Genomic DNA, 57,671 nt, shown 5'->3' on the forward strand with positions numbered 1-57,671 from the left:
AACATCAACAATTTTTACAAGACCGGAGTAAACCACAACGAAAACATTTCATTTCAGCAACAGCTGGATAAAACGTCTGTGTACACCTCCCTCAATTATATGAACGATAACAGTATGATTCCAGGTACCAAACTCTCCAGGGTAAATCTCATGGCCAGAGCTACTACCAAATATGGAACATCTGAACGTTTGTCTACCGACTTTAAAGTTCAGTACTCTAATACCAACGCCAGGAACAGGCCTACAAGCGGTGTAAACAGCAGGAACTATTCTTCCCTGCTATATACCCTCCCTGGTACAATGGATATTACCCAGTTTAAAGATCCTTTGAATGAGCTGGGCACTATGCGCTGGTACGGTACCGGCAACCAGGTGAATCCATACTGGGCAAGCCGTTACAGTCAGAATGAAGATATCCGTAACCGCTTTATCATGAACGGAAGCATTAAATACCAGTTCACCGACTGGTTAAATGCGGAAGTAAAAGCAGGTGCCGATATTTATACCACCAATACAGAAGCTAAAACCTACGCAGGTAGCCCGCTTTCTACCAATGGTAGTTACAGCGTGGGCAAGTTTACCTTCTCTGAACTGAACTACAGTACCCTGATCACTGCAAAGAAAGATAATCTGTTCAGCAGGTTTGGTGCGTCTGCAAGCGTAGGCGGTAACCTGATGCAGCAACACTCCTCCAGGCTAAGTAACAACGCCGCTTCACTGCTGGTACCGGATCTGTTCAGCATCAAAAACTCACAGGGTAATCCGGGTATCACGGATGAAGTAACGGAACAACGTATTAATTCCCTGTATGGTACTGTAGGCGTAAACTGGGATGGTTACCTGTTCCTGGATGGAACTATGCGTAACGACTGGTCCTCTACCCTCAGTCCTGCTAACCGCTCTTTCTTTTATCCTTCTGTGAGTTTCTCTTATGTATTTACAGAACAGTTTAAGAGCTTACCTAAATGGATCAGCTACGGTAAACTCCGCGCTTCCTATGCAGAAGTTGGTAACAGTCTTTCGCCCTATCAGTTGCTGAATACATATACGATCGACAGGGATCCGAATGGCAACCCGACTGCCTCCAGGAAAACTACCCTCTTTGATCCAAATGTTCGCAGTGAGCTGATCAAATCCTATGAAGTAGGTACTGAGCTGCGCTTTGCGGATAACAGGTTTGGTGTGGATTTCAGCTACTATAAATCAAATGCTACCCGCCAGCTGATCGATCTGCCAATGGATCCTGCCAGCGGTTATGAAAAAAGAAAGATCAATGCCGGTAATATCCAGAACAGCGGATTTGAAATTATGGCAGATGCAAAGATCCTTGATAAAGGCTTTATCTGGAACATCTCTGGTAACCTGTCGATGAACAGGAATAAAGTTATCGAAATATCTGCTGCTGATAAAGTAAACAGATACCAGCTGGGTGGCTTCGATGATGTATCCATCGTAGCAGTTGCAGGTCAATTGTACGGTGAAATTTACGGTAGCAAATTCCTGCGTGTAACAGACGAAAAGAGTGAACACTATGGCCAGCTGCTGCTCACTGCAGAAGGCAGACCACAACGTGGCGAACAGAATGTTCGTTTAGGTAACCAGCAATCCAAAGCATTACTCGGTATTACCAACAGCTTCGGTTACAAAAACTTCACCTTTGCTTTCCTGATTGATGCCCGTTTTGGCGGAGACATGTTCTCTGTAACCCAGGCAATGATGCAGAGAGCCGGAACAGCGGATATCACTGCACCCGGTGGAAAAAGAGATGACATGACGCTTGCAGGGGTTGTATCAAATGGCGCCGGCGGTTATACTGCCAATACCAAATCAATCACTACACAGCAATATTGGGAATCAGTGAACACCAACGTAGGTAATCTCGGGGTGTCTGAACTGAACATCTACGACGCTTCCAATATCCGTCTCAGAAATGTTCAGCTGAGCTACAACCTGTCAAAAAAATTACTGGGCAGAACACCTATCCAGTCTGCTAAAGTGGGTGTATCCTGCAACAACGTATGGATGATTTCCAGCCATATGCGCGGCCTGGATCCGGAATCCGTATTTGCGGTAGGTACAAATGCCACTGGTTTTGAAAACGGTGCTCCTCCAACCACCCGCACTTTCCTGGTGAACCTGAGCCTTAGTTTTTAACTTTTAATTGTAACTGAAATGAAGAAGATACTCATAAAATCAGGCTGGGCATTGGCTGCTTTCGCGATGGTGATGTCTGCCTGTAATAAATTTGAAGAGATCAATCAGAATCCGAAAGACGCCAGCCTAAACCAGGTACAGGTGGAATATTTTATCAATAATTCCATTATCGGCGCACAGATGGATCCCAATATTGCGGAACGTTCTTTTGTATTATACTGGAAAACTGCCAGCCGGCAGCACCTCAGCGGTGGCTTGTCTTCCGGCGCAGTAGATGACGGATGGTCTTCCGAATACTACCGCTATAGCTCCGGCTGGTTAAACAGCATTAATACAGCCATCCAGATTGCAGATGAAAAAACACAAGCCGGCGATACCAAACCTTATACAGATAACCTGAAACAGGTGGCCCGTATCTGGCGCGCTTATTTGCTGAGTGAATTGTCCGATAACTTCGGTCCTATTCCCATCAACGCATTCCAGGGTACTAACCCCGAATTCGTAAGTGTGAAAGATGTATACTACTTTGCGCTGGATGAACTGAAGGATGCCAGCTCCAAGCTGAACACCACTATTGTCGCATCTGATGAACTGAAGAAAACCGATCCCGCTTTTGGATATGATTTCATGAAGTGGAAACGTTATGCCAACTCCATGCGTTTACGCCTGGCCATGCGTTTGTCTGAAGTAGATCCCGGTAAAGCTAAAGCAGAATTTGAGGCAGCAGCAGCGGGCGACTTAATGACTAACATGACAGATATTTTCCAGGTACAGGAAAAACCAGGATGGGATGCGCTTAGCGGCGTAATGAGTCGCGAATGGAATTCCCAGATCCTGTCTACCACCCTGGAAAACATCTATACCGGTTTAGGAAGTGTAAAAACTGCTGACCAGGTAGATGCTTCCCTGCAATCATACATCAGACCAGCCAACTGGGCCGGTTTGCAGCTGACAGACCATTTCTCTACCATGACGAATGATCCGTTTGCAGGTTTCTGGTTTGATGGATTACCGCAAACGGTTGACCCCCGTGCTTATAAAGCATTTATCCCGGCAGGGGATTTTACAAATCCCAACTTTAGTAAATATCCTTCTTACGACCGGCCTACCTGGGAAACAACCGCCCGGAACCTGCTGGATGGTACCGGCGCCGTGGTGAAAACACTGGACGGTAAATTTGCCTGGAATGGTTCCAATGCAGGCGCATGGGGCGTAAAGGGAACCAGGAACCAGTGGAGGGCTTTCCCTGGCGCTGCTCCCCGTCTTGGTCAGCAGTTCAGGAACAGCGCTAACAAACGCATCTTCTTTGCTCCATGGGAAACACATTTCCTGCTGGCAGAAGCTGCGGTAAGAGGATGGACGGTGCCGTTGGGTGGTAAAGCCGCCTACGAAAAAGGCATCGCCCAGAGTTTCGAATACTGGCAGGTGGATGGTTTCCTGGGCACCTACCTGGCCTCTACCAGCTATAACATGACCGGTACTTCCGTAAGCTGGGATCATACCATAGAGCCACCGGCTACCCATACCATGGATTTCAAAAATGGTTATACCAATACGGCAGGCACCGTGGCAATCAAGTACCCGGTGAATAACCTGTATAAGAATGGTACCGTTAAAAACGATCTCTTAACAAAGATCATTACCCAGAAATATATAGCACAGGTTCCATGGTTACCACTGGAAGGATGGAATGATAAACGCAGACTTGGTTTGCCTTTCTTCGAAAATCCCAACGTGGAAGAGCCACTGGGTACATTGCCTACACTCAATGCTTCCAATTATATGACCAGCAATGTGAAGTTCTTCCCGCAGCGCCTGAAGTATCCTTCTTCCCTGAAGAATACCAATGCTGCCGGATACGACCAGGCTGTCAGCTTTCTTGGAGCTGGCGGAGACGAAGTATTAACACCATTATGGTGGGCAATTAAGCAATAATTTGCTGTTCACTTATATTTATTAAAAAAAGCTGACCGCGTAAAACCCGGTCAGCTCTTGTTTTAGAGCAAGCCGGACCATTATCAGGAAAAAACTCTTAGGTGATACGGATATATTAGACTACCTTGTGAGCAAATACAATATAATGCAACAAGGTACAGTTAAATTTTTCAATGAATCCAAAGGATTTGGTTTCATCACTCCATCTAATGGTGGACAGGATATTTTCGTTCATATTTCCGGTACTACTGGCGAACTTCGTGAGAATGACACCGTAACATATGAAGTTGAAAATGGTAAAAAAGGTCTGAATGCAGTTAACGTAAAAGTTATCTAAGTTTACATATCTTATTTTCTGGGGGGCTGATCAGCAAGATCAGCCCTTTTTTTATGCCTTTAACTATCCTTCGCTTTTCTTGTCACGGAATGCTTTGGGCGTTTGCTGTGTACGCGCCTTAAACACTGTGGAAAAGTAAGCAGGAGAGGAAAACCCGCACTCATAGGCTATTTCCGCTACCGATAACTTTGAATTCGCCAGCAGGTACCTGCCTTTTTTAACCCGCGCATCCAGGATATAGTCGTTTACATTACAATTTAATAACAACTTTACCTTCCGGTACAGCTGCATTTTTGAAATAGCCAGCTGCTGACAGATATCTTCCACCCCAAACTGGTCGTTCCCCAGGTTTGCCTCCACGATGGCGGTAAAGTCATTCACAAATTTGCGGTCCGGTTTGCTGGACTGGGTACTGTGTACCCGGGTGTCAGGCTCAGCGATATAGTGATCTTTCAGCAAAGCCCGGTTATTGAGCATGCTGCTGATACTTTCCGCCAGGTATTTCAGGTGGAAAGGTTTACTGATATAGGCGTCTGCATTGTGCTGCATACCTTTTATACGTTGCTCTTCGCTGCTGTTGGCACTGAGCAGGATCACCGGGATGTGCGAGGTGCGGATGTCTTTTTTTAAAGTTTCCAGCACCTGGATCCCATCCATGCCCGGCATCATAATATCACAAAGGATCAGGTCCGGCACATGCTCAAAGGCCAGCTTTAACCCCTCGGCGCCGTTGACGGCGTGGAACACTTCATATTGACCGCTGAGAAAATCGGCCAGGAAATGATTCAGGTCCGGGTGGTCTTCAATCAGCAGTACGGAACGCGGGTGTGCCTGCACGGTGAGCGGTATTTCTTCTGCCGGTGTGTCGTCCAGGTCGTCCGTATAGCTATGCAGCGAGTGATTGATCACATTCATGTGTTCATCTTCCTGCTGAATTTCCTCCGGTGCAAAAGGGGCGGAAGTACCCGGCAGGGTAATACTGAAGGTGGTGCCGGCGCCTTTGCTGCTTTTTACGGTGATGCTGCCATGATGCAGGGAAATGATTTCGCGGGTGAGCGCCAGCCCGATACCCGTTCCTTTATGTTCATTGTTCCTGCTCTGGTAAAACAGTTCAAAGGCATGTGCCAGGGTATTTTCATCCATGCCGCTGCCATCATCTTCAATATGTATCACCGCTTCCTGCCCGGCTGCAGGCTGTTCCAGGTAAATATGCACTTTGCCGTAGTCGCTGGTAAATTTGAAAGCGTTGGACAACAGGTTATATAATACCCGGTCAAACAGGTGCTGATCGAACCAGGCTTTGATGCCGGGCTGCCGGCTGATAAGCCGGAAATCGATATGCTTTTTAACCGCGATACCTTTATATGCTTCCATAATATCCAGCATAAAGGCGGGCAGCTCATTTTCTGATACTTTCAGTTGCAGTTTGCCGCTTTCAATCCGGCGGAATTCCAGTAGTTGGTTTACCAGCCGCATCAGGTGGGTCACATTCCTGCGCATCAGTTCCAGCTGCTGTTTCTGCGGGGAAGAGAGCTGCCTGCTGCCCATCAGATTTTCCAGTGGCGCCTGTATAAGTGTTAAAGGGGTACGGAATTCATGCGAGAGGTTTGTGAAGAAGGTGAACTTAGCCTCTGTGGCCTCCTGTGCACGGGCGGTCATTTCCACCAGTTGGTCCCGTTGCTGGAGGATCTCATCGCGCTGTTGTTTCAGTTGCTGGTTGATCCGGCGGTTGGTGCGTAAAATGAAGATCAGCACAATACCGAGCAGGAAAGCGATGCCCAGCGTGGTGACTACTATCCGTAGCAGGTGCTGCTGGTCCTGGTACAGCGAAAGCTGCTCCTGCAGCAACGATTGCTGCTTTTCTATTTCCTGGTGCTGGGCCTGTATCTTATCTATCTGCAGGCGCATCAACTTTACATTGCTGCTGTCGATCAGTACGGTTTGAAGCAGCGTATTGCGGGGTACCTTTTTCCCGGCGAGTATATCCGCAGCCATGCTGATGGCTTCTTTGCCGCCACTGGGGTACAGCAGCGACGCGCTGAGGATGTCGCGCGATACCAGGTCTATCCCGGCGTCGGGGTAAGGTGAAGCATCTACACCAATAAACCGGGTTTGTTTGAGGCCCTTTTCCCGGCAATAACGGTACATACTATACGCCATCACGTCGTTTTGCGCGAAGATCACATCCGCCTGCTGCACGGCGGAATCGTTGCGTGCAGCGGCTTCCCGCGTTTTATCTGCCACCCAGCTGCCTTCCAGGGTGGCTATCACTTTCAGGCCGGGGTAGTGCGAGAGGGCATCACGGAACCCCTGGTGCCTTTCCACGGTGGGGGAAGATCCACGAAGCCCGGTTACCTCTATAATACGCCCGTGGCCATTCAGCCGGGCGGCAATATATTCTGCTGCCAGCTTGCCGATGTTGTAGTTGTCGCCCCCGATGTAAGCGGTGAAGGAGTCCGTGGCGGCCTTACGATCCAGGATGATCACCGGGATACCTTTCCCATAGGCGGCGGCTATTACCGGCGCCAGGGGCGCGGCTTCATTGGGGGATACCACCAGGATATCTATTTTCCCTGCCAGCAGTTCCCCGATCTGCTGTACCTGCCGCTTGCTGTCACTTTCCGCATCCCGGTACAATAACTGCATCTCAGGGTGATAGAAAAGCTCCCGCTTCATTTCCGTGAGCATGTTCCGGCGCCAGTCGTCGTTGCCGGTACACTGGGAAAAACCGATCCGGTATTCCGGTCCGGTTTCCGGGCGGCATCCTGCGACATACATCAACAGGAAAAGACTTATTAAACAGAGATATTGTTTTAATACTGCTGGCAAGTAGAATAATTTTGGTTTTATTTTGAAAAACAATGATACAAAATTGAAAGACGTCCGCCTGAAATATATCTATCTTAATGTATAAAATAATATTTATCAATATATTAACTGATTTTTACCCACTGTTATAATTTCGAAAGAAAGGGGTGCTATACAATAACGGCAGTCTTTATCAAAGAAGTAGGTTTGACTTATCGATCAAAACTTATTTCTACGTTATGAACAACAAGATTGTTTTCTTCTGGGCTTTTGTGGTAGCACTTGGCGGTTTTCTTTTTGGTTTTGATACCGCTGTCATCTCCGGTGCGGAGCAGCACATTCAGCAATACTGGCATTTAACGGAAGTGCAACATGGATTCACGGTATCCATTGCATTAATAGGAACGGTGTTTGGCGCATTAGGAGGCAGCACGCCTTCGGATAAACTCGGGCGCCGCGCCACCCTGCTACTGGTAGCATTGGTATACCTGGTGTCGGCAGTAGGTACGGCGATGGCTACCAACTGGTACTTTTTCCTGGTATGCCGTTTTATCGGCGGTCTTGGTGTAGGCGCTTCTTCCGTAACGGCCCCGGTATATATTTCGGAGGTATCACCTGCTTCCTACCGCGGACGAATGGTCGCTTTATTCCAGTTTAACGTGGTTTTCGGTATCCTCGTGTCTTATTTATCAAACTATTTCATTGGCGGATATGGTGGGGAAAACTCCTGGCGCCTGATGCTGGGCATCCAGGCATTCCCTGCGGCTATGTTCCTGCTACTGCTCCGCTGGGTACCGGAAAGCCCCCGCTGGCTGTTGCTGCACGGCAAAAAAGAAGCTGCCGCCATCAAAACCCTGCAAATCATCAACCCCGCCGGTTACGAGGACGATATCACCACCATCCGGCAGTCGAGGCACCAAAGCATTGGCGCACCAAAGGAACGGTTGTTCTCCAGGAAGTACCGCACGCCGGTAATGCTGGCGGTATTGTTTGCCATCTTCAACCAGGTGTCGGGTATTAATGCCATCATTTACTATGCCCCCCGCATTTTTGAAATGTCCGGTTTAGGCACGGCGTCTTCTTTACTTTCTACGGTCGGACTAGGCATTGTGAACTTCATTTTTACGTTAACGGCTATACGGTTTATCGACCGCATCGGCCGCCGGCAACTGATGCTGATAGGCACGGTTGGGCTTATTGCCACCCTGGGCCTCACCGCTATTTCCTTTTATATGCATACCGGCGGTATTGCCGTGATTTCCTACCTGCTGGTGTATATGGCATTCTTTGCCTTCTCGCAGGGCGCCGTGATCTGGGTATTTATCTCTGAAATATTTCCAAACGCGGTACGCGCCAAAGGTCAAACGCTGGGCAGCTTTACCCACTGGATCATGGCGGCCGTCATTGCTTTTACTTTCCCCTGGCTCGCCAGCCACATTGGCGGTGGTCACATTTTCGCCTTCTTCTGCGTGATGATGGTATTGCAACTACTCTTTGTATGGCGCTGGATGCCGGAAACAAAAGGACAAACCCTGGAAGAAATTGAAATGACAATGGTCGTGCATTAAACAAACATTTTATGACAACAAAGTATAACATCGCCTGCCTCGGGGAAATATTGTGGGACATATTACCAGAACAGGAACTGCCGGGCGGCGCTCCCATGAACGTAGCGTATCATTTGCAGAAGCTGTCGCAGTCCGTTGCCATGGTATCGGCTACAGGTGCAGATGATCATGGCAAAAGACTGCTGCAACTGATGAACAACATGCAGCTCTCTACCGCTTACGTACAAACGAATACCACTTACGCCACGGGTAAAGTAAATGCCTGGATGGATGCGCATAACGATATGCAATATGATATCCTGTACCCCGTGGCCTGGGATCATATCAGCTGGAATGCTTCCCTGGAGGCGTTATTAACAGGAGATGACCTGCAGTATATTGTTTTTGGCAGCTTGATGGCCCGGCATGAGGTTTCCCGGGATACACTCCGTAAAGCGTTGGCGTCAACCGCCACAAAAGTACTGGACATTAACCTGCGTACTCCCTGGTACTCCCGCGAAACGCTGGAATGGCTTATGGACAGCTGTCAGCTGTTAAAGCTGAATATTGCTGAACTGGAGCTGATCAGCGCCTGGTATGGCGCATGGTCTACGCACGAAGAACAGGTAAAGGCATTGTCTTCCCGGTTTAACATCCCTGTAATAGTTGTCACCCTGGGCAGCAAAGGCTGCATGGGATACATAGATGAAGCTTTTTACTACCAGGAAGGGCAAACTGTGAAAGTAGCAGATACTATTGGCAGCGGCGATGCTTTCCTTGCGGGCTTTCTCGCATGCCGGCTGCAACAACGTTCCCCCGCCTGGAGCCTGGCGTATGCCAATGCATTGGGCGCACTGGTAGCATCCCGCCCCGGTGGCTGTCCGCCATACGATCCATCCGAGATATACAGCCTGATGAAAATACCACAGCACACTTAGCCAGTTATTACATTTCCACACCACCATTTCACAAATTCCATTATGAAAAAGTTGTTTTACTTATTACCGATGTTGCTGTTCGGCCTCTTCGCCATTGCACAGCAACGAAACATCACCGGTACCGTTATCAGTAAACAAAACAGAACGCCTTTGCCCGGCGTAACCGTACAGTCGGGCAACAGGAACACCATTACCAACGGCAGCGGGCAATTTACATTACCGGCTGCCGTAGGGGAAGTGCTCAACTTCTCCTATATCGGCATGAAGCCAATGTCGCTGAAAGCTGCGGAAGGCAGTATGTCCGTAGAAATGGAAGATAATGCCACCGATTTAAACCAGGTGATCGTAACCGGTTACCAGACACAGAAAAAAGCCGATCTTACCGGCGCCGTATCAGTAGTGAATGTGAGCGAAATAAAAGATATTCCGCTCGGCAACCCGGTGAAAGCCTTGCAGGGCCGCGTTCCCGGCGTATTCATTACTTCCAATGGCGACCCTAACAGCAATGCCACGGTGCGTATCCGCGGTATCGGCACGCTGGGCAACAACGATCCGCTGTATGTAGTGGATGGCATTCCCACTAAAAGAGGATTGCAGGAGCTGAACCAGAATGATATTGAATCCATCCAGGTATTGAAAGATGCTTCTGCTGCCACCATTTACGGCTCCCGCGCTGCAAACGGCGTCATCATTGTTACCACCAAAAGAGCGAAGAAAGGCTACAGCCGTATCACGGCAGATGTATCTGCTTCTTTGCAGGATTACAGTACCAAGTTAAAAACGCTGAACACGGAAGGCCGTGGCCGCGCTTACTGGCAGGCTGCTGTAAATGACCGCACCGATCCCAACAACAACCAGATCTACCAGTACGACTGGAACGGCGATTTCAACAACCCGGTGCTCAACAAAATTAATCTGCCTGAATTTATTGATGCCGCCAAAACCATGAAGCCGGCGGATACTTACTGGTATGACGAGATTGCACAAACCTCCCTGTTGCAAACCTACAACGTGTCTATTGCCAACGGTAACGAAAGAGGGAACTCTTATTTTTCGGTAGGCATGTATAACAACAAAGGCATTGTAAAAGAAACACAGCAACGGAAAATAACTGCCCGCTTTAATACGGATTATTCCTTTTTTAAAGGCAGGCTGAAGATCGGTGAAAACCTGTCGGCTACCTATATCAGGGATGCGCTGGTGCCTGCCACCGATATTCTTTTCGCCGCGCTGGTGCAACAACCGGTAGTGCCGGTACACACGGTCGACGGCGGCTGGGGTGGCCCCGCACCCGGCATGACCGACCGGCAGAACCCCGTGCGCCTCATTGAGGATAACCGGCAGAACAAAAGTAATTTCCTCCGCTTGTTCGGTAATGTATATGCCGACCTGGAAATTATTCCAAACCTTCACTTCAAAAGCAGTTATGGTATAGATTATAATGGTACCTATCAGCGTACCCTGCGTAAATCGTATACTTCCGGGTTCCTTTCTGATCCGTCCAACTTCTCCCAAACCTCACAGGATTATAATGGTAACTGGGTATGGCAAAACACGCTCACTTACAACGTGGCCCTGCAGAAGCACCGGTTCGATTTCCTGCTGGGAGGCGAACAGATTAAATATATAGCGCAGAATTTCTACGCCAGCAGGCAGGGATACGCACTTGAAAATATTGATTATGCCTACCTGAATGCAGGATCTTCCAATAAAGATAACGGCGGTACCGGCAGCGGCTATACGTTGTTATCTTATTTCGGTAAAGCAAACTATTCTTACGATAATAAATACCTCGCTTCGGTTACCCTGCGCCGCGATGGATCTTCCCGCTTTGGTAAAGAAAACCGTTTCGGGATGTTTCCCGCAGTATCTCTCGGATGGCGCGTGAGTGAAGAAAATTTCATCAAACAAAACCTGCCTTTCCTGTCGGACCTGAAACTCCGCTATGGCTGGGGCAGGTCGGGCAACCAGGAAATTGCCAACAACGCCACCTACACATTATACTCCGCTATTTATGGGATAGATCCCACCTGGGATTTCGACAGCGGCAGCGCATACGATCTGGGTGGTGCTGGCTCCGGCCAGTTGCCATCGGGATATACACTGATCCAGCAGGGCAATCCCGCATTGAAATGGGAAAGCACCATGGAGTCCAATGCCGGGATAGATTTTGGTTTGTTTGATAATCACCTTAGCGGTTCCGTAGATTATTTTATTAAGAAGACATCCGATATCCTTATCAGCCCGGCTTACCTCGCGGTGATCGGCGAAGGCGGTACCAGGTTCGTTAACGGGGCCTCCATGCAAAATAAGGGACTGGAAGTATTGCTGTCGTATAACGGTAACATTGCACCCGGACTGGCACTCACTGTTACCGGTAACGTAGCCACCTATCGCAATAAGATCACCAGGCTGCCGCCGGAAGTGCTGACTTCCTATCCTGGCAACGGACAGGATAAAACCATTCTCGGCCACTCTATTAATTCCACCTTCGGGTACGTGGCAGATGGATTGTTCCGCTCACAAAAAGAAGTAGATGACTATGCCACGCAAATCGGGAAGGGCGTGGGCCGCATCCGTTATAAAGACCTGAACAGCGACGGGGTGATCGATGACAAGGATCGCGACTATATCGGCAAAGGAGATCCTGATTTTACGTACGGACTGAATGTAACACTGGAGTATAAACACTTTGATCTGACTTTTTTCCTGCAGGGAATACAGGGCATCCAGGTATATAACACCTACAAAACATACACCGACTTCTCTTCCATCTGGCCGGGAACTAACTGGGGCGCACGTACGCTGGACGCATGGACGCCGCAACATCCAAATGCTTCCATACCTGCGCTCACACTGGTAGACCGTAACAATGAAAACCGGACATCTACCTATTTCCTGGAATCAGGTTCTTATCTCAAACTCAGGAACCTGCAGTTGGGGTATAGTTTCCAGCATATGTTCAGCAAGCGTTTACAAACAGCACGGGTATATCTGCAAGGTAGCAATCTGCTCACGTTAAAAAACAAAGGTTTTACTGCTACCGATCCTGAGAATCCTAATAACGCCTATCCCATTCCGGTGATTGGCACGATCGGTTTAAACCTGTCTTTTTAAACACACAACACAGCCACCATGAAGTACACATATATTCTTTTACTCAGCTGCCTGTTGCTCGGCGCATGCAGCAAATTCCTGGATCAAACGCCGCAGGGCGTTATTTCAGGCGACGACCTGAACTCGCCGGCCAACCTGGAAAAAATGGTGACCGCCGCCTATGCTTCACTGGGCAACGATCACTATACCGCTCCTTATTCCAGCATGTGGCCCTATGGTAATATCCGCAGTGGCGATGCATATAAGGGCGGCGATGGCGCCGGCGATATCAGCGATTATCATTTCTATGAAACCTTTTCCCTGAACAGGGTGGATAACGGTTCCTCCGACCTGGTATGGTTTCGCCTGTATGTATGCATTGGCCGCGCTAACGATGCACTGGCACGGTTAAATAAAGTGAATGAAAGCGAGTTTCCGGAAAAAACAGTGCGGCAGGCAGAGATGAAGTTCCTGAGAGGACATTATTATTTCCTGCTGAAAACATTATTCAAGTATGTGCCGTACATCGATGAAAATGCGCCAAAGGAAACCTATGATACCATTTCCAACCGCACTTATTCCAATGTGGAACTATGGACGAAGATCGCAGATGATTTTACTTTTGCCGCTTCCCATCTCCCCGATATACAACCACAAACAGGAAGGGCCAATAAATTCGCCGCAAAAGCTTACCTGGCAAAAACGTTGTTGTATGAAGCTTATAAGCAGGATGAGAATAACCATGTAACCGGTATTGATGCGGCCTTGCTGCAACAGGTAAATGCCCTGTGCGATGAAGTAATTGCCTCCGGTAAATACCAGCTGGCCGTTGATTATGCGAACAACTTTTTGTCGAAAAGTGAAAACGGTCCGGAATCCCTTTTCGCTATCCAATATTCAAAGGATGACGGCACGCCCAAAGGCCGCCTTGATTACGGACATGCACTGGATTACCCGATGAACCAGGCCTATGGTTGTTGCGGTTTTCATTCGCCCAGCAGTAACCTGGTGAATGCTTTTCAAACAAGCGCCAGCGGGCTCCCGATGTTTGAAACGTTCAATAATGTGAACATCGTTACGGAAGCAGATTTTCATACCCACACCTTTGATCCGCGTTTAGATCATACCGTGGCTATCCCAGGACATCCTTACAAGTACGATCCTGCTTTCCTGTACCAGCGCGCCTGGGCCCGTGCGCCGGAGGTGTATGGCAGTTACCTGAGCCTCAAAGAAGCGGTATTGCCCGGCGACGCTACTTTTCAGAAGGTCCCGCCTTTTATGTCGAGCTCCAAAAACTGGGAGATTATCCGTTATGCCGATGTGCTGTTATTTAAAGCAGAAGCATTGATAGAACTTGGACGCGCTGCCGAAGCGCTGCCACTTATCAACCAGGTGCGGCAAAGAGCGGCTGCCAGTACCGGCTTATTAAAACAGGCAAATGGTACCTTTACTTCCAGTTATAAAATGAATACTTATCAGCCGGGCGTTAACTGTACCTGGTCCACCGACTTTGCGCGGCAGGCTTTACGCTGGGAACGGCGGCTGGAATTTGCCATGGAAGGTTCCCGTTTCTTCGACCTGGTACGCTGGGGTATTGCGGCAGATTATCTCAATGCTTATTTTGCTGTGGAAAAAACACGCCGGTCACACCTGAATGATGCTTCCTTCAAAAGAGGCAGGGATGAATACCTGCCCATACCATTAAACCAGATTAACTACAGCAAAGGGTTATACAAACAAAACACCGGCTGGTAAAAATTAAATATCATTGTTATGAAGAAAAAACTCTTTTCCATATTACTGGCAGGATTATTACCCGGATGGCTGCACGCACAGGATAATGCCACGCCTACTCCGCAATGGAGACCGGTATATCACTTTACAGCGCCTAAAAACTGGCTGAACGATCCCAATGGACTGATCTACTTAGACGGCGTATATCATTTGTACTACCAGCATAATCCCTTTGAAAACAAGTGGGGGCATATGAGCTGGGGGCATGCTACCAGCAAGGATTTGATTAACTGGAAGCACCTGCCTGTTGCCATCCCGGAAATAGAAAAGAAGGATACCACCACCTGGGCTTTCTCCGGTTCCGCAGTGCTGGATGAACATAACAGCAGTGGTTTTGGTAAAAACGGGAAGGCGCCTATTGTAGCTATTTACACGGCAGATCAGCCAAAGCAGCAAAAGGAATCACAGTTTATTGCCTATAGTAATGATGGTGGTTTAACCTACACCAACTATAGCGGCAACCCCGTTATAGACATACAGAAAAAGGATTTCCGCGATCCCAGTGTGATCTGGCTGGAAGACCAGCATAAATGGCTCATGACGGTGGCGGTACCTGCCGAGCATAAAGTACAGTTCTACGCATCTGAAAACCTGAAGAACTGGGAGCTGCTGAGTGAGTTCGGCAACCAGGGCGATACCCGTAAAATATGGGAGTGCCCGTCCTTAACGCCGTTGTATGTAGACGGTAACCCGGCGAAAAAGAAATGGTTGCTGATGGTGTCTTCCGGCAACCCTGATGCCGCTACCGGCATGCAGTATTTTACCGGCGACTTCGACGGCAAAACATTCACCAATGACAACAAGCCGGAAAGCCAGTTGTTTGTAGATTACGGCAAAACTTTTTATGCCGCCATTCCTTACAATCATCTGCCAGACAACCGGCAAATGATGATCGGCTGGTTGATGCCATTTGAAACGCCCACTTCACCGTGGCGCGGGCAGATGTCGATTCCACGCGATCTGCAATTGAAAACTACGGCAGCGGGTATACGTTTATTCCAGCAGCCATCTGCTGAGATCAGTACCTATCTCCGGAAATTACCTGCTGGTAAAAAACTGCAACTAAAGGCGCAAACTGTTAACAATAAGGAACTGCTGTTAAGCGGCAAAAGTTTTAATACTAATACTAATTGGGTGGATGCCGAATTTACGATTGGTACAGCCGCGGATTTTGGTTTTAAGATAGCCCGGGATGTAGTGGTTGGCTATAATGTACAGCGGAATGAGCTGTACATCCGCGATGGAAAAGACGTGCAACAAATGAGCATTTCTCCTGCCAACAATAAAATCAGGTTACAGGTGCTGCTGGATAAATCGTCTGTAGAAGTATTTGTAAACGACGGGGAGAAAGTGCTTACCACTTTAATATTCCCGGATAAAGCGGCTACGGGGCTGGCTGTGTTTGCAGAAAACGGAGCCGTGCAGTTGAACGGATTGAAAGCGTGGGACCTGGGTAAGTAAGGGGGAATTATTTATAGACAGGCGCCGGCTCTTTTTTGAGACCGGCGCTTTTTGTATTAACTTGTATTGATAAAGTTGGTCCCATGCCCTTTAGTAAGCAAAAAAATGTGGTTAACATCGGAATAGCCCTTGTGTGGATGATAAATGGCGTGTACTGTAAAGTGCTGAACTATGTTCCCCGGCACCAGTTAATTGTAGCAAGAATACTTGGCGAAACCTATGCGCCTGTACTGACCCGTATCATTGGTGTCCTGGAAGCCGGAATGGCGATATGGATACTTTCCCGGATAAAATCCCGCTGGTGTGCTATTTTACAGATGCTGCTGGTAGCCACTATGAACATCATAGAGTTTATAGCAGCACCCGACCTGTTATTGTTTGGGAGAATAAATATTATCATCGCTGCCGTTTTTATATTTGTCATTTACCGGAATGAATATAGCACCCATGTTAGCCTTTCTTAAAAATCATCCCTTTGCCGTGGAAGCGTTCTTTGAAAGCTCCCTGGTGCTCACCTATGCGTTGCCGGTAGCGGTGTTGGAACCAATGCTGCCTCCGCAACTGGAGCTGGATGTATTCCAGGATCAGTGGGCCTTTATAGCCATTGCCATTGTGAAAACAAGGAACCTGCGGCCCAAAGGCTTTCCTGCATTTATGGGAAATGATTTTGTGTTAACCGGCTACCGGGTGTTTGTGCGTTATACCAATAGTGAAGGAAAGCGGTTACGCGGTTTATATATTTTAAAATCAGAAACAGACAGTAAGAAGATGGAATTTTTCGGCAACCTGTTTACCCATTACAGTTATACCGCTACCGATATCAGTATTACGGGAGAAGATGGTATTGTTACCGTTAGATCGGCGGCATCGGGGTTGAATATCACTGTGAATACGGGTGATGAAGCGGCATTACCAGCAGGATCTCCTTTTGCTGACTGGAAAGAGGCGCGGCGGTTTGCAGGTCCGTTGCCTTTTACATTTACCTGTAACGAACATTCCGGCGAAGTGCTGATTATTGAAGGTGTGCGGGAAAACTGGACGCCTGTACCGGTATCGGTGTTGCATAGCGAAGCCGGTTTTTTGAGCACGCCTGCCTTACAGGGCGCCCGGCTGGCGAACGCATTTATCATCCGGCAAATTCCTTATTACTGGAAAAAAGGAAAAGTGGATCTATGGAAAAGATAAACAGAACGCCGTTTCAGGGCATCGTCAATATTATCCGGTTCAACTGGCACTTTTATGTGTTGTTTTTGCTGATACTGGTAGGAGGTTTGCTATTCACGCAATACCCGTTAACCAGGCTGATGTTGTGTGGAGCTGCCATCGCCACCTTATCGTCGTTAGTCGTCTCCTGGTATATTTATGACCGTTCGGATTTGTATACCTTACGGTGGCTGGACGATATAAAGTTTCGGCCACACGGGCGTATAGTAAACATTCACGCAGGGTTTGATGAAACCAGCCAGCTGCTGGCGCATAAATACCCGGGAGCTGATTTACAGGTATTTGATTTTTATAATCCGGAGATGCATACCGAGGTATCTATTGAACGTGCCCGGAAAAGATATGCGCCTTATGCTGGTACGAGAACCATCAGCACGGCCGCTGTTCCGCTGGAAGCTGCATCAGTGGATGTGGTGTTTCTTTTGCTGGCGGCGCATGAAATCAGGGATCCGGGGGAAAGGATTATTTTTTTCAAAGAGTTGTATCGCTGCCTGGCTGCTGATGGAAGAATAGTGGTACTGGAGCATTTACGGGATGCGCCTAACTTCATCGCATATACGATCGGGTTCCTGCATTTCTTTTCGCGTGCTGCCTGGAAGCGGGCATTCAACAACGCAGGCCTGATCGTCGTAAAAGAAAAGAAGATCACCCCTTTTTTGTCGGCCTTAATATTGCAAAAGAATGGAATTGCATCTTAAAATTACCGGTTATATACTGGTGCTATTATCGCTGACACACATTTTCTTTCCGCGGTATTTTAACTGGAAGAAAGAGTTCACGGCGATCAGTCTTTTGAGCAGGCAGATGATGTATGTGCATACTTTTTTTATTGCGCTGATGGTGTTGTTGATGGGACTAGGGTGTATTTATGCAACCCACGACATCCTGCATACGCGCCTGGGGCATCTGCTGGCGTTTGGGTTATTTGTATTCTGGTTATGCCGGCTGCTTTTCCAGTTCTTTGTTTACTCGCCGTTGTTATGGAGAGGTAAACGGTTTGAAACCACGGTGCATATCCTGTTTTCACTGGCGTGGGGATATTTCAGCGTTGTTTTCCTGCTTGTATTCCGTACAGGGGTATAAACCCGTGCCAGTATTCGTTTCCCATCCGAGCCTGCAATGTTATATTCCGGAATACGATACAAAGCTATGGACGTGTGAAACCAGAGAAAAACAAATCCGCCGCTTTTGCCGCTTTTTGCCGGATTATGCCGCCGCACTGTAAACCTTTTCCAGGATTTAAAACTTATATTGTAAACTTTAAACAGGATTATTTCTTCACCTGTATAGCTATTTCAGGACGAGACATAGTGTATTGGGAGTGTATTGGAAGTGTATCATGAGTGTATCATGAGTGTATTATGAGTATATGGGAAGTGTATGGGGACTATATGGGGACTATATGGGGAATACGACACATACACGACTCCTAAGTATCCGAGAAGTATCCAAGAAGTATCCGAGAAGTATGGGAGAAGTATAGCTGCATTATCATCTCCTGAAAGTGAACATCCTCAGTTCATAAACGGACAGTTTAAATAAATACCATATCTATAAAAAATCAAGTAGCAATAAATTACTATTTGGCATTTCTTTGGGCATTCCTGCCAGTGAGTCTGGAAACCTAATAAAACAGCCATGTTAAAGAACTATTTCAAGATTGCTTTCAGAAACATCGTCCGACATAAGGCCTTCGCTACAATTAATATTGCAGGGTTGGCCATTGGCATGGCTTGCAGTATTTTCATTTTGCTTTGGGTACAGCATGAGTTGAGTTACGACAAATTCCATCAAAACGCGGGTACTATCTACCGCCTTACTGCGGGTGGTGCAACAAATTCCGGGCCCATGGTTCCCGAACTTAAAGCCAGAATTCCTGCTATAAAAAACTTTGTACGTTTTAGTCAGCCCACTACTACTGTTTTTGAAACGGGTACAAAAAAGTTTGAAGAAAAAGCCGTCTTCTATGCCGATTCTTCCCTGTTGCAGGTATTTTCATTTCCCTTAATAAGCGGGAATGCCGAAACTGCATTAATACGGCCTGATGCTGTTTTAATTACGGAAAATATGGCGAAGAAATATTTTGGCAATGAAGATCCAATTGGGAAAATTTTAAAAAGGGATAATAAAGATAATGTAGAAGTTACAGGTGTGCTCAAAAATATTCCGGCAAACTCACATCTGCAATTTGATTTTATCATGCCGCTGTCTGCCATTGCACAGACGGATTGGCGTTTGCGCCGAAACATCTGGGCTAGTTATGATTTCTATGACTATGTACAACTCGACGAAAATTTCAAGGCTACGCCGGTCGCCCTGGCCGGCCTTAACAGGCAGGTAAATAAAATTTTTGGAGAGCACGTAAAAGAAGATCAACCTGATATGAAACTGCAGGCTTTAACGGATATTCACCTGCGTTCCAATTACCACTCTAATTTGCCTGGTCAGGGTAATATCCAATATGTAAACATATTTTTTATTGTTGCGTTGTTTATTTTGGCGGTTGCCTGTATCAACTTTATGAACCTGGCCACTGCAAGATCTGCGCGCCGGGCAAAAGAAGTGGGCTTGCGAAAGGCCGTAGGTGCGGGCCGCGGGCAACTGATTGGTCAGTTCCTCGGTGAGTCATTATTCATTTCTTTTATGGCCATGTTAATGGCTGTTGGCATTGTATGCCTGTTGCTGCCTGCTTTTAATAACCTGGCAGGCAAGGAACTTTCTATACAATTATTGGATGGAAAATTAATTGCATTGCTGCTCGGCATCGCATTGTTTACCGGGCTTGTTTCCGGCAGTTATCCTGCTTTGTTCCTATCCGGATTTAAGCCCGTGGAGGTGCTAAAGGGAAGCATAAAAATGAGTGGAGGTAATCTATATTTCCGTAATGGGTTAGTGATAATGCAATTTGTTGTTTCGATAGCATTACTCGCCGGCACTGCTGTAGTATACAAGCAATTGAATTATATCAAAAACAGGGATATCGGTTTTAATAAATCGAACCTGCTTTATATGACGATGACCGGCGAAATGGGAGACAAGCAACTGGCATTAAATACGGAGCTCAAAGCGAACCCACTTACTGCAAATTTTACTGCTATCACCGACCCGATATCTAATCTGACGAGCAGTACCACAGGGGTAGAGTGGGAGGGAATGGCCTTGCAGGATAAGAACATCTGGTTTTCAAAAACATGGGTAACTGACGGCTTCTTCGACGTTCTTCAAATGAAAATGGTAAGCGGAAGGGCTTTGTCTGCTACCGAATTTGCTGACTCAGGCAATTATGTGATTAATGAAAAAGCAGCAAAAATTATGGGGATGACCCCGGCGGCTGCCATTGGTAGATCGCTTACGTTTTCAGGCGATAAAGGTACTATTGTAGGTGTAGTAAAAGATTTTAATTATAAACCGGCGCAAACAGCCATTGAGCCAATGATACTTGCGTTCAATAAATGGAATGGAGGAATAGTGCTGGTGCGCACCCAACCCGGAAAAGCGGCAGCCACCATCCAGGCATTGGAGAAAATAAGCAAACAGCTTAATCCTGCTTTTCCCTTCTCCTACGGTTTTGTTGACCAGGACATTAATAATTTATACAAAGGTGAGCAACAAATGGGCAGCCTGTTTAATGTATTTGCAATGATAGCCATTTTTATTTCCTGTATGGGTTTGTATGGCTTATCGGCATTTATGGCGGAACAGCGCACCAAGGAAATAGGCGTTAGAAAAGTGCTGGGAGCATCCGTATTCAATGTAGTATATCTGTTATCAACAGGTTTTACAAAGCTTATCCTGATTGCTATTGTAATTGCAATACCCATTGCCTGGTTTGCCACCAATAAGTGGCTCGGCGGTTTCGCTTACCGTGTAAACGTTGGTTGGGCTATTTTCCTGGTAGCTTCATTAGCGGCATTAACGATAGCATGGATAACGGTGGGTTATGAGTCTGTAAAAGCAGCGATTGTGAATCCTGTAAAGAGTTTGAGAAGTGAGTAGAGATGTTTACTGGAAAGGCCACTATTTATTATCAGCATGCTTATAAAAAGTCTTAACCAGATATCATCTGTCTCTCTCTATGTTGAAGAATTCCTTAAATCGTATACATCGTATACTAATATCTCCATTTTGTTTTACTAAACAGATTCCTGTAATGTATTTCTGAGGAAGCTCTATTGCATTTTTTTCTTCTGCTTTTATCATCGTCGTATCCCATTTTTCAATCAAACCAATTGTATAAGGCGTATAGTTTTTTTGATCAGGGAACTCTAAATAACCTTTACGATAGGTATAATTTAATGTTCCGTGACTGTTCCATATCAGCCCGGCGTAAAGACCGCTTTCAATTTCATATGATTCGAGTAAATATACAGTATCGAATCCGTTTTTTAAAAATGGCAGCTTTCCCTCATTAAAAAGCTTCAGCCGTATGTCATGAAAGGTTGTTGATTTACGCCCGCCTTTGTTTCCTTCACAATTTTCCCCTATTTTTTTTGATATAGCTGTAAAATTCTGTGAAGCACAACTAGAGGACATGAAAATAATAATGAGAATAGTAAATGCTATTGCTTTCATGATGATTTAATAAGTGAAAGGAATTATTTTCTTATTTAACTTTCTATAGTTAGTTTCTCCGTTTGAGTTATAATACAAGCTTTGTCTTGTTCCTGCTTTTATTAGCCTTGTATTATGGTTGCCGTTTCCATTTTCATCAACAGAATAGTAAGCTCGTAACGAAATTTTATTTTCGGCCCTGATTTGGTTTTCAATGTGAGTTGAATATTTTTCACTATTGCTGATCTCTACACTCTTTCCATCAGGAGAGGACACAATTTGCCAAATTTTTCTATTAATGGTACCATCCCAAACATCTTTAACGTGTGCCATTTCATGTGCAAGTCCTATAAAAGGAGGTCTTTGGGTAGATCCATTTTCGTCAGGGGCACTTGTTGTACCAGTGGGATTCCATGTTATATATGATCCATTTTTTTCGTCCGCAGCATTGGAACCACGTTTTGCAATTTCCGTATTGTGTTCTGAAACAGCCAAATCATTAACCAGTGCCTTTGTACAAACTTACTGGCGTATTACCATATTTCCCAAGTGATGCCGATGTCGGCGATGGAGGAATTACCTTTGCACCCCGGTACAGGGAATCCTGGGCATTCACAATAGTTTTAACACAAAGGAATAAAACAAAAAAGGTTAGGAAAGAACGTAACTTATAGGGACACATATAAAAAATCAGTTAACAAATAAAAGAGTAGGGTATAATTCCTTCACCAATATAATATTATATTTTTTCCTCCGTCTATTTTTTTAACAAAGGACCTTTTAAGAACGATTAAATCCCTGTAACGATTAAACCGCCCTCATCCCACGCCGCATTGTTTTTTTCCTTTACTTTGTCCACAGAAGCAGCTAATCAATGTTCCACGCAAACGAAATAAAGGAATGGCAGCGTCGTATCAGCTCATACGACGACGAAGTGGCGTACAGGGAACTGTTCCTGCGCTTCTACAAGCCGCTGCTGAAGTTTGCCACCTCTTTTGTAAAGTCTGCCGAAACAGCCGAAGAAGTAGTGTCCGATGTGTTTATCAGCCTGTGGGAGCGCCGCCAGCAGCTGGAAAATGTGAATAACCTGCAGGTATACCTCTATGTAAGCGTAAAAAACACCTCGCTGAAATACCTGCTCAAACAAAAGAAGCAATCTGCTATTACCATTGATGAATTATCTGTAGAGCTGGCAAGCCCGCACCAGAACCCCGAGCAAATGCTGCTGACGGCAGAGATGCTCTCGCGCATTGAGGCCGCCATCGAAGGGCTGCCGCCCCGTTGCAAGATCATTTTTAAGCTGATCCGTGAAGATGGCCTGAAATATAAAGAGATAGCGGAAATCCTGAATGTATCCGTTAAAACCATTGATAACCAGCTGGCTGTTGCCCTCGCTAAAATAGCCAGGGTATTGAATGTGCAGTTGAAGAAATCCTCCCGCTGATACCCCGCCCGGAAAATATTTTTGTTTCCTTTAGTAGATATTGATTTCAAATGGTACCTATATACAGAGTAGCTATCGAAACGTTATGAATAATAAGCGCGTATGGGAATTGATTGGCAGGAAACTGGCCGGAGAAGCATCTGCAGAAGAACTGCAGGAGCTGGAAGGTTTATTGCGTGCCTACCCTGATCTTCACTTTCCCGTAGAAGCCATTACAGATATCTGGAAAACCACACCTGATCCGGCCGACAGGGCAGAAGGAGAGGACGCGCATACCCGTCTTATTGGCCGTATGCAGGAGAAGGGGATAGCTATTGGTTTATCTGCAGAAGAACAGCAGTCTGCTATTTTCCAGCTGGAAACCCGGACAAGAAGTCCGTGGCTGCGTTACCTGGCTGCCGCTGCAGTTGCCGGCATCCTCATCGCAGCAGCCACCTGGTGGTGGCCCGCAGGAAAAGCGGTGCATGCACCCGCTATCAGCGAAGTATCTACCCGCAACGGTTCCCGCACCTCTATACAATTGCCCGATGGCTCACATGTATGGCTCAACGCCGGCAGTAAACTTACCTACAGCAAAGATTTTGGCAACAGCAACCGCGAGGTAAACCTTAGCGGCGAAGCTTTTTTTGATATCGCTAAAAACGCAGATTATCCTTTTATTATCCATACTGCCCGCATGGATGTGAGAGTATTGGGTACCCGGTTTAACCTGAAGGCTTATCCGGGAGATAAAATGACAGAAGCCACACTGCTGCAGGGCAGCATTGAAGCTTCCCTCGCCGGCCGCCCCGGTGAACGGATCATCCTGAAACCCACAGAGAAAATCCTGGTATCAGATGACTCTTTACACACAGTAAAAACCAACGATCCGGTGATGGCAGTAAAACATCTTACTTACTATGCTGAAAAAGAAGATGCCATTGTAGAAACTTCCTGGATGGAAAATAAACTCGTATTCCGCGATGAGTCATTTGCATCGCTGGCTGCCCGCATGGAACGCTGGTATGGGGTAACTATTCAGTTTGCAGATAAAAAGAAAGAAGAGCTGCGGTTCACCGGCGTGTTTGCACAGGAAAATATTCAACAGGCGTTGCAGGCATTACAAATGACTGCCGCATTTAATTATACCATCCACGGTACTGAAATTATTATTAACCAGTAATATTTCCGTTATGAAAAAAGGAAACAGATTTAATTCGTCTTGAGCTGCTGGTAACTAAAAAGGGAAATGCGCCAACATTTCCCCCTGAAGCATAACAGGAAGCTTCGCCAATCCTGAAAGACAGCTGGCTTCCATTTTATTACCTCTAGATCTAAAAGTATGAAAAAATCGCTAACAACTGCGAAGCGACCTTCCCATGCCTTCAAAAAAGTCTTATTAATTATGAATTGGACCGCCGTACTGCTGCTGGCAGGTGTGCTCCAGGTATCTGCCAATGCGAAGGGGCAGGGAACGATAACCCTCCGGCTCAAAGAAACGGAGATCGCCAAGGTACTCAGTAGTATTGAGAAACAAGGCGAATACCGGTTCCTCTATAACAACGCATTGAAGGATATCAGGAAGAAAGTGGATGTGGATGTGACCAACACACGTCTGGCTGACCTCATGAGCGAAATACTCAACGATACCGGCCTGAAATATAAAGTGATAGAGAACAACCTGGTGGTCATCATGGCTAACACAGGTGAGCTGCAGGATATCAAAATTACCGGTAAAGTAACCAGTAAAGACGGCAGTACACCGGTGCCCGGTGCTACTATCAGCATCAAGGGAACCTCCCGCGGAACCGTTACGGGGCCGGATGGCACTTATACGCTTACAGTACCGGAAAACGCTACGCTCCTGGTGTCTTTTATCGGCTTCACCAGCCAGGAAATACCGGTTAACAGCCGCTCTGTGATCAATGTAACCCTGGTAGAATCGGTGAGTATGGTGGAACAGGTGGTAGTAGTGGGTTATGGCGTGCAACGCAAGGTAGATGTTACCGGCGCTATCAGCCAGATCAAAGGAGAAGAAATCAATAAACAGCCTATCAATAACGCGGTAAGCGCCCTCCAGGGAAAGGTGCCCGGCGTAACCATTACCAATATGGGTAAACCCGGTGCAGCACCGGAAATCAAGATCCGTGGTACAGGTACCATCTATGGCAGCGCCAACCCATTGTATGTGGTAGACGGTGTGTGGTATGATGATATCAACTTTCTCAACCCTGCCGATATCGAAAATATGAGTATCCTGAAAGATGCTTCCAGCGAAGCTATTTACGGGATACGCGCGGCAAACGGCGTGGTGCTCGTCACCACTAAAAAAGGAAAATCCGGGAAACCAGTCGTGAATTATAACGGCTATGTGGGCTATCAGAAAGTAACCAACGAGGTGAAAATGGCGGATGCCAGTCAGTATGCCACCCTGGTAAATGAACTGCAGGAACGTAATGATAAAGCCCCGCTGTTCGATGATCCTTCCCAGTTTGGAAGAGGCACCGATTGGTACCATCAAACCCTCCGGAATGCAATGGTAACCAATCACCAGTTGTCCGTAAGCGGCGGATCAGAAAAATCTACCTATAATTTCTCCATAGGTTACCTGCACCAGCAAGGCCTGGTAAATACCAACGATTTTACCCGCTACACTGCCCGGTTACAAAACGACTTCCAGGTTTTTGAACCCCTGAAGATTGGTTATACTGTTACTGCGTCTGCCAATAAATCAAATGACGTTCCCGACTTTATCTGGCGCCAGTTGTACAGTGCAGGCCCGGTGGTGCCGGTACATTACGCCGATGGTGCTTACGGAGATCCGAACGATTATAACCTCGGTGAAGGCGCGAACTTCAACCCGCAGGCAACCCTCGACTTTTTCAACCAGTTCACTAGAAAACAAACCGTTACCGGTAGTTTATACGCCGACCTGCGGTTTGCCAAACATTTTACTTTTCATACCAGCATCGGCGGCGAATATGGCGAAAACCTGATGCGCAATTATGTGCCCGTGTTTGCGGCTACCATTGCACAACGCGCCAACAACAGTAAACTCACCCGCGAAAATACTGATACCCGCAACTGGATCGTGGAAAATACACTCACCTATCAGAATAAATTCAAAGACCACGACCTGAGAGTACTGCTGGGCCAGGGCGCACAACGCTATCAAACTTATAAGCTCACTGCCAGCGCACCAAATGTGCCGAATAACAGTGAGGGAGATATGTACCTGAAACTGGGTAGTACTGATGGCAGGCAAATAACAGATGAAGGAGATATCTACACCGTATCTTCTTACTTCGGAAGGATCAATTATTCCTTTAAAAACAGGTACCTCCTCAATGCTTCACTGCGTGCCGACGGCGCCTCCCGGTTCTATGGCGATCAACGCTGGGGTTATTTCCCATCTGTAGGGGTGGGCTGGATCATCAGCGAGGAAAGCTTTATGAAGCAACAGCACTTCTTCGATAACCTGAAACTGCGTGGTAGCTGGGGCCAGATAGGCAATGCCTCTGTTACTTCCAATATCTCCGTATTGAGAGTAGCCCAGGATCCCTACCTCACTGCTGTTTTTGGTGGTAATGTATACACCGGCGCAAGCATCAACTCCGTAGTACCGCCTACTACCTATTGGGAAAAAGGCGTAGGTACGGATGTTGGATTGGAAGCCAGTATGCTTAATAACCGCTTGTACCTGGAAGCAGGTTACTACAACCGGAAAACAGTACGCGCCATTTTTGATGTAAACATTCCAGGTTCCGTGGGTACCAATTCAGGTACTATCATCGCTAACCAGGCCGATCTTCAGAACCGCGGTTTTGAATTTGCAGTAAGCTGGAAAAGCCAGATAAAGAAAGACTTTACCTACTCCATAGGTGGTAACCTCGGCTATAATGAAAACAAAGTATTAAGCGTGGTATCCGGTAAAAATCCTATTTATGGCGGCGGTGGTGGCCTCACCAGCGGCGCACTGAGCACCCGTACTATGCTCGACAGGCCCATAGGTGAGTTTATAGGTTATATGGTAGATGGAATTTTCCAGACAGATGCGGAAGCATTGAACTCCGCACAACCGAAAGCAAGAGCAGGGGACTTTAAATACAGGGATGTAAGCGGACCTAAAGGCGTACCCGATGGCGTTATTGATGCGAACGACCGCGTGCCGCTGGGTAACCCTAATCCCCGCTTCAGCTATGGTATTAACACCTCTTTCACCTGGAAACAATTTGATCTTGCCCTCGATTTCCAGGGCGTTGCCGGTGTAGATGTTTACAATGTAAATCTCGGTGCGCGCTTTGGTAATGAAAATTTCACAAAAGATTTTTATGATAAACGCTGGCATGGACAAGGTACTTCCAACACCTATCCTTCTGCTTTCATCGGCGGCCGCGATAACTACCTGCCCAATTCTTTCTTCGTGGAAAACGGCAGCTACTTCAGGATCAGGAACATCCAGCTGGGATATAACTTCCCAGCTACTATGACGGAAAAATGGGGAATGAAAAACCTGCGCGTATTTGCAAACGCACAGAATGCGTTCAACTTCTTCCAATACCGGGGATTCACACCGGAAATTGGCGGTAAGCCCAGGGAAGCCGGTATCGACAACAACGTATACCCACTCTACGCAACCTACAATTTTGGTGTAAATGTTACTTTCTGATAATAAAGCAGACTTGTTATGAAACGAAATATTCAACTTAATATACAACGTTTAGCCGGTGGTGTTATATTGCCGGTAGTACTGGCCATCGCAGGTTGCGGAAAATCATTTCTGGATGTACCGCCACAGGGACAACAACCCAGTGAGCAGTTCTGGAAAAATGAAGCAGATGCCACCAAAGCGGTAAATGCTATTTATGCTAACCTCCGGGAATGGAAACAGTTAGGATTTGCCGCAGTAGCGATAGAAAGCCTGGGTTCTGATGACGCGGAAAAGGGAAGTAACGCATCCGATGCCAGCTTCCTCACTAAGTACGACGATTTTTCAGTAACCGCCACAGAAGGCCAGATCCTTGATTTCTGGAAAGGACAATACCAGGAAATTAATTTCTGTAACCAGGTACTGGATAATATTCCTGCCATCAGTATGGACGATGCCCTGAAAAATCGCTACCTCGCGGAAGCAAAATTCGTACGCGCGTACGCGTATTTCCGGCTGGTACGCGCCTTTGGCGATGTGCCCCTGCGTCTGAAAATACCCGTTGACGCCAGCGAATATAATTTGCCAAGAACGCCAAAGGCAGAAGTATGGGCAGCTATTGAAAAAGACCTCACGGAAGCTGCAGCAGTATTGCCACCGGCATATCCCGCCTCCGATGCAGGACGTGCCACCAAAGGCGCTGCACTGGCCCTGCATGCAAAAGTGGCCCTGTATCTTAAAAAATGGCCGGATGTGCTCAATTATACCAACCAGGTAATGGGACTGGGTTATACCCTGTATCCCAACTATGAGCAACTGTTCCGCATCGCCAATGAAAATTCAAAAGAATCCGTTTTTGAAATCCAGTGCCAGCTGATCCTGAACAGTAAAGATGCCTCTAACTCCCAGTACTCACAAATACAGGGCGTAAAAGGTGTTGTAGGCGGCGGATGGGGCTTTAACGTACCCACGCAAAGCCTCGTAAGCGAGTATGAACCGGGTGATCCGCGGAGAGACGCCACCATCATTTTCAGAGGGGAAACCACACCGCAGGGGGATCTCATTCCACCCACCGGCGATAACCCGATGTTCAACCAGAAAGCGTATGTACCTTTCCGTTTGTTTGTAACCGGCTACAATGAAGGCGCCGATCAGAACTTTCGTGCAATCCGCTACGCGGAAGTGCTGCTGATGAATGCAGAAGCAGCGAATGAGCAAGGCAATACCGCCCTGGCACTCAGTTCGCTGAACGCAGTAAGGGCCCGTGCCCGCGGCGGCAATGCCGCCATTCTCCCGGATGTAACCACTACCGATAAAGTAGCATTACGCAATGCAATCTGGCATGAGAGAAGAGTAGAACTGGCCATGGAAAACGATCGCTACTTCGATGTGATCCGCCAGGGAAGAGGCGCTGCCCTGTTTAGCGCCAAAGGCTTCGTGGCCGGGAAAAATGAAGTATGGCCTGTTCCGCAGAATGAAATTGATATCAGCGCAGGAACACTGACACAAAATCCGGGTTACTAATCTCTAATAAAACTACTATGAACTTCAGATATCAATCATACATACTGCTGGCAGCCATCACGCTGTTCGCGTCGTCCTGCTATAAAAAGTTTGATGCCGACAGCTATAAACCGGCACTGTCTATCGGTGGTTACACCAGCGCCTCCGAAATTGCGCCGGGCAACCTGGTGGCCTACTGGGGATTCAACGATAACCTCACCGACAGCGTCTCTAAAACAAACTGCGACAACAACGGTACCTCTTTCACAACAGGCATCAAAGGCCGCAGCCTTAAAGGCGCTGAAAAAGCATACGCGCTGTTCACACCAGGAACTGCTATCACCGGCCTCAAAGCATTTACGATCACGCTGTGGGTAAACAACCCGCAGAATACCAAAGGTATTGTTGGACTGTTGAGCCTCAGCAATACCAAAAGCTTCTGGGGCAACATCGATATCTTTTTTGAAAATGGCAGTACCGATACGAAGGCAGTACTGAAAATGCACGTAGCCAGCGCGCAGGGCGAAGCATGGCTGGGTAACTATGACTTGCAGAATGTATGGGACAGGTGGACCAATCTCGCCCTGTCATATAACGGTGTGGATTCTTTTAAGGTATATGTAAATGGAATAAGGATCGCCACACACGTGAAGAGCGGGGCAGGCCCGATCCAGTTCCTCAATCCCGGCAAAATGGTATTTGGTACTTCTCAGTTCCAGACCGTTCCCAGTCTCACTTCTGAAGCCACTGCACAGGACTGGGCCAGCTACCTCACCGGCGGTCTCGATGAAGTAAGGATCTATAATAAAGCATTGGAAGAAGCGGATGTCAGCGCCCTCGTTAAACTGGAAGGGCGGGGTAAATAGTTTTTTATGAAATGGATAGCTTGTTTATTATTGATAATAACAACAGGTTGCAGTAAGGGCGGGGGCGACAATACGTCGCCTCCGCCCGTTACGCCGCCCTCCTTCAGCTTTCAGGCCCTGAGCGTGGATAGCGTGTCTGCCGGTTTTTCCTATTATGGTACCGGCACACAACCCGCCATCAGGATTTCTTTTTCAGACGCCGTATTGCGCAGTGCTGTTGCCGCCGCCTGTTCCTTTACCGCTAAAAGCGGTGGTAACGTGCCTTACAGTGTAGCGTGGGAGCATGGCGACAGCACCCTTGTACTGAAACCGGTGGCGCCATTGTCTAACCTCACCGCCTATACGGTTAGTGTAGGCGCAGGTTTATTGTCGGTGAAAAATGCGAAGCTCCAATCGGCCGTTTCATTGTCGCTGGTAACCGCTATCGATACCACCGATAAGTTTCCGCGCATCTCCGACGAAGCCCTGCTTACACTGGTGCAGCAACAAACATTCAAATACTTCTGGGACTTCGGTCACCCGGTTAGTGGCCTCGTACGCGAACGAAACACCAGCGGTGAAACCGTTACCTCCGGCGGCTCCGGCTTCGGTATCATGGCCATCATCACCGGGATAGAACGCGGCTTTATTACCCGCAGCGAAGGACTGGCACGCATACAGCAAATAACCACTTTCCTGGGCACAAAGGCGACGCGCTTTCATGGCGCATTCCCGCATTGGCTTAACGGCAGCACCGGCGCAGCTATTCCTTTCAGCACAAAGGATAATGGCGCCGACCTGGTGGAAACATCCTATCTCATCCAGGGACTATTAACCGCGCGCCAATACTTTAAAAATGCAGATGTAACGGAAACGCAGCTACGAAATGATATCAATGCTGTTTGTAATGCAGTAGAATGGAACTGGTTCCGGAAAGATAATGCAAACGTGCTGTACTGGCACTGGAGCAACGAGTATAAATGGGACATGAACCTGCCGGTAAAAGGATGGAACGAATGTCTTATTACCTATATTCTCGCCGCCTCCGCAAAAACGCCCATACCAAAAGCTACCTACGACAGCGGCTGGGCAAATAACGGCGCCATGCGCAACAATAATCTTTATTATAATATCAAACTGCCGCTAGGCCCCGCTATGGGCGGCCCGCTGTTTTTCTCGCATTACTCGTTCCTGGGCATCAATCCCAAAGGATTAAAAGATACTTATGCGGATTATGAAGAGCAGGTGGTGAATCATACCCGCATCAACTACGCCTATTGCGTTGCCAACCCGGAAAAGAATTATGGCTATGGCGCCGGTTGCTGGGGCCTCACCGCCAGTGATATCCCCAACGGATATACGGCGAGTTCACCCACCAATGATGTGGGCGTAATTGCACCCACTGCCGCGTTGTCGTCTTTCCCGTATACGCCGCAGGAATCCATGCAGGCGCTGAAATTCTTTTATTACAAACTGGGCGATAAAATCTGGAAGGAGTACGGCTTTACAGATGCTTTCTCCCTTCACTATATCTGGTTTGCCAACTCATTCCTGGCCATCGATCAGGGGCCGGTAATAGTGATGATAGAAAATTACCGCAGCGGATTATTGTGGAACCTGTTCATGAGCTGCCCGGAAATAAAAACCGGTATGCATAACCTCGGCTTTACCAGCCCACATCTCTAAAAAAAGAAAAAGAATGAAGTATATACTGTTTATCGGCTGTTTGTTTTTCCTGCTGCAGCCGGCAAGGGCACAAAAGAAGATCAAAGTTAACCGGCAAAAAATGTCGGACGAACAATTATTGGAACTGGTACAAAAACAAACGTTCCGCTACTTCTGGGATTTTGGTCACCCGGTATCTGGTATGGCGCGCGAACGCAGCAACAAATCCTTTGATTACGGTGATGAAGTGGTTACCACCGGTGGCACCGGCTTCGGCGTAATGGCGATCATTGTAGCTGCTGAACGTAAATGGATCACCCGTGAGGCCGCCGCACAACGGCTCCTGAAAATAGTGAACTTCCTCCGGAAGGCAGACAGCTACCATGGTGTTTTTCCGCACTGGCTGAATGGTAACACAGGCAAAACGATTCCCTTCAGCCGTAAAGATGATGGCGGCGACCTGGTGGAAACATCCTTCCTGTTCCAGGGACTCCTTTGCGCCCGCCAGTACTTCAGCAATGACAATCCAACGGAAACGGAGCTACGAAATAAGATCAACTGGACCTGGAATGAAACAGAATGGAACTGGTACACACAGGGCGGACGAAATGTATTGTACTGGCACTGGAGCCCCAACAACGGCTGGAGCATGAACCACGAAATCAAAGGATGGAACGAATGCCTTATCACGTATGTGCTGGCCGCTTCATCTCCCGGCTATGCCATCAACCCGGAAGTATATCACCAGGGCTGGGTGAATAATATTTATTTCAGGAACGACCGTACCTTTTATGGCATTAAACTCCCGCTGGGATTTGATTACGGCGGACCATTGTTTTTCTCTCACTACTCTTTCCTGGGCTTAAATCCACACGGCTTAAAGGACCGTTACGCCGATTACTGGGAACAAAACCTGCATCATACGCTTATCAACCGCGAACACTGTGTTCGTAATCCAAAAGGATTTAAAGGCTACGGCGCCAATTGCTGGGGACTCACCGCCAGCGACACCTACGACGGATATAATGCACACTCGCCGGAGAATGACCTGGGTACGATCACACCCACGGCGGCATTATCGGCGTTCCCATACACGCCTGAGTATTCTATGCAGGCGCTGAAACATTTTTACTACGACCTGGGCGATAGAATCTGGACGGAGTATGGCTTTACTGACGCCTTCAACGAAACAAAGCAATGGTATGCATCCTCGCACCTGGCCATTGACCAGGGACCCATTGTTGTAATGATAGAAAACTACCGCACCGGGTTGTTGTGGAAGTTGTTCATGAGCTGCCCGGAGATTAAGCAGGGACTAAAGAAACTTGACTTTGAAATAACGGAAAAATAGTGATGATGAAAAGATGGATATATGCACTGGTGATCCTGTTCATAAGCATGGATACAACTGCGCAAACAACCTATTGTAATCCGGTGAATATCGACTACGGCTATTGTCCTATTCCCAACTTCACCACCTGGGGGAAACACCGTGCTACCGCCGATCCGGTAATTGTAAATTACAAAGGCGACTACTACCTGTTTTCCACCAATCAATGGGGATACTGGTGGAGCCCGGACCTGCTCAACTGGCATTTTGTGGAAAGGAAATTCCTGAAGCCGTATCATCATGTGTACGACGAACTATGCGCGCCTGCGGCCTGGGTAATGGGTGATACCTTGCTCGTATTCGGATCTACCTATACCAGCGACTTCCCCATCTGGATGAGCACTAATCCTAAAGGAAATGAATGGAAAGAAGCAATCGACTCGCTGCAGATAGGCGGTTGGGATCCTGCTTTTTTTGCAGATGATGATGGCCGTTTGTACATGTACAACGGCAGCAGCAATCGCTATCCGCTGTATGGCGTGGAAATGAATCGCAGTACCCTGCAACCGAAAGGCACGAGAAAGGAAATGTACCTGCTGGAGCCGGACCGCTATGGCTGGCAACGGTTCGGCGAAAACCTGGATAATACTTTCCTGGACCCGTTCATTGAAGGCGCGTGGATGACAAAGCACCACGGGAAATATTACCTGCAATACGGCGCTCCGGGAACAGAGTTCAGCGGCTATGCCGATGGAGTAGTGGTAGGCGATCATCCGCTGGGGCCTTTTACGCCGCAGTCAGACCCAGTTTCGTATAAGCCCGGAGGTTATGCCCGTGGTGCGGGTCATGGCGCTACATTCCAGGATAATAAAGGATTTTGGTGGCATGTATCTACCATGGTAATCGCCGTAAAAAACAGCTTTGAACGCCGTATCGGCTACTGGCCTGCCGGCTTCGATAAGGAAGATGTGATGTTTTGTAATACTTCTTTCGGCGACTACCCGCATTATATTTCAAGGAACGCTGATACCACCGCTTTTGATAACGCCGGGTTTACCGGTTGGATGCTGCTGAACTATAACAAACCGGTTTCCGTATCTTCCACCTATGGCGGTTATGTACCCAATAACGCTGTAGATGAAAGCATAAAAACGTATTGGAGTGCCGCCACCGGCAACAAAGGCGAATGGATACAAACAGACCTCGGGAAAGTAAGCCGCGTAAATGCAGTACAGGTAAACTATGCCGATCAGGATGCTCCGTTTCTGGGTAAGCAAACAGCTATTTATCACCAGTATATACTTTGGTTTTCGGAAGATGGAAAACACTGGAAGATGCTGGCCGATAAAAGCAAACAACGCAAAGATGTACCGCACGATTATATTGAGTTAGCAAAGCCGGTGCAGGCGCGTTATATCAAAATGGAGAACATCCATATGCCCGGCGGAAAATTTGCGCTCAGTGGGCTAAGGGTATTTGGCAACGGCAACGGCGCGGTACCAGATACGGTGAAAGACCTGCTGGTGCTTCGCACGGAGAAGGATAAACGAAGCGCATGGATTAAATGGTCGCCGGTAGATAATGCATATGCATACAACATTTATACCGGCACCTCACCGGATAAATTGTACAGCTGCATCATGGTGCATAACAACAATGATTACTACTTCAAAGGCATGGACAAAGAGCACCCCTATTATTTTTGTATAGAAGCCATCAATGAAAACGGCGTATCTGCCAGAACTAAGGTGATAAAAGCAGAATAAAACAAACAGTATGAAAGAGATACATACCCTTTTGAAAAGTACGCTGGTGGCGCTGATACTGTCAGTTGCCGGCCAGGTACAGGCGCAGACAACCAACGCGAAAATGAATACTTTCGTGAATGCGCTGATGGGAAAAATGACGCTGGAAGAAAAGATCGGGCAACTGAATTTGCTTACACCCGGCGGTGGCGTAGCTACCGGCTCGGTGGTAAGCAGTGATGTGGAGACAAAAATCAGCAAAGGAAATGTGGGCGGTTTGTTTGGTGTAATTGGTGTGGAAAAGATCCGGCAGGCGCAGGAACTGGCTGTCACTAAAAGCAGGCTTAAAATTCCGCTGATCTTTGGATCTGACGTGATCCACGGCTACAAAACCACTTTTCCTATTCCGCTGGGATTATCCTGCAGCTGGGATTTGCCGCTGATAGAACACAGCGCGCGGCTGGCGGCAACAGAAGCCAGCGCCGATGGTCTTTGCTGGGTGTATTCGCCGATGGTGGACATCGCCCGCGACCCGCGATGGGGCCGCGTAGCAGAAGGCTCGGGGGAAGATACGTACCTGGGTTCAAAAATCGCCGCCGCCATGGTGCGCGGATACCAGGGTAACCGCCTCGGTGATAAAAACAGCGTGATGGCATGTGTAAAGCACTTCGCCTTATATGGCGCGGCCGAAGCAGGCAGGGATTACAACACCACCGATATGAGCCGCATCAAAATGTATGAATACTACCTGCCGCCGTATAAAGCGGCCATAGATGCCGGCGCCGGTAGCGTCATGACTTCCTTCAATGAAATTGATGGCATACCGGCTACGGCCAATAAGTGGCTGCTGACAGACCTGCTCCGCAAGCAATGGGGCTTCAAAGGTTTTGTGGTAACGGATTATACCGCTATCAATGAAATGATGGCACACGGCCTGGGCAACCTGCAAACGGTATCGGCGCTGGCATTGAAAGCGGGTGTGGATATGGACATGGTAGGCGAAGGTTTTGTGACCACCTTACAAAAATCACTGAAAGAGCGAAAAGTAACACTGAATGACATCAATGATGCCTGCCGCCGGGTGCTGGAAGCAAAATATAAACTCGGCCTGTTTGAAGATCCCTACCGCTACTGCAATACTGCTGCCGCTGCCAAAGAAGTGCTGAGCGCAGATAAAAGGCAGGCAGCAAGAGAGTTGGGCGCCCGTTCCTGCGTGCTACTGAAAAACGACCGGCAAACATTGCCGCTGAAAAAATCAGGTACCATTGCACTCGTAGGGCCGTTGGCCAATAACAAAAGCAATATGCTCGGCACCTGGGCGGTGAGTGGCGACGCGCAGTTGTCGGTACCCGTACTCGACGGTATGAAACAGGTAGCCGGCAGCAATGTAAATATCCTCTACGCCAAAGGCGCTAACATCAGCGATGATACCAGCTTTGCCAAAAAAGTAAATGTATTTGGTGAAAGAATAGAGATTGATACCCGCACACCGGAGCAGCTGCTCACAGAGGCCATTACCACAGCCGCCAAGGCAGATGTGGTAGTGGCCGTGGTGGGAGAGGCCTCTGAAATGAGCGGGGAAGCCGCCAGCAGGTCGGATATAGGTATCCCGGAAAGTCAGCGTAAACTGTTGACCGCCCTGGCACAAACCGGCAAACCCCTGGTAGTAGTGGTAATGAGCGGAAGGCCATTAACCCTTGCCACCGAAAATGAACAGGCTACTTCCTTACTGGAAGTATGGTTCCAGGGCCACGAAGCCGGCAACGCCATCGCAGATGTACTCTTCGGAAATTATAACCCTTCCGGAAAACTCACCATGAGCTTCCCCCGGAACGTAGGCCAGATCCCTGTCTACTACAATTATAAAAATACCGGCCGGCCGCAACCGGAAGGCCCCACACAGAAATTTCATTCCAACTACCTCGATGTGGCTAACGACCCGCTGTTTCCTTTCGGATACGGGCTCAGTTACACCACTTTTAAATACGAAGGACTTACACTGAGCACAAATAAAATGAACAGCGGCCAAACCATCGATGTAGCGTTTAAACTCACCAATACCGGCACGTATGCCGGCGAGGAAATAGTACAGCTGTACCTGAGAGACCGGGAAGCTTCCGTTACCCGGCCCGTGAAAGAGCTGAAAGATTTTCAGAAGATAAAGCTGCAGCCGGGAGAAAGCAAAACCATTCACTTCACCATCAGCAAGGAAAAGCTGTCGTTTTTCAACAGCCAGCTGCAATGGATAGCCGAACCGGGTACATTCGACCTCATGATTGGCGCCTCTTCCGCCGATATCAGGCTGAAAAATACGGTTGAATTATTGTAAAGCCGCATATCTTTATTACTGGTTAAAAGAAGCAAGGTCGCCCGGAAGGACGGCCTTTTGCTTTTGGGATGCTGAAAGCTTATATTTGAGAACTGACCATTAGCGCTAATTATATGGAACCTATCACTGCGATACAACTAAAAAGTATTCCTGCTCTCAAAGAAGTGCCGCTGGAACAACTGCAGTGGCTGATATCCCAGTCGGAGGAAAAGCTGGTGCCGGAAGGCGAACTGATGTTTAAAGCCGGCGATCCAGTGAATGCCACCATCATTGTGATTTCAGGAAAGATACGTATCTCCGCCACCATCAACGGGCATTACCGGGAAATTGTGGAACTGAACGACGATAACATTACCGGGTGGCTGCCTTTTTCCCGCGTGAAAAACGCCATGGGAAATGGCCTGTGCCTGAAAGATACCCGGCTGCTGATTTGCCCGTCGGAAAAAATTAAAGCACATATTGAACAGCATTACGAACTAACGGAAGCACTGGTGCATATCATGACGAGCCGCGTGCGGGAAACCACTTCCTCGCAGCAGCAGAACGAGAAAATGATGGCGCTGGGGAAATTGTCTGCGGGCCTGGCCCATGAACTGAATAACCCGGTAGCCGCCATTTGCAGAAGCTCGGATAAACTGTTTGAAAATATCAGCCATATTCCCGCCATATTTAAAGAGATGGCAGCGCTGTGTTTATCACAGGAGCAGGCCACCGCTATTGTTGATAACCTCCAGCAATGGTGGAGCAACAAGCCGGTGAAAGCACCTACGGTGCTGGAGTTGTCTGATAAAACGACTGCTATCGAAGACTGGATGGACAGCAAAAATATCTCCCGGATAGAAATAGCAGAAATACTGGCGGAGTATGGGGTAGAAACCACGGTGCTGGAAGATTTCAGCCGGCTGTTTGACCCCGCGCACCTGGATGTGATCTTCAGCTGGATACATGGCGCACTGGAAGCCAACCGGATGGTAGGCGACCTGCAGATCTCTTCAAAAAGAATATTCGACCTGGTAAGCGCCGTGAAAAGATATACCTACATGGACCAGGAGCCGGATAAGCAATTTATTGATATCCATAGCGGCATCCACAACACACTGGCCATGCTGGATTACCGGTTTAGAAAAGGAAATGTGGAGCTGGTGGAAAATTATGATGCCTCACTGCCAAAAATAAAAGCGCTGCCCGGAGAGCTGAACCAGGTATGGACCAACCTCGTGGATAATGCGCTGGATGCCATGGAGCCTGCTAAAAAAGGACGGCTGGAAATAGCCACCACAAAGGACCGCCAGTGTGTGCATATCACCATTACCGATAATGGCCCGGGCATCCCCGAAGAAATACAATCACGCATATTTGAACCTTTTTTTACCACCAAAGATCTGGGAAAAGGAACAGGACTGGGACTGGATGTAGTATCACAAATTGTGCAGCGTCATCGCGGATCAGTGAAACAAACTTCTGTACCCGGTAAAACCATTTTTACCATTTCATTTCCCATAGAGAATAATTAATGTAGAAGATATGAGTCTGCCCATAATATTTGTTATAGATGATGATAGACAGGTGCTGAATGCCATCACGCAGGACCTGAAATCGTATTACCGGAAGTCGTACCGCATTTTGAGCACCCTTTCCGCCAATGAAGCGCTGCAAAGCCTGGTGGAACTGAAAAACAGGAATGATACTGTGGCCATCTTTATTTCCGATCAGCGGATGCCGGAAATGGAAGGTGTTGATTTTCTGCAGCAGGCGATGGAAATATTTCCTGCCGCCAAACGTGTATTACTCACCGCTTATTCGGATACCAACGCCGCCATAAAAGCCATCAATGAATTGCGGCTGGATTACTATCTCCAGAAGCCCTGGGATCCGCCGGAAGAAAAGCTGTACCCTGTTATCAATGATCTGCTCGACGACTGGCAAACCAATTACCGCCCGGAATTTCAGGGGATTAAAGTAGTAGGTTATCCTTTTTCGTCAGATGCCTACCGCATTAAGGAATTTTTGGCCAGCAACCTGATTCCCTATCATTCCATTGATGCTAACAGCGACGAAGGAAAATTGCTGTTGCAGCTGAATAACCTGGATACATCCGCTTTACCTGTAGTCATACTGGAACACGGAGAAGTAATGACAGCTCCTGCCATCATTGATATTGCAGCGAAAATAGGACTGAATCCCACCCTGAAAAACGAGATCTATGATGTTGTGATCATCGGCGCCGGTCCGGCAGGATTGGCCGCCTCTGTATACGGCGCTTCTGAAGGATTAAAAACCCTGCTGATAGAACGTCATGCTCCCGGCGGACAGGCAGGTACCAGTTCCCGTATTGAAAACTACCTGGGCTTTCCTTCGGGACTGAGCGGGGCAGAACTCACACGGCGCGCGATTACGCAAGCTACCAGGTTTGGTACGGAGTTTTTATCGCCGCAGTCGGTGAAAGAGATCAAACTCAAAGCAGATTATAAAATTGTTTGCCTGGAAAATGGCACAGAAATAAATGCACGCGCTGTTGTGATTACCACCGGGGTGGATTACCGCAAGCTGGATACCGTTGGCATAGAAAAGTTCACCGGGGCAGGCATCTATTACGGCGCTGCTACCACGGAAGCCGCCTCGTGCCGCGACCGGAGCGTGTACATCCTGGGAGGGGGTAACTCCGCCGGCCAGGCAGCGGTGTATCTCTCAAAGTTCGCAAAGGAAGTATACATTCTTATCCGGAAAGAAAATCTGAATGCGACTATGTCGTCTTACCTGATAGACCAGATCCGGGATATTCCCAACATCAGCATTCTGAACAACAGTGAAATAGTGGAGGCTTCGGGTACCGACCGGCTGGAAAAGCTGAAGATAGAAAACCTGCAAACACAGGAAGTGAAAGAAGTGCCTGCGGATGCGTTATATATTTTTATCGGCGCAAGGCCCTACACCGATTGGCTGGGAGATCTCATCATCAAAGATGAAAAAGGCTATGTGCAAACCGGCAGGGAAATGAAATCGTTTGATTATTTTGGTAAGCTCTGGAAGCTCAACCGCGAACCGTATCTGCTGGAAACCAGCTGTCCTGGTATCTTTGCAGCCGGCGACGTACGGTCAGGCGCTATGAGCCGCGTGGCCTCTGCCGTAGGGGAGGGCTCCATGAGTATTAGCCTGGTGCATAAGTACCTGGCAGAAGTTTAAAATATTTTTTATGGCTTTATGTTCACACCTTGAAGCAATAACCGAAGTAAAGGTTAGTGCCGATCATGTTTGCGAAGAATGCATCAAACAACATGGTAAATGGCTGCACCTGCGTACCTGTCAAACCTGTGGTGTTACGCTTTGCTGCGATGATTCACCGGCAAAGCACATGACGCAGCATTATCATCAAACGGACCATCCGGTGATATCTTCCGCGGAGCCGGGTGAGCAGTGGTTGTGGTGTTATAAAGACGGAACGTTTGCAGAATATTAAATAAAAAGAAGAGGAAGACAATCGTCTTCCTCTTATACTACTGTTACTTTCACGCCCATATCTTCCATTTTCCTGACGATATGTTCGGAAATACCGCTGTCGGTAATCACTTCATCTATTTCTTCGAGGGCACAAATGCGACCGAAGCCCCGCTTTCCGAATTTGCTGGAATCCGCGAGTACAATGGTTTTCTGCGCAGTGGCCATCATTTTCTGGTTCAGGTGCGCTTCCATGATATTGGTGGTAGTAAGACCAAACTCCAGGTCGATACCATCTACCCCGAGGAACAGTTTACTACAGGAGAAATCTTCCAGTATTTTTTCTGCATAAGACCCGGTAACAGAAGTAGAGCTGTTACGGAGATGCCCGCCAAGCTGGATCACTTCAATCTCCGGCCGGCGCAATAATTCCAGCGCTACGTTCAGCGCGCCGGTGATAACGGTAAGATGCCCTTTGGGTTGAATATTTTTTGCCAATGCCTGCACAGAGGTGCCCGAAGCAATGATGATTGCATCGTTCGGTACGATGAGTGCAGCGGCAGCCTGCCCTATCAGTTGCTTTTCCTCCCGGCGTATATTCTCCTTTTCATTCACCGGTTTGTCCATGGTATATGGATTATGCACCGTGGCGCCTCCATGTGAGCGGAATAACAGCGACTTATCCTCCAGCAGCTTCAGATCTTTTCGTATAGTCACGCCCGATACATCCAGCTCCTTACATAGCTCCAGTACATTAACATATCCCTTCTCGTGCAGTTTGCCGAGAATAAACTTATGACGTTCCGCAATATTGATCATAGACATATCAGATAAAAATAACGTATTAAAGTGTGTTGACACGGGATAATCTGAAAAAGATGCTCCTTACAAATATCCGGTAATTTAGTTTCATTTGATTAAATATGATTGCGTATTCAGTAGTTAATATCCTTCATTTTGATCTTCTAAATTCAGAATATGAAATCAAATGAAGATATAATGATATTATATTTATATCTATCTAATTGATTAATATAATATTATATTTTTCTTTTTATTTCTTTTCCATTCATCAATAACTTTTTCACCTTTTTCATTTTATTTTATACTTTGGTTTCAAATTATTTCTTTTTGTTTTTATTACTATTGCAAAGAAAATAAATGAAACAAATTAAAAGTTATAGGGGAATAAAATGAAAAGAACTGAATCAATCAGGCAATTAAAGGAAGCCGGTGAACAACCCTGGGATCTTATCATTATAGGTGGCGGAGCTACGGGTCTTGGTATAGCAATGGATGCCGCCACCAGGAACTACCGGACATTATTACTGGAGCAGGCCGACTTTGCCAAAGGAACTTCCAGTCGCAGTACCAAACTGGTACACGGCGGGGTAAGATACCTGGCGCAGGGCGACATTGCCCTCGTACGGGAAGCCCTGTACGAAAGAGGACTGCTACTTAACAATGCCCCGCACCTGGCACACAACCAGCAATTCATCATCCCGCAGTATAACTGGTGGCAAGGCCCCTTTTATACCATCGGCCTCAAGATCTATGATCTTTTGTCCGGGAAACTCAGCCTCGGACGCTCCCGGCACATCGGCAGATCGGAAGTGATCAACCGGCTCCCTACCATCCGGAAAGAAGGACTGAAAGGTGGAATCGTTTATCACGACGGACAATTTGATGATGCCCGCCTGGCGGTTGATATTGCGCAAACTGCCGCTGAAAACGGCGCCGTACTGCTCAACTATTTCAAGGTAAACGGCCTCGTTAAAAACAGCGCCGGCAAAATAAGCGGCGTACGCACACAGGACCTGGAAACCAATGAAACCTATACGCTCCGGGCCAAAACTGTGATCAACGCCACCGGCGTATTTGTAGATGAAGTACTGCAACTGGATAACCCGGCAGCACCCAATATGGTAAAGCCGAGCCAGGGTGTGCACCTGGTGCTGGATCCCTCTTTCCTCAACAGTAAAAGCGCTATCATGATCCCGAAAACGGATGATGGCCGCGTACTGTTTGCCGTACCCTGGAACAATAAAGTACTCCTGGGAACAACCGACACGCCGCTCGATGAACACAGTATGGAACCCATCGCACTGGAAGAAGAGATCAGCTTTATTTTAAATACCGCAGGTAAATATCTTGACCGTCCGCCTGCACGGGAAGATGTGCTCAGCGTGTTTGCCGGATTACGGCCGCTGGCAGCACCGCAAAAAGAAACCGGCAGTACGAAGGAAATTTCCCGCAGCCATAAAATACTGGTAGCGCCCTCCGGACTCATCACCATCACCGGCGGTAAGTGGACCACCTTCCGCAAAATGGCAGAAGATACGGTGGACCAGGCCATCAAAACCGGCGGACTGGTACCGGTAGGATGCAAAACAAAATCACTGCATATCCACGGGTATCAGCAACAACCATCCGCGCCCGCACCGCTGGACATATACGGCAGCGACGCCGCCAGGATACAGGCATTTATTTCACTGCATCCCGACATGAAAGAACAGCTGCATCCACGCCTGCCATACATCAAAGCACAGGTGATATGGGCAGTGAAACATGAAATGGCCCAAACCGTGGAAGATGTGCTGGCCAGGCGCCTGCGCGCACTCTTCCTGGATGCGCAGGCCGCTATAGACATGGCGCCCGTAACAGCCGCCATTATGGCCGCAGAAATGAACAGGGATATGAACTGGCAACAAAAACAAGTGAAGGATTTTATACAGGTGGCACAACACTACCTCCTGAAAAATGGCACTACCTATAAACAACTGAAGGTTACGGCATAGACTAAACGAAATCAACATCCACGTAAAAATCCACGGGAAAAAAGAAAAACATGATCAGATACATTATGGCAATGGATCAGGGCACGACCAGCTCAAGGGCCATTATCTTCGACAAAGCAGGCGCAATTATTTCCACGGCGCAGAAAGAATTTACACAACTGTTCCCGCAACCGGGATGGGTGGAACACGATCCCGCTGAAATATGGAGCAGCCAGATCGGCGTAGCCACCGAAGCAATGGCGAAAGTAGGCCTGGAAGGTGGTAACATTGCCGCTATCGGTATCACCAACCAACGCGAAACCACATTGGTATGGGACCGCGAAACCGGTAAGCCCGTGTACAATGCCATCGTATGGCAGGACAGGCGTACGGCCGGTTTTTGCGACGATCTCAAAGCAGCAGGTAAAGAAACCCTGGTACGCGAAAAAACAGGATTGGTCATTGATGCTTACTTCTCCGGCACAAAAATCAGGTGGATCCTGGACAATGTGCCTGGGGCACGGGAACGCGCCAACGAAGGCAAGCTGGCTTTCGGAACGGTAGACTCCTGGCTGATCTGGAACCTCACCCATGGCGCAGTACATGCTACTGATATCACCAACGCTTCCCGCACCATGCTGTTTAATATCCACACCCAGGCATGGGACAATGAACTGCTGGCTATGCTGGATATTCCTGCCGCTATGCTGCCGGAAGTAAAACAATCGAGTGAAGTATGCGGCGAAACCGCTCCCGGCATCTTTGCCGTACAGATCCCGATTGCAGGCGTGGCAGGCGATCAGCACGCGGCGCTCTTCGGGCAAATGTGCACCGCTCCAGGCATGGTGAAAAATACCTATGGCACCGGCTGTTTTATGCTGATGAATATTGGTAACACACCGATCATCAGTAAAAATAATCTCCTCACCACGGTGGCCTGGAAAGTAAACGGACAGGTACAATACGCACTGGAAGGCAGCATCTTTATCGCCGGCGCTATTGTGCAATGGCTGCGCGACGGTCTCGGTATCATCCGGGCCTCCTCTGAAGTGGAAGCACTCGCTGCCAGCGTGGAACAAAATGATGGCGTATACCTGGTACCCGCTTTTGCAGGACTTGGCGCTCCGCACTGGGATCAACACGCACGCGGTACACTCGTAGGCATGACACGCGGCACCAACGCTGCGCACATTGCACGCGCTGCACTGGAAAGCATTGCCTATCAAACAATGGAAGTGCTGAAAGCGATGGAAGCAGATGCCAATATCAGCATAAAAGAATTGAGAGTAGATGGCGGTGCTACCGGTAACAACCTGCTGATGCAGTTCCAGGCAGATATCCTGCAAACGAAAGTTGTGCGGCCGGGTATTACAGAAACAACTGCGCTGGGTGCTGCGTATCTCGCCGGCCTGGCCACAGGCTACTGGCAGAACCTGGAAGAAATTGCCAGCCAGTGGAAAATGGATAAATGTTTCTCTCCCAACCTGGAACAGGAACAACGCCAGCAATGGATCAATGGATGGAACCGCGCAGTAAATGCCGCAAAAGCATGGGCTCACCAATAAAATTATAAACTATGTATCCTTTTTTAGCTGAATTCATAGGTACTGCCTTATTGCTGCTGCTGGGAAACGGCGTGGTGGCCAACGTGGTACTGCATCAAACCAAAGGTAACAACAGCGGCTGGATTGTGATCACCACCGGTTGGGCGCTGGCGGTGTATATAGGCGTAGTGTTCGCCGGCCCTTACAGCGGCGCGCACCTTAATCCCGCCGTTACCATCGCACTGGCTGCTGCCGGCAAATTCAACTGGGCAGATGTGCCTTTGTTTATTGCCATGCAAATGCTGGGCGCTATGCTGGGTACTTCACTGGTATGGCTCAATTACAAAGATCATCTTAATAATACACCCGACAAAGGTTTGCAGCGTGCGGTGTTTTGTACGGAGCCGGCTATACGAAATACCTGGCGCAACTTCATCTGTGAGGCTACCGGCACCTTTGTATTGCTGTTTACTATTTTCTATTTCACCAACGCAGAAGTAGGACCGGAGAAAACACCGGTGGGACTGGGTTCACTCGGCGCCATGCCGGTAATGTTGCTGGTATGGTCTATCGGGTTGTCGCTCGGCGGCACTACGGGCTACGCTATCAACCCAGCCAGGGACCTGGGTCCGCGCATCATGTACGCACTGCTGCCCATAAAAGGAAAAGGACACAGCGACTGGAATTACGCCTGGGTACCTGTTTTCGGGCCACTGGCCGGCGCTGTAATCGCCGCTTCACTGTACCTGTTACTGAAGTAGATAACGTTTACCTATATACGCAATTAATAACACGTTAGAACCACGCGCAATGAAAACAAAGTTTAATATCAGTCTCATAGGCTGCGCCATGGCGGTAGCCGCTGTATGCACCTTTAATGCATGTAAAACAACTAAAACAACCACTGCTGCAAAAAACGGGTATCCTTCTTTTTATAAAGTAGGACATCGCGGCACAAGAGGTTTGATGCCGGAGAATACCATTCCTGCCATGTACCGTGGGTTAACGGAAGGCGCCAATACCATTGAGTTTGATGTGCATATCACGAAAGACGGACAGGTAATGGTGTACCACGACGCATCGTTTACGCCATCATACACTACCACACCGGATGGAAAAGATATTCCCGCTGAAAAACGCACGGACTATATTTTTTACCAGATGAACTATGCCGATATCCGGCCGTTTATCATCGGGGAAAAACCATACCCGGCCTATCCGGAACAACAGCGTATGCGTTCTTACGCACCACTGCTCTCTGAAATGATCGACTCCGTAGAAGCCTATACGAAAGCGCATCATATGCCGGCACCTTACTATCTGCTGGAAATAAAATCTTCCGAAAAATCAGATGGTAAAGAACAACCCGCACCGGAAGAGTATATGGATAAACTGATGGCGGTAAAACAATTACAGCCACTCGGGAAACGCCTGCTGGTGCAGTCTTTCGATATGCGCCCGCTACAGGTATTGCACCGCAGATATCCTGATATGGCACTGGGATTTCTGACAGATGATAAAAAGAACGGATTCGATCAGCACCTGGAGCAACTGGGCTTTACACCGTTTTTCTACAATCCTAACTACAAGCTGGTAACACCGGAGCTGGTGAGCAAATGCCATGCTAAACATATTATGATTGTTCCGTGGACAGTGGACGACGTTAACGAAATGAAAAAGCTGAAAGCACTGGGCGTTGATGGTATTATTACCGATTACCCAAACAGATTACGCGAAGCAGGGCTCTGACCATTATTTATCTACCAGTATACTAACAAAAAAAACAAACACACTTATGAAATTCTTTTCACGATTCCGCCTGTTAAAACCGGCCACGTTCCTGTTGCTGTGTATCGGGATCATCGGCGCCGGCAGCTTATCCCTGCAGGCGCAGGACATTCCCGTTACCGGTAAGGTAACTGCCGCCAATGGCACGCCACTAATCGGGGTGAACGTACAGGTGGCAGGTACCAGCCGCGGCGCCGCCACCGATGTAAACGGTGCTTTTAAACTCACCGCGCCTAAAGACGCTACCTTGAAACTCACCTTCATAGGTTACCTGCCCAAAGAGGTGAAAGTAAAATCTTCCAATGTACTGGTAGTGTTACAGGAAGATATCCAGAAACTAAACGATGTAGTGGTGGTCGGTTACGGCACACAGAAAAAAGCCACGCTCACCGGGGCCATCACCACCGTGAATATGGTGGATAAGGAAGGACAGCCGCTTACCAACGTAAGTAACGCATTGCACGGCGTGCCCGGCGTATTCGCCAACCTGAGCAACAGTCAGCCAGGTGTGGATCGCAGCACCATCCGTATCAGGGGACTGAATACTTTTGGCAGCACTGATGCAAGAGCCAATGAGCCGATGGTATTGGTAGATGGTATCGAATACTCCATGGATGAACTCAATCCAAACGATATTGAAACCGTTACAGTACTGAAAGATGCTGCTGCCGCCATTTATGGCTCCCGCGGCTCCAACGGCGTTATCCTCGTTACCACTAAAAAAGGAAGAGGCAGCTCCCGCGTTAACTACAGCTATTACTACGGTCAGCAAAAAGCAACCTACCTGCCGGATGTGATCAGCGATCCTATCGCGTATATGAAACTGAAAAACCAGGCGCTCATCAACGAAGGGAAAGCCATTGAATACGCAGAAGCGGATATAGAGGAGTACCAGAAAGGAATGGCTACAGATCCTTTCACTTATCCCGCAAATAATTGGTATGATATTGCCCTGAAAAACGGTGTGATCCAAAAACATGACCTGGCCATTTCCGGCAGCGGAGAAAAATACAATTATCGCTTATCACTCGGTTACCTCGACAGGGACGGTATCCTCTTCGGACCTGGTAACCATGAGAAGAAATATTCCGTTGGACTGAATGCTTCCATGGAAGTATCCAAACGCCTGCGCGCCGGTATCACCATGGATGGTTACTACAGAACCTATACCACGCCGTTTTATACAGATACCTGGACTTACCTGGCCCGTACATTGCCTATCCTCACAGATACCCTGCCGGATGGCCGCTATGGCAACTCCTGGCTTAGAACAGCAGGCCGTAATAACTGGGAGAATCCGCGTATGCTGGCATACAACGGTTTACAGACCAAACAGATCCAGCGCTTCCTGACTACCGTTTTTGCAGAATATAAACTGCCTTTCGATATCAACTATAACATCAAGTTTGGTGTGGATAAATATGATGGTTTGCTCAGCGGCTTTACTCCCCGCATGCAAACCTTTAATCCGAAAACAGGCGCCGCTATCAACTGGAACAGTCCCGCTACTGCGCCCCGGTCAGCCAAAACGGATTATAATGATATGAATATCCATTTCTATAACACGCTCGACTGGAAACACCAGTTCAAAGGGAAACACAATCTCTCTGCTATGGTGGGCGCCAGTTATGATAACTTCGATTCTGACTCATGGGCCACCAGCATGTATGGTTACCTGGATGGACGACTGGATGCATTAAGCGCGGGTACTACCTGGAACGCTACCTCCGGAAACCTTACCCGCGATGTGCTGGAATCTTATTTTGGCCGTTTGAATTACGACTATGATGGTAAATACCTGCTGGAGGCTACCTTCCGTTATGATGGTTCCAGCCGCCTGGGAAGACACAGCCGCTGGGCGTTTTTCCCTTCCGTATCTGCCGGCTGGCGTATTGATAAAGAAGCCTTCTTTCATTCTGATTTCATCAACGTGTTGAAGCTGCGTGCTTCCGCCGGTAAATTAGGTAACCAGGCCATTGCACTGTACACGACAGACCCAACCGTCAACCTGGGTGAAGACTACAGTTTTGGCGGTGTATTAAATTCCGGCGCTGCAAAAACTGCGGATGCAGATTCCACACTCAGATGGGAAATCACCAATGCTTACAATGTGGGCGTTGATGTAAATTTCTGGAATAATCGTATAGGCCTTACCGTTGATGCTTATAAGAAACGCACCAATGGTATCCTTCGTGAAGTAGGTATGCCTTCCCAGGTAGGTAACCTGGCCGGCGCCAAACAGAATGTAGGTACGGTAGATAATACGGGGCTGGAAGTAGTAGCACAATACCGTGATCACATTGGCGAAGTGGATCTGAACGTGTATGGAAGTGTGGCTTATAATAAAAATGAAGTAGTGGACCTGCATGGTGAAATTATTTATGGTACAGGTACTATTACACAAGCGGGATCGCCCATTGAGTCTTTTTATATTTTACAGGCAGAAGGCATTTTCCAGAGCCAGGCAGAAATAGATGCCAGCGCAAAACAATCTGCCAATACAAAACCCGGCTACATCAAATTTAAGGATGTTAATAAAGATGGCATCATTAACGGCGACGATCGTGTAATTGTGAACAGCTCTTCCTCCGTACCGAAGTATACCTATGGTTTCGGATTCAATGTGGGCTATAAAGGCATCAGCCTGAGTGCTTCCTTTCAGGGAATTGGCGGTGTAAAGGTGCTGCCTACCGCTAACCTGGCTTATCCGTTTAACAACGGCGCCAATGCTACCTGGGAATGGACAAGGGATGCCTGGACACCGGAAAAAAGAGACGCACGCCTGCCTATTGTAACTACCAGCACCGGCAGTATCGATAATTTCCAGCGCTCTACTTTCTGGTTAAGGGATAACTCTTACCTGAGAATGAAGAATATTCAGCTGGGCTACGCACTGCCACAGCAATGGTTGTCGAAAGCAAGGATCCAGAAAGTGAGTGTGTTTATCAACGCGGAAAACCTGCTCACCTTCTCCCGTTACAAGGATTTCGATCCGGAATCTATACTGGATCAAACAACATTGTATACTTATCCAATGCTGAAAACCTTTAATGGCGGTATCAACGTTACCTTCTAAACATCCAAATTATGAATAGTATGAAAAAGATATATCTCTTACTTTTCTGCACAGGTCTCCTGGCTGTAGGTTGCAACAAAAGCCTGCTCGATACTTCTCCGCACGACCGTTACCCGGAATCAACCTTCTGGCAAACACCGGAAGCGGCCAATGCCGGCCTGGTGGGCTGCTACTCTGTATTGCGCAACCAGGGCATATTTGGTGGTAAAACCTCCAACAATGCCACCGCGCTTTGGGAAGAAACCCTTTCTCCCAATGCTTACAACCAAACGGATGCGATGAGCTTTAACTCCATTGCCCGTGGTACCCAGATGTCCAGTACCGGTGGTATCGTTACTAACCGCTACTCCGATTGTTACAGCGGCATTGGCCGTTGCAATACTTTTTTGAAGAAGGTAGATGAAGTAACTGCAATTGAGGCGGACATCCGGAAAAGGATGAAAGGCGAAGCATATTTTCTGAGAGGGCTTTATTACTTTATACTTGAAAATTATTATGGTGCAGTGCCGTTAATCCTGGATCCGCCGGACAGAACCGCCCAGGCTAAGTTACCGCGTACTCCACGTGCAGAAGTGGTAGCCAATGTGTTGAAAGACCTGGATATGGCTGCTACGCTTCTGCCAGTGAAATACACAGGAGCGGATGTAGGCAGGGCTACCAAAGGCGCAGCCATGGCGCTGAAAGCCAGGGTGCTGTTATACGAAGCCAGCCCGTTGCTGAATCCATCCAACGACCTGACGAAATGGAAGGCAGCAGCCGATGCAGCCTATAGCGTTATGGGGCTGGCCGGCACAGGCTACGGACTCTTTGCCGATTACCGCGGATTGTTTTTACAGCCCAATGAAAATAACAAGGAAGTTATTTTTGATGTGCAGTATGTTTTCCCACAGCAGGGCAGCTCATTCGACCTGATCTGTACGCAATACAATACCAACGCACCGTTGCTGGACCTGGCCAAAACCTATTACATGAATAACGGATTGCCCATTACTGATCCGGCTTCAGGATATAAGGCAGATAGTCCGTATCTCCGCCGTGATCCGCGCTTGTACGGCACCTTCACCTATCCGACCGATATGTACCGCGGCGCCATTATTCCAGCCAGCCGTTTTGCTATTACAGGTTATGGTATGAAGAAGTATAGCCTTTATGATAGTATTGCACCGCCAAAAGATAAGTCGGATCTGAAAGACGGCCAGTCTGATATCAACTTTATCGTATTGAGATATGCCGACATCCTGATGATGTACGCAGAAGCACAAAACGAAGTAAGCGGACCGGATGCTACCATCTTTGCTGCGCTCGACAAGATCCGCGACAGGGTGAAAATGCCGCATATTTCCACTTCTTTATCCAAAGATGCACTGCGCGCAGAAATCCGTCATGAAAGACGCGTGGAGTTTGCCGGGGAAGGATTGTATTACAACGATATCCGCCGCTGGAAAACCGCTGAAACCGTGATGAATGCACCTATTGAAAACTACAATGGTAAGAAGATTGAAACCCGCACGTTTGATAAACTGCGCGACTACCTGTGGCCGATCCCGGTAGGGGAAAAAGATCTGAACCCTAACCTGGAACAGAACCCGGGATACTAATTGCCGGATATGTTATGCAGCTATGCAGTTACCTGGTAACTGCATAGCTGCATTTTTTATTTAATCATAAATGGATACGTCGTCAATAGAGAAATCCTCCTCCAGCTGTACTTTGATCTCTGACCCCGGAAAGATCTTTTCAGCGATGAAATTAAGCATGAAACCTTCCGGAAATACTTCAATGCCTGTTAAGGCGAGATCATTAATTAGGGCGGTTAACTCATCAGCCGAAGGCGGTACATCCTGCTGCCCATAGGCACTTTCGTTGATTTCCTTTGCAACGGCGTCAACAATTTCCCCGAATTTCCCACCATCCAGGTAGGCTACCAGTTTCTTTGTTGCTTCCACCAGGGAGGTAAAGTCGTCCGGCTCCGTACTGATTGTTTCCGGGTCTATCATCAGGGAAACAGGTTCGGGAATTGCCGCCAGCTTCACTTTGGCGGTAAGCATATTTTCGTCGATATGGCCTTCTATAATTTCAGGGCCAAAACTGTGTTTTTTTGCCATCTTGTTGAAATTGACCGAATATAACAAATCAATGGGAATATAAAGGCGGACTTTTAACGGATTTTTTCTTCAGGAGATATAAAAAGGGAATGCTATTTTTGTTGGTATAGAATAGGACAGCAGCATTGCTTTCCGGAAATACATATTAACAGTGACAATTTAATTAACCCGGTATGAACCACGTATTTGAACAGGTTTATGAGATGGAGGCAGTGAGCGGATTATCCAAGCATGAACAATTGGTGAATGGTATTTTAAATGCTATCCAAAATAAAGGATTGGCGCAGGGCGATATGCTGCCTTCTGTGAATGAACTGATCAATGAGTTTGGTTTCGCCCGGGAAACAATTGCGAAAGCCTATAAGGAGCTGGTGAGCAGGGGAATTGTAGAACCCAGGAACCGTGTTGGTTTTTTCGTGGCCAATGTGAATATCAAACAGCACTTACGTATTGCCCTGGTATTGTTTGCCTTCGATGCCTTCCAGGAAATGTTCTATAAAACCTTTCGCGCTGGTTTAGGCAAAGATGTGCATATCGATATTTTCTTCCATCATAATAATATAGAAGTACTGCAAAGTATCGTTAACACTATAAAAGGCAAGTATGGCATGTATGTAGTAGCGCCTATCCCGCACAACAAAACCGCCGGTATCCTCGGCGCATTGCCGATGGATAAGTTCCTGATGATAGATCGTTACGAGCCTATTCCCGGTGACTACTCCTATGTGGCACAGGAGTTTAAGCAGTCGTCCTACAAAGCCTTTTCTGCCCTGGCCGGAGTCATCAAGCAATATAAAGGCATGGTGTATTATCACCGGCCCGTAGCCGATACCCCCATAGAGATCCTGCAGGCATTTAAGAAGTTTGTAAAAGATTTTAATATCAAAAGTGAAATAAAACCGGAATACCTGCCGGGCACCCTCGAAAAAGGGAAGGTCTATTTCACTATCAACAACGCCGAGCTGTGGACCATGCTCAAGGATTGCAAACAAATGAAACTCAAGCCCGGTAAAGATATTGGCATCCTCTCGCACAACGATGATATTGTAAAAGAACTGATTTTCGACGGCATTACCACCTATACCACCGACTTCAAACTCATGGCTGAAAAGGCTGCTGCCTTTGTTTTAACCCGCGAAAAGATCCGGGAAATAATCCCCACTGTACTTATCAGAAGGAAATCGTTATAATCCATTTATAAAGTTTTAAAGCGAAAGGATATGTGTTAAACGTATCTTTTACGCTTCTTATGATATTGTTTTATCCTAACCTGATTGCGGTTTAACCCTCCCGTGCCTTTTTTGCGGCGCTGCAAAAAATAATTGCCCATTTCTTTTGGCGGTTATGAAAAAAATATATATTTGCTATAGGATAGTATAGGATAGTACAGAATCACATTCCTATTTCGCGAGATACCAACATCAATCATTAATCACGATAGAATTACAGGTTTCCAGGTTATGACGGAATGAATGAAGTAAACGTTATGAAATAAACTTTTTTTCTCCCTTTACATTAGTTACTGAATGCCACGTATAACTATGATGGCCGTTTGTCCTGCAGGATATCCGGAAGCATCACTATGCATTTTATACACGTTATGTTTTTTATACTTCCAATAATTGCTCTTAATATGTTCAGGAAATTTACTTGCTACAAGAAGAGATTTACTGCCGTTTTGCCAACGGCATTATCCACTCCCCGTTACCTTTTAATCCTGCTGTTATTGATCCTGGCAGGCAGCGCTCACGCGCAAACACCGGCCCGGGTAACGATTACCGGATCGGTGTCCGATACCACCGACAGATCCCTGGAGGGCGCTACCATCTCGGTAAATGGCAAAAGTTCCAGTGGAACCGCCACCGACCGCAATGGTAAATTTATCCTCGACGTACCCGTCGGCGCTACCATCCAGGTAACCTTCGTAGGCTTTATAGAACACCGGTTTCTGGTAAATGCCACACAAAAAGATTATCACATCCGGTTAAAAAGTGTGATCGCCTCGGTAGATGAGGTAGTGGTAACTGCCTTCGGCCGTAAGCAAAGAAAGGAAGCCGTAGTTGGCTCGGTCACGAGCGTCAACCCGGAGGACCTGAAAATCCCCACCAGTAACTTAACCAATGCCCTGGCCGGTCAGATGGCCGGCGTAATCGCCTTCCAGCGCGGCGGTCAGCCGGGGGCAGATAACTCCCAGTTCTTTATCCGCGGGGTTACCACCCTGGGATACAGCGCCAGCCCGCTCATCCTTGTTGATAACGTGGAACTGAGCGCCAACGACCTGGCCCGCTTACAGGTAGATGATATCGCCAGTTTTTCTATCCTGAAAGATGCCAGTGCTGCAGCGCTGTACGGCGCCAGGGGCGCCAACGGCGTAATCCTCGTTACTACCAAGGAGGGCAAACCGGGTAAAGCCAGGGTAAGCGTGCGCCTCGAAGACGCCATTTCAACTCCCACGCAAAACCTGAAACTGGCAGACCCGATTACTTTCATGAATCAATACAATGAAGCCGTAACTACCAGGAACCCATTGGCTACACCATACTTCACCCCCAACGCCATACTCGCTACCAAAGCTACCATCGATAAAGCGCCAGGCAGCAATCCGTATGTATACCCGGCGGTCGACTGGATGAAAACATTGTTCAAAGATCAAACGACCACCAAGCGCGCCAACTTCAGCGTACAAGGCGGATCAGATGTTACCAAATATTATATCGCCGGATCCTACGCCCGCGACAATGGCATCTTACAGGTAAACTCTGTGAACAACTTCAACTCCGGCATGAAGTTCGAAAACTACCAGCTGCGCTCCAATGTAAACGTAAAGATTACCAAAACAACCGAAGCAGTAGTACGCCTCTGGGGTAACTTCAACGACTATACAGGCCCTATTACCGGCGATGCCTCCGGATTGGCTACCGACCTGTATTCCAGGGCGCTGCATACCAGCCCGGTGGCATTCCCTGCCTATTACGAACCGGATGCGGCAAATGCCAACACCAATCATATCTTATTTGGCAGCGCCTACGGCAACGATGGCTCCCTGCTGAATAATCCCTATGCCAGCCTGATGTACGGGTATAAAAATTTCTCGGAATCCAGGATGTCGGCACAGTTTGAGCTGAACCAGGACTTCAACTTCATCACAGAAGGACTTACCTTCAGAGGTATTTTCAGCACCAACCGCTATTCTTATTTTGACCTGAGCCGCTCCTACAAACCGTTCTATTATGGAGTAGGAAGCTATGATCCCGATGCCAATACTTATGTGCTCAACTGGCTGAACAGCTCACCCGGACAGGCACAGGAATTCCTCGGCTATTCAGAAGGGGCTAAGAATATCTATAGCTACATATATTTACAGGGCGCAGTGGATTATAACCGCGACTTTGGAAAAAGTAACCTGAGCGGTACCGTGATAGGTACCCGCCAGCAAACACTTTATGGTAACGCCGGAAGTTTGTTAGGATCACTACCTTACCGGAACTTAGGCTTCTCAGGAAGAGCTACCTATTCATTCGATAAAAAGTACTTTGTTGAATTTAATTTTGGCTACAATGGATCAGAAAGATTTGCACCGCAACATCGCTGGGGCTTCTTTCCTACCATCGGAGGCGCCTGGGTGGTATCCAATGAATCTTTCTGGGAAGGCGGCATCGCCAAAATTGTTTCCCGCCTGAAGATCCGCGGAAGTTACGGCCTGGTAGGAAATGATAATATTGGCAGCCAACGTTTCTTCTATCTCTCCAGTGTAACGCCTGATGACGCGAATGGTCCGGGCGCTACCTTCGGTACCAACAATAGCTTCACGCTCAAAGGTACTACCATACAGGCTTATCCCAATCCGGACGTAACCTGGGAAACCTCCAAAAAAGGTAACCTCGCCGTGGAAATGACGATCGCCAACAAACTCAATGTAACCGCAGAAGTATATAACGAGAACCGGTACAATATCCTGATCAAACGTGGATATATCCCCGTTACCGCTGGTATTGAAGGTTCCGCCTCCAACAACCTCCAGGCAAACCTCGGCAAAGTAGATTCAAAAGGCTTCGATCTTCATCTCGATTACAAACAGAATTTTTCAAAAGATATGTGGTTGTCTGTTATGGGCAATCTCACGGTAACAGACAATAAAGTCCGCTATTACGAAGAACCGGAGTATAAATATGCCTACCGGTTTTCCACCGGTAACCCGGTTAACCAGCAGTTCGGATATGTGGCAGAACGGCTTTTTGTAGATGATAAAGAAGCCGCCAATTCTCCTGTACAAAACTTTGGCAGCGAGTTCCCTAAAGGTGGCGACATTAAATATAGAGACATTAACGGTGATGGCGTAATTAACCAGGACGACCAGGTGCCCATCGGTTTGCCCACCACGCCACAGATTATTTATGGCTTTGGTTTTTCCTTCGGGTATAAGAGCTTCGATGTGAGCGCATTTTTCCAGGGACTGGCAAGGGAGTCATTCTTTATTGATCCGAAAGCCACCGCGCCATTTGCAGATAACGCGCAATTGCTGCAGGTATACGCCGACAATCACTGGTCCGAGGAAAACCAGAACCTGTACGCCCTCTGGCCGCGGTTGTCCACCTCGCATATTGCCAACAATGAGCAAACCAGCACCTGGTGGTTGCGCGATGGAAGTTTCGTGCGGTTGAAGTCTGTTGAAATGGGTTATTCATTTCCTAAAAGATGGATCGCACCATTACGGTTAACCAACTTCCGGGTATACTTTAGTGGCCTGAACCTGCTCACCTTCAGCAAATTCAAACTGTGGGATCCGGAGCAGGCTGGCAACGGCTTCGCATATCCCATCCAGAAAGTATTCAACCTGGGTGTAAATCTTAATTTCTAAGTATAAAAAATATAAAACAATGAGATTTTTTAAAAGAACATTGTTGGTAGTATTGCCGGTCATCTTATCAGTATCCTGTAAAAAGTACTTAGATGTAACACCGGACAATGTCGCTACGCTGAACAGTTCATTTGTCAACGCAAATGAAACACAAGCCTACCTGTTTGGTTGTTACTCCAACATGCAGGGCCTGGCGGATGTGAGGCGTAACGCGGGTTTCACCAGCTCCGGCGAAGTGATATTCCCGATTGATCTGCTGGATAAGAACACACTCGGCGGTGCAGGCGGCGACAACGGCTTTAACGTAATGCGCGGTTTGCAGAACAGCCCCAATCCATTATTAAATTACTGGGATGGTTATAATATGGGGTTAAACCTGTGGCAGTCGATCCGCATGTGCAACACCTTTCTCGATAACGTAGATCAGCCGCTGGACCTTCCGGAACACCAGCGCAACAGGTGGGTGGCAGAAGCAAAGTTCCTGAAAGCGTACTATCACTACTGGCTTATCAGGATGTATGGCCCCATTCCTATTTCGGACGTAGCCTTGCCCGTGAATACGCCTACAGATGAAACCCGGTTGAAGCAACAATCCGTTGACTCCTGCTTTGGTTACGTAGTAGGCCTGTTGGACCAGGCCATTCCCAACCTGCCGGATGTAATACAGAATGCCGGTGCAGAAGCAGGCCGTATTACGGCCGTAATTGCCAAAGCAGTAAAGGCAGAAGTGCTGGCTACACAGGCAAGCCCGTTGT

General features: G+C 47.7%; 39 protein-coding genes (2 of these 39 only partly in view). 34 read left to right on the forward strand and 5 right to left on the reverse strand.

Going from position 1 to position 57,671, the window contains the following annotated elements; all coding sequences use genetic code 11:
* From AB6805_RS11580 to AB6805_RS11590, 3 genes are all read left to right on the forward strand, one after another.
* Positions 1–2,154 carry the 3' portion of a SusC/RagA family TonB-linked outer membrane protein gene (locus AB6805_RS11580; protein ID WP_370909587.1) on the forward strand. Its footprint begins 963 nt before the window's first position, so only the last 2,154 of its 3,117 coding nucleotides appear in the window; its start codon lies off the left edge, out of view; its stop codon occupies positions 2,152–2,154.
* 18 nt (positions 2,155–2,172) lie between these two features.
* On the forward strand, positions 2,173–4,089 hold the full coding sequence (locus AB6805_RS11585; RefSeq protein ID WP_370909588.1) for a SusD/RagB family nutrient-binding outer membrane lipoprotein: 1,917 nt from the start codon (positions 2,173–2,175) through the stop codon (positions 4,087–4,089).
* A 145-nt stretch (positions 4,090–4,234) separates the two neighbouring features.
* Entirely contained in the window at positions 4,235–4,426 is a 192-nt protein-coding gene (locus AB6805_RS11590) for a cold-shock protein (RefSeq protein WP_079469125.1), read from the forward strand.
* A 63-nt stretch (positions 4,427–4,489) separates the two neighbouring features.
* On the opposite strand, the gene AB6805_RS11595 is transcribed toward AB6805_RS11590, so the two are convergent.
* Positions 4,490–7,255 carry a substrate-binding domain-containing protein gene (locus AB6805_RS11595; protein WP_370909589.1) on the reverse strand — a complete coding sequence of 922 codons (2,766 nt, stop codon included), beginning with the start codon at positions 7,253–7,255 and terminating at the stop codon, positions 4,490–4,492.
* 218 nt (positions 7,256–7,473) lie between these two features.
* Here AB6805_RS11595 and AB6805_RS11600 point away from each other — a divergent pair, with 218 nt between their 5' ends.
* The 10 genes from AB6805_RS11600 to AB6805_RS11645 all read left to right on the forward strand — a co-directional run bounded on the left by AB6805_RS11600 (position 7,474) and on the right by AB6805_RS11645 (position 21,290).
* Positions 7,474–8,802, forward strand: coding sequence for a sugar porter family MFS transporter (locus tag AB6805_RS11600; protein ID WP_370909590.1), 1,329 nt, complete (start codon positions 7,474–7,476; stop codon positions 8,800–8,802).
* Between the two features lie 11 nt (positions 8,803–8,813).
* A complete protein-coding gene (locus AB6805_RS11605; RefSeq protein WP_370909591.1) occupies positions 8,814–9,719 on the forward strand; it encodes a carbohydrate kinase in 906 nt (301 codons plus the stop codon).
* Between the two features lie 42 nt (positions 9,720–9,761).
* Entirely contained in the window at positions 9,762–12,836 is a 3,075-nt protein-coding gene (locus AB6805_RS11610) for a SusC/RagA family TonB-linked outer membrane protein (RefSeq protein ID WP_370909592.1), read from the forward strand.
* 18 nt (positions 12,837–12,854) lie between these two features.
* Positions 12,855–14,570, forward strand: coding sequence for a RagB/SusD family nutrient uptake outer membrane protein (locus tag AB6805_RS11615; protein WP_370909593.1), 1,716 nt, complete (start codon positions 12,855–12,857; stop codon positions 14,568–14,570).
* 18 nt (positions 14,571–14,588) lie between these two features.
* The gene (locus tag AB6805_RS11620; protein ID WP_370909594.1) at positions 14,589–16,070 is read left to right on the forward strand and encodes a glycoside hydrolase family 32 protein; all 1,482 of its coding nucleotides are present in this window, start codon (positions 14,589–14,591) and stop codon (positions 16,068–16,070) included.
* An 83-nt stretch (positions 16,071–16,153) separates the two neighbouring features.
* Positions 16,154–16,534, forward strand: a complete 381-nt coding sequence (locus AB6805_RS11625; RefSeq protein ID WP_370909595.1) for a DoxX-like family protein — start codon at positions 16,154–16,156, stop codon at positions 16,532–16,534.
* Positions 16,518–17,255, forward strand: a complete 738-nt coding sequence (locus AB6805_RS11630; RefSeq protein ID WP_370909596.1) for a DUF2071 domain-containing protein — start codon at positions 16,518–16,520, stop codon at positions 17,253–17,255. The genes AB6805_RS11625 and AB6805_RS11630 overlap by 17 nt, the downstream gene beginning before the upstream one ends.
* Positions 17,243–17,992, forward strand: coding sequence for a class I SAM-dependent methyltransferase (locus AB6805_RS11635; RefSeq protein WP_370909597.1), 750 nt, complete (start codon positions 17,243–17,245; stop codon positions 17,990–17,992). The genes AB6805_RS11630 and AB6805_RS11635 overlap by 13 nt, the downstream gene beginning before the upstream one ends.
* Complete coding sequence (locus AB6805_RS11640) at positions 17,976–18,377, forward strand: hypothetical protein (RefSeq protein ID WP_370909598.1); 402 nt, start codon at positions 17,976–17,978, stop codon at positions 18,375–18,377. Before AB6805_RS11635 ends, AB6805_RS11640 begins: the two co-directional genes overlap by 17 nt.
* A 555-nt stretch (positions 18,378–18,932) precedes the next feature.
* Positions 18,933–21,290: an ABC transporter permease gene (locus tag AB6805_RS11645; protein WP_370909599.1), complete on the forward strand. Its 2,358-nt coding sequence runs from the start codon at positions 18,933–18,935 to the stop codon at positions 21,288–21,290.
* A 63-nt stretch (positions 21,291–21,353) separates the two neighbouring features.
* Here AB6805_RS11645 and AB6805_RS11650 read toward each other — a convergent pair whose 3' ends face one another.
* Positions 21,354–21,866 (reverse strand): hypothetical protein, encoded by a 513-nt coding sequence (locus tag AB6805_RS11650; protein WP_370909600.1) that lies wholly within the window; start codon positions 21,864–21,866, stop codon positions 21,354–21,356.
* A gap of 6 nt (positions 21,867–21,872) precedes the next feature.
* On the reverse strand, positions 21,873–22,340 hold the full coding sequence (locus AB6805_RS11655) for a M91 family zinc metallopeptidase (RefSeq protein ID WP_370909601.1): 468 nt from the start codon (positions 22,338–22,340) through the stop codon (positions 21,873–21,875).
* Positions 22,341–22,719: 379 nt separating this feature from the next.
* Here AB6805_RS11655 and AB6805_RS11660 point away from each other — a divergent pair, with 379 nt between their 5' ends.
* From AB6805_RS11660 to AB6805_RS11715, 12 genes are all read left to right on the forward strand, one after another.
* Positions 22,720–23,289 carry an RNA polymerase sigma-70 factor gene (locus AB6805_RS11660; protein WP_370909602.1) on the forward strand — a complete coding sequence of 190 codons (570 nt, stop codon included), beginning with the start codon at positions 22,720–22,722 and terminating at the stop codon, positions 23,287–23,289.
* Positions 23,290–23,374: 85 nt separating this feature from the next.
* On the forward strand, positions 23,375–24,451 hold the full coding sequence (locus AB6805_RS11665) for a FecR family protein (protein ID WP_370909603.1): 1,077 nt from the start codon (positions 23,375–23,377) through the stop codon (positions 24,449–24,451).
* Positions 24,452–24,673: 222 nt separating this feature from the next.
* Positions 24,674–27,937, forward strand: coding sequence for a TonB-dependent receptor (locus AB6805_RS11670; protein WP_370909604.1), 3,264 nt, complete (start codon positions 24,674–24,676; stop codon positions 27,935–27,937).
* Positions 27,938–27,955: 18 nt separating this feature from the next.
* Entirely contained in the window at positions 27,956–29,440 is a 1,485-nt protein-coding gene (locus AB6805_RS11675; protein ID WP_370909605.1) for a RagB/SusD family nutrient uptake outer membrane protein, read from the forward strand.
* 17 nt (positions 29,441–29,457) lie between these two features.
* On the forward strand, positions 29,458–30,285 hold the full coding sequence (locus AB6805_RS11680; RefSeq protein ID WP_370909606.1) for a LamG-like jellyroll fold domain-containing protein: 828 nt from the start codon (positions 29,458–29,460) through the stop codon (positions 30,283–30,285).
* 6 nt (positions 30,286–30,291) lie between these two features.
* The gene (locus AB6805_RS11685) at positions 30,292–31,950 is read left to right on the forward strand and encodes a glucoamylase family protein (RefSeq protein WP_370909607.1); all 1,659 of its coding nucleotides are present in this window, start codon (positions 30,292–30,294) and stop codon (positions 31,948–31,950) included.
* 13 nt (positions 31,951–31,963) lie between these two features.
* Complete coding sequence (locus AB6805_RS11690) at positions 31,964–33,280, forward strand: glucoamylase family protein (RefSeq protein WP_370909608.1); 1,317 nt, start codon at positions 31,964–31,966, stop codon at positions 33,278–33,280.
* 5 nt (positions 33,281–33,285) lie between these two features.
* Positions 33,286–35,025 carry a family 43 glycosylhydrolase gene (locus AB6805_RS11695; RefSeq protein WP_370909609.1) on the forward strand — a complete coding sequence of 580 codons (1,740 nt, stop codon included), beginning with the start codon at positions 33,286–33,288 and terminating at the stop codon, positions 35,023–35,025.
* A 10-nt stretch (positions 35,026–35,035) separates the two neighbouring features.
* Positions 35,036–37,333, forward strand: coding sequence for a beta-glucosidase BglX (bglX, locus tag AB6805_RS11700; protein ID WP_370909610.1), 2,298 nt, complete (start codon positions 35,036–35,038; stop codon positions 37,331–37,333).
* 113 nt (positions 37,334–37,446) lie between these two features.
* Positions 37,447–38,847: an ATP-binding protein gene (locus AB6805_RS11705; RefSeq protein ID WP_370909611.1), complete on the forward strand. Its 1,401-nt coding sequence runs from the start codon at positions 37,447–37,449 to the stop codon at positions 38,845–38,847.
* 10 nt (positions 38,848–38,857) lie between these two features.
* Complete coding sequence (locus AB6805_RS11710) at positions 38,858–40,516, forward strand: FAD-dependent oxidoreductase (RefSeq protein WP_370909612.1); 1,659 nt, start codon at positions 38,858–38,860, stop codon at positions 40,514–40,516.
* A 10-nt stretch (positions 40,517–40,526) separates the two neighbouring features.
* Positions 40,527–40,790 (forward strand): UBP-type zinc finger domain-containing protein, encoded by a 264-nt coding sequence (locus AB6805_RS11715; RefSeq protein ID WP_370909613.1) that lies wholly within the window; start codon positions 40,527–40,529, stop codon positions 40,788–40,790.
* A gap of 32 nt (positions 40,791–40,822) precedes the next feature.
* Here the strand turns inward: AB6805_RS11715 and AB6805_RS11720 are convergent, their stop codons facing one another.
* The gene (locus AB6805_RS11720) at positions 40,823–41,593 is read right to left on the reverse strand and encodes a DeoR/GlpR family DNA-binding transcription regulator (protein WP_370909614.1); all 771 of its coding nucleotides are present in this window, start codon (positions 41,591–41,593) and stop codon (positions 40,823–40,825) included.
* A gap of 368 nt (positions 41,594–41,961) precedes the next feature.
* Between AB6805_RS11720 and AB6805_RS11725 the strand changes: the two genes are divergently transcribed.
* The 6 genes from AB6805_RS11725 to AB6805_RS11750 are packed head-to-tail and all read left to right on the forward strand — an operon-like array spanning position 41,962 to position 51,551.
* Positions 41,962–43,566: a glycerol-3-phosphate dehydrogenase/oxidase gene (locus AB6805_RS11725; protein ID WP_370909615.1), complete on the forward strand. Its 1,605-nt coding sequence runs from the start codon at positions 41,962–41,964 to the stop codon at positions 43,564–43,566.
* A gap of 50 nt (positions 43,567–43,616) precedes the next feature.
* Positions 43,617–45,110: a glycerol kinase GlpK gene (glpK, locus tag AB6805_RS11730; protein WP_370909616.1), complete on the forward strand. Its 1,494-nt coding sequence runs from the start codon at positions 43,617–43,619 to the stop codon at positions 45,108–45,110.
* Between the two features lie 11 nt (positions 45,111–45,121).
* Complete coding sequence (locus AB6805_RS11735) at positions 45,122–45,850, forward strand: MIP/aquaporin family protein (protein WP_370909617.1); 729 nt, start codon at positions 45,122–45,124, stop codon at positions 45,848–45,850.
* Positions 45,851–45,899: 49 nt separating this feature from the next.
* Positions 45,900–46,838: a glycerophosphodiester phosphodiesterase family protein gene (locus AB6805_RS11740; protein ID WP_370909618.1), complete on the forward strand. Its 939-nt coding sequence runs from the start codon at positions 45,900–45,902 to the stop codon at positions 46,836–46,838.
* Between the two features lie 46 nt (positions 46,839–46,884).
* Entirely contained in the window at positions 46,885–49,953 is a 3,069-nt protein-coding gene (locus AB6805_RS11745) for a SusC/RagA family TonB-linked outer membrane protein (protein ID WP_370909619.1), read from the forward strand.
* A 20-nt stretch (positions 49,954–49,973) separates the two neighbouring features.
* The gene (locus AB6805_RS11750; RefSeq protein ID WP_370909620.1) at positions 49,974–51,551 is read left to right on the forward strand and encodes a RagB/SusD family nutrient uptake outer membrane protein; all 1,578 of its coding nucleotides are present in this window, start codon (positions 49,974–49,976) and stop codon (positions 51,549–51,551) included.
* A 60-nt stretch (positions 51,552–51,611) separates the two neighbouring features.
* On the opposite strand, the gene AB6805_RS11755 is transcribed toward AB6805_RS11750, so the two are convergent.
* Positions 51,612–52,058, reverse strand: a complete 447-nt coding sequence (locus AB6805_RS11755) for a hypothetical protein (RefSeq protein WP_370909621.1) — start codon at positions 52,056–52,058, stop codon at positions 51,612–51,614.
* A 173-nt stretch (positions 52,059–52,231) separates the two neighbouring features.
* Between AB6805_RS11755 and AB6805_RS11760 the strand changes: the two genes are divergently transcribed.
* The 3 genes from AB6805_RS11760 to AB6805_RS11770 all read left to right on the forward strand — a co-directional run.
* Positions 52,232–53,248: a GntR family transcriptional regulator gene (locus AB6805_RS11760; protein ID WP_370909622.1), complete on the forward strand. Its 1,017-nt coding sequence runs from the start codon at positions 52,232–52,234 to the stop codon at positions 53,246–53,248.
* Positions 53,249–53,691: 443 nt separating this feature from the next.
* Positions 53,692–56,916 carry a SusC/RagA family TonB-linked outer membrane protein gene (locus tag AB6805_RS11765; protein WP_370909623.1) on the forward strand — a complete coding sequence of 1,075 codons (3,225 nt, stop codon included), beginning with the start codon at positions 53,692–53,694 and terminating at the stop codon, positions 56,914–56,916.
* 19 nt (positions 56,917–56,935) lie between these two features.
* Positions 56,936–57,671, forward strand: the 5' end (the start) of a protein-coding gene (locus AB6805_RS11770) for a RagB/SusD family nutrient uptake outer membrane protein (protein ID WP_370909624.1). It continues 1,175 nt past the right edge of the window; 736 of the gene's 1,911 nt are visible here — the first part of the coding sequence; it begins with the start codon at positions 56,936–56,938; its stop codon lies off the right edge, out of view.

The organism is Chitinophaga sp. RCC_12 (assembly GCF_041360695.1).
Taxonomy (GTDB): domain Bacteria; phylum Bacteroidota; class Bacteroidia; order Chitinophagales; family Chitinophagaceae; genus Chitinophaga.

What these genes read in the sequence shown, in the direction of transcription:
- AB6805_RS11665 (WP_370909603.1), top strand. Translation starts at nt 23,375, where the DNA reads ATGAATAATAAGCGCGTATGGGAATTGATTGGCAGGAAACTGGCCGGA.
- AB6805_RS11625 (WP_370909595.1), top strand. Translation starts at nt 16,154, where the DNA reads ATGCCCTTTAGTAAGCAAAAAAATGTGGTTAACATCGGAATAGCCCTT.
- AB6805_RS11760 (WP_370909622.1), top strand. Translation starts at nt 52,232, where the DNA reads ATGAACCACGTATTTGAACAGGTTTATGAGATGGAGGCAGTGAGCGGA.
- AB6805_RS11765 (WP_370909623.1), top strand. Translation starts at nt 53,692, where the DNA reads ATGTTCAGGAAATTTACTTGCTACAAGAAGAGATTTACTGCCGTTTTG.
- bglX (WP_370909610.1), top strand. Translation starts at nt 35,036, where the DNA reads ATGAAAGAGATACATACCCTTTTGAAAAGTACGCTGGTGGCGCTGATA.
- AB6805_RS11740 (WP_370909618.1), top strand. Translation starts at nt 45,900, where the DNA reads ATGAAAACAAAGTTTAATATCAGTCTCATAGGCTGCGCCATGGCGGTA.
- AB6805_RS11745 (WP_370909619.1), top strand. Translation starts at nt 46,885, where the DNA reads ATGAAATTCTTTTCACGATTCCGCCTGTTAAAACCGGCCACGTTCCTG.
- AB6805_RS11755 (WP_370909621.1), bottom strand. Translation starts at nt 52,058, where the DNA reads ATGGCAAAAAAACACAGTTTTGGCCCTGAAATTATAGAAGGCCATATC.
- AB6805_RS11705 (WP_370909611.1), top strand. Translation starts at nt 37,447, where the DNA reads ATGGAACCTATCACTGCGATACAACTAAAAAGTATTCCTGCTCTCAAA.
- AB6805_RS11605 (WP_370909591.1), top strand. Translation starts at nt 8,814, where the DNA reads ATGACAACAAAGTATAACATCGCCTGCCTCGGGGAAATATTGTGGGAC.
- AB6805_RS11610 (WP_370909592.1), top strand. Translation starts at nt 9,762, where the DNA reads ATGAAAAAGTTGTTTTACTTATTACCGATGTTGCTGTTCGGCCTCTTC.
- AB6805_RS11585 (WP_370909588.1), top strand. Translation starts at nt 2,173, where the DNA reads ATGAAGAAGATACTCATAAAATCAGGCTGGGCATTGGCTGCTTTCGCG.
- AB6805_RS11690 (WP_370909608.1), top strand. Translation starts at nt 31,964, where the DNA reads ATGAAGTATATACTGTTTATCGGCTGTTTGTTTTTCCTGCTGCAGCCG.
- AB6805_RS11630 (WP_370909596.1), top strand. Translation starts at nt 16,518, where the DNA reads ATGTTAGCCTTTCTTAAAAATCATCCCTTTGCCGTGGAAGCGTTCTTT.
- AB6805_RS11750 (WP_370909620.1), top strand. Translation starts at nt 49,974, where the DNA reads ATGAAAAAGATATATCTCTTACTTTTCTGCACAGGTCTCCTGGCTGTA.
- AB6805_RS11675 (WP_370909605.1), top strand. Translation starts at nt 27,956, where the DNA reads ATGAAACGAAATATTCAACTTAATATACAACGTTTAGCCGGTGGTGTT.
- AB6805_RS11670 (WP_370909604.1), top strand. Translation starts at nt 24,674, where the DNA reads ATGAATTGGACCGCCGTACTGCTGCTGGCAGGTGTGCTCCAGGTATCT.
- AB6805_RS11650 (WP_370909600.1), bottom strand. Translation starts at nt 21,866, where the DNA reads ATGAAAGCAATAGCATTTACTATTCTCATTATTATTTTCATGTCCTCT.
- AB6805_RS11715 (WP_370909613.1), top strand. Translation starts at nt 40,527, where the DNA reads ATGGCTTTATGTTCACACCTTGAAGCAATAACCGAAGTAAAGGTTAGT.
- AB6805_RS11680 (WP_370909606.1), top strand. Translation starts at nt 29,458, where the DNA reads ATGAACTTCAGATATCAATCATACATACTGCTGGCAGCCATCACGCTG.
- AB6805_RS11590 (WP_079469125.1), top strand. Translation starts at nt 4,235, where the DNA reads ATGCAACAAGGTACAGTTAAATTTTTCAATGAATCCAAAGGATTTGGT.
- AB6805_RS11620 (WP_370909594.1), top strand. Translation starts at nt 14,589, where the DNA reads ATGAAGAAAAAACTCTTTTCCATATTACTGGCAGGATTATTACCCGGA.
- AB6805_RS11735 (WP_370909617.1), top strand. Translation starts at nt 45,122, where the DNA reads ATGTATCCTTTTTTAGCTGAATTCATAGGTACTGCCTTATTGCTGCTG.
- AB6805_RS11600 (WP_370909590.1), top strand. Translation starts at nt 7,474, where the DNA reads ATGAACAACAAGATTGTTTTCTTCTGGGCTTTTGTGGTAGCACTTGGC.
- AB6805_RS11645 (WP_370909599.1), top strand. Translation starts at nt 18,933, where the DNA reads ATGTTAAAGAACTATTTCAAGATTGCTTTCAGAAACATCGTCCGACAT.
- glpK (WP_370909616.1), top strand. Translation starts at nt 43,617, where the DNA reads ATGATCAGATACATTATGGCAATGGATCAGGGCACGACCAGCTCAAGG.
- AB6805_RS11720 (WP_370909614.1), bottom strand. Translation starts at nt 41,593, where the DNA reads ATGTCTATGATCAATATTGCGGAACGTCATAAGTTTATTCTCGGCAAA.
- AB6805_RS11685 (WP_370909607.1), top strand. Translation starts at nt 30,292, where the DNA reads ATGAAATGGATAGCTTGTTTATTATTGATAATAACAACAGGTTGCAGT.
- AB6805_RS11640 (WP_370909598.1), top strand. Translation starts at nt 17,976, where the DNA reads ATGGAATTGCATCTTAAAATTACCGGTTATATACTGGTGCTATTATCG.
- AB6805_RS11660 (WP_370909602.1), top strand. Translation starts at nt 22,720, where the DNA reads ATGTTCCACGCAAACGAAATAAAGGAATGGCAGCGTCGTATCAGCTCA.
- AB6805_RS11695 (WP_370909609.1), top strand. Translation starts at nt 33,286, where the DNA reads ATGAAAAGATGGATATATGCACTGGTGATCCTGTTCATAAGCATGGAT.
- AB6805_RS11615 (WP_370909593.1), top strand. Translation starts at nt 12,855, where the DNA reads ATGAAGTACACATATATTCTTTTACTCAGCTGCCTGTTGCTCGGCGCA.
- AB6805_RS11635 (WP_370909597.1), top strand. Translation starts at nt 17,243, where the DNA reads ATGGAAAAGATAAACAGAACGCCGTTTCAGGGCATCGTCAATATTATC.
- AB6805_RS11725 (WP_370909615.1), top strand. Translation starts at nt 41,962, where the DNA reads ATGAAAAGAACTGAATCAATCAGGCAATTAAAGGAAGCCGGTGAACAA.
- AB6805_RS11710 (WP_370909612.1), top strand. Translation starts at nt 38,858, where the DNA reads ATGAGTCTGCCCATAATATTTGTTATAGATGATGATAGACAGGTGCTG.